This window comes from Herpetosiphon gulosus (assembly GCF_039545135.1).
GTDB classification, from domain to species: Bacteria; Chloroflexota; Chloroflexia; order Chloroflexales; family Herpetosiphonaceae; genus Herpetosiphon; species Herpetosiphon gulosus.
Map to the genome: position 1 here is coordinate 57672 of NZ_BAABRU010000019.1, position 41983 is coordinate 99654.

The 41983-nt window shown below is 49.7% G+C and carries 29 protein-coding genes (1 of these 29 running past the window's edge); 14 read left to right on the forward strand and 15 right to left on the reverse strand.

Annotated elements, in window-relative coordinates; genetic code table 11:
• The 7 genes from ABEB26_RS21365 to ABEB26_RS21395 form a co-directional block, all read left to right on the forward strand.
• Nucleotides 1-281: the end of a BMP family lipoprotein gene (locus ABEB26_RS21365; protein ID WP_345724108.1), read on the forward strand. Its footprint begins 880 nt before the window's first position; the window shows 281 of its 1161 coding nt (coding positions 881-1161); its start codon lies off the left edge, out of view; the stop codon is at nucleotides 279-281.
• Between the two features lie 202 nt (nucleotides 282-483).
• Nucleotides 484-2019, forward strand: coding sequence for an ABC transporter ATP-binding protein (locus ABEB26_RS21370; protein WP_345724109.1), 1536 nt, complete (start codon nucleotides 484-486; stop codon nucleotides 2017-2019).
• Complete coding sequence (locus tag ABEB26_RS21375; RefSeq protein ID WP_345724110.1) at nucleotides 2009-3337, forward strand: ABC transporter permease; 1329 nt, start codon at nucleotides 2009-2011, stop codon at nucleotides 3335-3337. The genes ABEB26_RS21370 and ABEB26_RS21375 overlap by 11 nt, the downstream gene beginning before the upstream one ends.
• A gap of 48 nt (nucleotides 3338-3385) precedes the next feature.
• On the forward strand, nucleotides 3386-4723 hold the full coding sequence (locus ABEB26_RS21380; protein WP_345724111.1) for an ABC transporter permease: 1338 nt from the start codon (nucleotides 3386-3388) through the stop codon (nucleotides 4721-4723).
• 150 nt (nucleotides 4724-4873) lie between these two features.
• On the forward strand, nucleotides 4874-5443 hold the full coding sequence (locus ABEB26_RS21385; protein ID WP_345724112.1) for a hypothetical protein: 570 nt from the start codon (nucleotides 4874-4876) through the stop codon (nucleotides 5441-5443).
• A gap of 137 nt (nucleotides 5444-5580) precedes the next feature.
• Nucleotides 5581-7428: a TCAD7 domain-containing protein gene (locus ABEB26_RS21390; RefSeq protein ID WP_345724113.1), complete on the forward strand. Its 1848-nt coding sequence runs from the start codon at nucleotides 5581-5583 to the stop codon at nucleotides 7426-7428.
• Complete coding sequence (locus tag ABEB26_RS21395) at nucleotides 7403-8866, forward strand: esterase/lipase family protein (RefSeq protein ID WP_345724114.1); 1464 nt, start codon at nucleotides 7403-7405, stop codon at nucleotides 8864-8866. Before ABEB26_RS21390 ends, ABEB26_RS21395 begins: the two co-directional genes overlap by 26 nt.
• Nucleotides 8867-9052: 186 nt before the next feature.
• On the opposite strand, the gene ABEB26_RS21400 is transcribed toward ABEB26_RS21395, so the two are convergent.
• The gene (locus ABEB26_RS21400) at nucleotides 9053-9967 is read right to left on the reverse strand and encodes a GAF domain-containing protein (protein ID WP_345724115.1); all 915 of its coding nucleotides are present in this window, start codon (nucleotides 9965-9967) and stop codon (nucleotides 9053-9055) included.
• Nucleotides 9968-10359: 392 nt separating this feature from the next.
• Here ABEB26_RS21400 and gpmI point away from each other — a divergent pair, with 392 nt between their 5' ends.
• Nucleotides 10360-11988 carry a 2,3-bisphosphoglycerate-independent phosphoglycerate mutase gene (gene gpmI, locus ABEB26_RS21405; RefSeq protein WP_345724116.1) on the forward strand — a complete coding sequence of 543 codons (1629 nt, stop codon included), beginning with the start codon at nucleotides 10360-10362 and terminating at the stop codon, nucleotides 11986-11988.
• Between the two features lie 1124 nt (nucleotides 11989-13112).
• Here the strand turns inward: gpmI and ABEB26_RS21410 are convergent.
• The 11 genes from ABEB26_RS21410 to ABEB26_RS21460 all read right to left on the reverse strand — a co-directional run bounded on the left by ABEB26_RS21410 (nucleotide 13113) and on the right by ABEB26_RS21460 (nucleotide 26543).
• Nucleotides 13113-14063 (reverse strand): hypothetical protein, encoded by a 951-nt coding sequence (locus ABEB26_RS21410; protein ID WP_345724117.1) that lies wholly within the window; start codon nucleotides 14061-14063, stop codon nucleotides 13113-13115.
• A gap of 10 nt (nucleotides 14064-14073) precedes the next feature.
• Complete coding sequence (locus ABEB26_RS21415) at nucleotides 14074-16404, reverse strand: ATP-dependent Clp protease ATP-binding subunit (protein ID WP_345724118.1); 2331 nt, start codon at nucleotides 16402-16404, stop codon at nucleotides 14074-14076.
• Between the two features lie 44 nt (nucleotides 16405-16448).
• Entirely contained in the window at nucleotides 16449-17654 is a 1206-nt protein-coding gene (locus tag ABEB26_RS21420) for an MFS transporter (RefSeq protein ID WP_345724119.1), read from the reverse strand.
• 93 nt (nucleotides 17655-17747) lie between these two features.
• Entirely contained in the window at nucleotides 17748-18974 is a 1227-nt protein-coding gene (locus tag ABEB26_RS21425) for a HEAT repeat domain-containing protein (protein ID WP_345724120.1), read from the reverse strand.
• A 139-nt stretch (nucleotides 18975-19113) separates the two neighbouring features.
• Nucleotides 19114-19608 (reverse strand): SRPBCC family protein, encoded by a 495-nt coding sequence (locus ABEB26_RS21430; protein ID WP_345724121.1) that lies wholly within the window; start codon nucleotides 19606-19608, stop codon nucleotides 19114-19116.
• Between the two features lie 47 nt (nucleotides 19609-19655).
• Nucleotides 19656-20840, reverse strand: a complete 1185-nt coding sequence (locus ABEB26_RS21435) for an NHL repeat-containing protein (RefSeq protein ID WP_345724122.1) — start codon at nucleotides 20838-20840, stop codon at nucleotides 19656-19658.
• Nucleotides 20841-20843: 3 nt separating this feature from the next.
• Nucleotides 20844-21734 carry a helix-turn-helix transcriptional regulator gene (locus ABEB26_RS21440; RefSeq protein ID WP_345724124.1) on the reverse strand — a complete coding sequence of 297 codons (891 nt, stop codon included), beginning with the start codon at nucleotides 21732-21734 and terminating at the stop codon, nucleotides 20844-20846.
• A 17-nt stretch (nucleotides 21735-21751) separates the two neighbouring features.
• Nucleotides 21752-22369: a cysteine dioxygenase gene (locus ABEB26_RS21445; RefSeq protein WP_345724125.1), complete on the reverse strand. Its 618-nt coding sequence runs from the start codon at nucleotides 22367-22369 to the stop codon at nucleotides 21752-21754.
• A gap of 316 nt (nucleotides 22370-22685) precedes the next feature.
• Nucleotides 22686-23564 carry a helix-turn-helix domain-containing protein gene (locus tag ABEB26_RS21450; protein ID WP_345724126.1) on the reverse strand — a complete coding sequence of 293 codons (879 nt, stop codon included), beginning with the start codon at nucleotides 23562-23564 and terminating at the stop codon, nucleotides 22686-22688.
• Between the two features lie 29 nt (nucleotides 23565-23593).
• A complete protein-coding gene (locus ABEB26_RS21455; protein ID WP_345724128.1) occupies nucleotides 23594-24511 on the reverse strand; it encodes an RnfABCDGE type electron transport complex subunit D in 918 nt (305 codons plus the stop codon).
• Nucleotides 24512-24605: 94 nt separating this feature from the next.
• Nucleotides 24606-26543, reverse strand: coding sequence for a CRTAC1 family protein (locus ABEB26_RS21460; protein WP_345724139.1), 1938 nt, complete (start codon nucleotides 26541-26543; stop codon nucleotides 24606-24608).
• A 985-nt stretch (nucleotides 26544-27528) separates the two neighbouring features.
• Here ABEB26_RS21460 and ABEB26_RS21465 point away from each other — a divergent pair.
• The 6 genes from ABEB26_RS21465 to ABEB26_RS21490 are packed head-to-tail and all read left to right on the forward strand — an operon-like array spanning nucleotide 27529 to nucleotide 38086.
• Nucleotides 27529-28482, forward strand: a complete 954-nt coding sequence (locus tag ABEB26_RS21465) for a DUF1702 family protein (RefSeq protein ID WP_345724129.1) — start codon at nucleotides 27529-27531, stop codon at nucleotides 28480-28482.
• Complete coding sequence (locus tag ABEB26_RS21470; RefSeq protein ID WP_345724130.1) at nucleotides 28479-30395, forward strand: CRTAC1 family protein; 1917 nt, start codon at nucleotides 28479-28481, stop codon at nucleotides 30393-30395. The genes ABEB26_RS21465 and ABEB26_RS21470 overlap by 4 nt, the downstream gene beginning before the upstream one ends.
• A gap of 18 nt (nucleotides 30396-30413) precedes the next feature.
• Nucleotides 30414-31331: an enediyne biosynthesis protein UnbU gene (locus ABEB26_RS21475; RefSeq protein WP_345724131.1), complete on the forward strand. Its 918-nt coding sequence runs from the start codon at nucleotides 30414-30416 to the stop codon at nucleotides 31329-31331.
• Nucleotides 31328-37054 (forward strand): type I polyketide synthase, encoded by a 5727-nt coding sequence (locus ABEB26_RS21480; RefSeq protein ID WP_345724132.1) that lies wholly within the window; start codon nucleotides 31328-31330, stop codon nucleotides 37052-37054. The genes ABEB26_RS21475 and ABEB26_RS21480 overlap by 4 nt, the downstream gene beginning before the upstream one ends.
• A gap of 3 nt (nucleotides 37055-37057) precedes the next feature.
• The gene (locus tag ABEB26_RS21485; RefSeq protein WP_345724133.1) at nucleotides 37058-37483 is read left to right on the forward strand and encodes an acyl-CoA thioesterase; all 426 of its coding nucleotides are present in this window, start codon (nucleotides 37058-37060) and stop codon (nucleotides 37481-37483) included.
• Between the two features lie 15 nt (nucleotides 37484-37498).
• Nucleotides 37499-38086: a hypothetical protein gene (locus tag ABEB26_RS21490; protein ID WP_345724134.1), complete on the forward strand. Its 588-nt coding sequence runs from the start codon at nucleotides 37499-37501 to the stop codon at nucleotides 38084-38086.
• Nucleotides 38087-38497: 411 nt separating this feature from the next.
• On the opposite strand, the gene ABEB26_RS21495 is transcribed toward ABEB26_RS21490, so the two are convergent.
• The 3 genes from ABEB26_RS21495 to ABEB26_RS21505 all read right to left on the reverse strand — a co-directional run bounded on the left by ABEB26_RS21495 (nucleotide 38498) and on the right by ABEB26_RS21505 (nucleotide 41856).
• Nucleotides 38498-39163 carry a hypothetical protein gene (locus tag ABEB26_RS21495; RefSeq protein ID WP_345724135.1) on the reverse strand — a complete coding sequence of 222 codons (666 nt, stop codon included), beginning with the start codon at nucleotides 39161-39163 and terminating at the stop codon, nucleotides 38498-38500.
• A gap of 174 nt (nucleotides 39164-39337) precedes the next feature.
• Entirely contained in the window at nucleotides 39338-40003 is a 666-nt protein-coding gene (locus ABEB26_RS21500; protein ID WP_345724136.1) for a hypothetical protein, read from the reverse strand.
• Between the two features lie 65 nt (nucleotides 40004-40068).
• Nucleotides 40069-41856: a hypothetical protein gene (locus tag ABEB26_RS21505; protein WP_345724137.1), complete on the reverse strand. Its 1788-nt coding sequence runs from the start codon at nucleotides 41854-41856 to the stop codon at nucleotides 40069-40071.
• Between the last annotated feature and the right edge of the window lie 127 nt (nucleotides 41857-41983).

Sequence of the window (41983 nt, forward strand, 5' to 3'; positions counted from 1 at the left end):
AAGACGAATACAACACCACCTTCAAAAAAGGCCCAGCCCCAATGTTGATCACCAGCGCTATGAAGCGCGTTGACAACGCTGTGTTCGATGTGGTCAAGGAAGTTGTCGATGGCACCTTCGCTGGTGGCTTGTACTTGGGCAACGCTGCAAACGGCGGGATCGACTACGCTCCATTCCACGATGCTGAATCAGCCTTGCCAGCCGACGCTAAAGCCAAACTTGACGAAATCAAGAAGGGCTTGGCCGATGGCACGATTACCACTGGCGTTACCTTGAACTAATTGTTGCCGCAAGGCACAACCCCGTGGAAGGGCTGCGTTCGTCATGACGCAGCCCTTCTACTTTTTGTGTGGTATTATCAGCATATACAGCACAGCAACTCGAACAACCCGGGACACGTTTTGCCACCGTCTGGCAGCCAACAGCGTGGTTGTTCTGCATATTTGAGGCAATGCTGCCTCTTTGATTAACTAGGAGTCTTGTGTGACAGCGAACGTCGTACCTGCGTTGGAAGTCCGCAATATCACCAAGCAATTCCCCGGGGTTTTGGCCAACGACCAGATCTCTTTTACCCTACTCCCCGGTGAAATCCACGCCTTCCTTGGTGAAAATGGCGCGGGTAAATCCACCCTCATGAACATCTTGTACGGCTTGTATGACCCCGATCAAGGCGAGATTTTGATCAACGGCAAATTGGCCAAGATCAAAAATCCGGCTGATGCGATTCGGCTTGGTTTAGGCATGGTACACCAAGAATATGCGCTCGTTGATACCCTAACGGTCACCGAGAACATTATTCTGGGCACTGAATTGCGCAATGGTCCGATTCTCAATGCCAAAGAAGCCAGTCAACGGGTGCGCGAGCTTTCCGAGCAATATGGCTTGGCCGTACCACCCGATGCCATCGTCGGCGATTTACCGGTCGGTGTGCAGCAACGGGTCGAAATTTTGAAGGCGCTCTATCGCAATGTCAATATGTTGATTCTCGATGAACCAACTGCCGTATTGACTCCCCAAGAGGCCGATGACCTTTTTCGGGTTATGCGTGAATTGGCCGATCAGGGCAAGGCGCTGATTTTTATTACTCACAAATTACGTGAAGTGCGCGAAGTTGCCGACCGAATTACGGTGTTGCGCCGTGGTAAGGTTGTCGGCGACGCAGACCCCAAAACTGCCAGCGAAGGTCAATTAGCCGCGCTGATGGTTGGTCGCGATGTTGTCTTGAAAGTTGACAAAACTACGGCCAATCCTGGCGATGCGGTATTGAAAGTTCGCAACCTCAAACTACGCGATGAGCGTGGCATAACCGTGCTTGATGATGTCTCGCTCGATGTCCATGCTGGCGAGGTTTTGGGAATTGCAGGGGTGCAAGGCAACGGCCAAACTGAGTTGGTTGAGGCGATTACAGGCTTACAGCATTTGCCAACTGGCTCAATTGAGTTACTGGGCAAAGATATTACCAATCGCCCGCCGCGCTCAATTACTGAACAAGGTGTCGCCTACATTCCCGAAGATCGCAAAGGCACAGGCTTGGTGCTTGGCTATAGCATCCGCGATAATTTGGTGCTTTCAACCTATTACAAAGCACCATTTACCAAAGGCTTGACCTTCAACGATGCGGCAATCGACGAAAATGCCAAAGAACTGATTGAAACTTTTGATGTGCGCACACCCAGCGCCACTACCACTGCTGGTTCGCTGTCAGGTGGTAATCAACAAAAAATTATTGTGGCGCGTGAATTTACCCGCGAAAACCGCTTGCTGATTGCTTCACAACCGACGCGCGGGATTGACGTTGGCTCGATTGAATTTATTCACAACCAAATTATTAAACAGCGCGATGCAGGGCTAGCGGTCTTATTGGTTTCGGCAGAGCTTGATGAAGTGCTGGCCTTAGCCGACCGCGTTGCTGTGATGTACCACGGCAAGATTGTTGGCATTCTCCCGATTGCCGAAGCTACGCGCGAGCGTGTTGGCCTGTTGATGGCCGGTATTCAGGAGCAACCCAATGGCAAATGAGCAACAAGCCCCCGCTGAGACCCAAAAACCCGCCGAACCCAAGCCCACCAAACCTAGCTTGCCTTGGCTTAGTGAAGCAATCGTGCCGCTCTTGGCAATTCTAACGGCGGTCTTGATCGGCGCAGTGATCGTCTTTATTTCAATTCCCAGCAATAAGCTGCCAGCCTTTGATCTGAGCTTGTATGGCAGCCGCAGCGATTGGTTTTTCAGCACCTTGCCCGAACGTTTACGGGTAACGCTGAGTGCCTTCACTGGTTTGTTCTCAGGCGCATTTGGCGATTGGAGCAAACCAAGCACAATTCCAGGTGCAATCAGCAATACCCTAGTTGAATCAACGCCCTACATTTTGGCTGGTTTGGCCGTGGCAGTCACCTTTAAGGCTGGCTTGTTCAATGTTGGCGCTGAAGGTCAATTGTTGATGGGCGCACTTGGTAGCGTCGCTGTTGCCGCTTTTATGCCCCAATGGTTCGGCGTTGCCTCACTACCAGCGATTATTCACTTGCCAGCAGCTTTGCTGGCGGGGGTATTGGCTGGCGCAATGTGGGGGATTATTCCAGGCTATCTCAGGGCCAAAACTGGAGCGCATGAAGTTATTACGACAATCATGCTCAACTATATTGCCCTGCAAATTATGGATTATCTGATCAACGGCGTGATGAAAGATAAAAGCGCCACCCTGCAACGCACGCCCTTCATCCACGAAAATGCTGCCTTGCCGCGGATTGTCAGTAAAGCTACTGACCCAAGTTTAACGGGTGGGCAAGCCTATCCGCGTTTATTTACAACCACCGACAGCGCTTGGGATCTACGGATTCACATGGGGATTGTGATTGCATTTCTCATGGTTGGCCTAATTTGGTGGTTGATGAATCGCACACCCAAAGGCTTTGAAATCAAAACCGTGGGCGAAAACCCCGAAGCCGCCCGCTATGCTGGCATGAATATCACTGGCACGGTGGTTGGAGCAATGGGCATTTCAGGCGCGTTGGCGGGCTTGGCTGGCACAAGTCAAGTAATTGGCTTGGAATATAACCTCAAGGCCGTGTTCTCCAGTGGCTTGGGCTTCGATAGTTTGGCAATTGCCTTGCTCGCCAAGAGTAATCCAATTGCGATTGTTCCGGCAGCGCTGTTCTGGGGCGCGTTACGCACGGGCGCAGGCGCGATGCAAATTAACACGGGGATTTCAATCAACCTGATCAACATTATTCAAGCTTTAGTGATTATGTTTATTGCTGCCGACCAAATTGTGCGCTGGATTTATCGTATCAAGCAAGCTGAAGGTGGCAAAATCACGTTTAACCGTAGCTGGGGTAAGTAGCGCCAGCGCCGTCGCTCTTGAATTTTTTAACCTTTACGGTGGATTTGTATGAAATTTACACGCGCACGCGGGGTTGGCCTGCTCGGGATTTTCATCGCGATTGTCCTGATTTTTGCAGTCAATAACAGCCTCGGCAATAAAATCACTGAAAAAAGCAAAATCCAATCAATTTGGGGTTTTACTAGCACGATTCGAATTCCCGATAGTGCCAAAATGAAGGAAGATCCCAAAGCACCGCCAGTCGCCGCGATCGAACTGCCCACCATGATCACGATTAGCTTGATCTGTGGGGCATTAGTGTTAGCAGGTGGCTCGCTGATCGCCAAGAATCCTGAACGCGGTTGGGTTGCTCCGTATATGAGCAGCGTAATTGCCCTTGGTTTCTTTTCGATTTTGCTCTGGGCGGTCGCCAACAACAGCGTTGACCTCTCGGATACACTCTCGCGGGTGGTGCGGCTTGGCACACCAATCGCAATTGGGGCACTGGCAGGGATCGTCTGTGAGCGCTCAGGTGTGGTCAATATCGGGATCGAAGGCATGATGTTGACGGCAGCCTGTTTTGGCTATGCTGCTGCCGCGATCTCAGCCCGCGCAATCTATGGCGATGCCTTGCCCGAAAGTGCCGTCAGAGGTGTCGTTTGGATGCCCTTGATCATCGGAATTTTGGGCGCAATCGTAACTGGCGGCATGATGGCTGCCTTGCATGCTTGGCTCTCAATTCGCTTCAAAGTTGACCAAGTAATCAGCGGTACGGTGATCAATATTATGGCAGTTGGGATTACCGGTTTTACCCGCACCAACTTTTTGCTCAAATTTGAATCGCCCTTGCGAACAGGCTTGCCGCAAATGCCACTTGGGCCGTTGGCCGATATCCCATTGCTTGGACCGATTCTGTTTGATCACAAACCAATCACCTATTTGATGATTCTGATGGTGTTTGGCCTAAACTTCTTCCTGTTTCGCACGGTTTGGGGCTTGCGAACCCGCGCAATCGGCGAACACCCCAAAGCTGCCGATACCGTCGGGATCAACGTCAATCGCATGCGTTATCGCAACGTAATTATTGGCGGGATGATCGCTGGGGTAGCAGGGGCTTGGTTCTCACTAGAAGGCTCGTTTGGCTTTGACGATGGCATGACCAGTGGTCAAGGTTTTATCTCATTGGCCGCGATGATCTTCGGCAAGTGGAATCCAATTGGAGCCTTTGGTGGCTCGTTGCTCTTCTCATCTGCCGATGCCTTGCAGCTCAAAGTACAGGCCTATAGCTTCGATTTGCCATCGCAATTTATGCAAATGTTGCCGTATGTGGTAACGCTAATTGTATTAGCTGGGGTGATTGGCCGCGCCCGACCACCAGCCGCCTCGGGCAAAGTGTACGAAAAATAAGCAGCCTTTGCGCAACCTTGTTCAATGCCATTCCGTAGCAACGCGGAGTGGCATTGGCGTTTAAGTGCATTGTTCTTGCTCTTCTCAGCAGCCAAGCCATCGTCTATACTAGGTTTGTAACTCAATTTTGTGTGTTCTTGGAGGTATTTTGTGAGCAATCAACCACCATATGGTCAACAACCGCAGCAACCAGGCTATCCACCGCAACAACCGTATGGTCAACAACCAGGCTACCCACCACAACAGCCAGGTTACCCGCCGTATGGTCAACAGCCCTATGGTTACCCACCACAACCTCAAAAGCGCGGCGGTTGTCTCAAATTTGGGATTATTGGATCGCTTGTCTTATTGTTGCTTTGTGGGATTGGGGGTTATTTCATATTCAAAAGCACGGTTGGGGATGCTACGGCAACCGTTGATAACTTTATGAAGGCCGGGGTTGCTAATGATTTCAACGCCGCCAAAGCCCTGGTGGATAGCAGCGTGCTCCCCGATGCTGAACTCGAAGGTTTATTGAGCCAACGTGAGCTATTTGAAGGCTATACAGGCCTTGGCGCGATACCAAGTAACACCAGTGCCAATAGCAATACCGGCGAAGCAGCAACCCTTGATATGACCGGAGCACTCAATTATTCAAGTGGTTCGGGAACCTACACCGTAAAAATGATTCGCGTCGGTTCAGATTGGGTTATTCAAGGCATTCGAATCCGCCGTAATTAATACCTCAAGCTTAGCCAAGCCCTCGCTGATTGAGGGCTTGGCCAAGTCAATTCAGCCTCACAACCTAGCCAAAATTCAATAATTCCAATCCTCAAACGTTGATTTAATGAGTCACGCTGGATCATTGGGAGTTTGCTATGTCGTCTAGGTCGATTAACCGCCGGTTATTGGTGCTTCAAGCAGGCTGGACAGTCGCTCAAGCCCAATTATTGCTCGCCCATAGCCAAGCCGAATATGTGGTTATTCAGCGCACTGAGCCGCAAACCTATTGGTATGTTTACCGACTCGAAGTTGTCCAAAAAGACTTAAGTCCCCATCACCCCGATGTTGCGATCTATCTAGCACTTAATTTGCAAGAAACTTCAGCCAGCCCCACCCTCAACAGCAATCAACTTGAAAATGCTGAATATCTGAGTGTTGTGCTTGACGATCAGCACCATTTGCAAGGCGTAATCAATCCCAGTGCTCAAGCCAAAGGCACAGAATTCGATCCGTTCTTCAAGGCTTATCCCTCAGTCGTAGCCCCAAATCATGCCCAACTTAACCAAGCCTTTGATCTAGCGGTGGGCTTTCGCGATACGCCTGATGCAGGCTTAATCGGCGGCCATAACCCGATTGTCATTCATGGCTTGCAAGTTGATGAGCAGTGCACGATTATGCTCAGCGGCGATGGCTTACAATTTGATCGTGAGCAAGCCGAATTGGCCTTTGACATGCAGGCCACGCTGTTTTTCAAGGCCACGCCAACCCGCACAGGCCGCTGTATGATGTATGTCGATTACTATCGGCAACGCCAATTGGTGGGCCATGCCGAGCGGGTTGTGTTGGTCGATAGCAACGCCGAGCCAGAGCCTAGCGACGCTAGCCCGTTTGATTTTGGCTCAACTCCGGTTGATCTGCTGATCAACCTGCGGCGCGATGGCGATACGTTCAAATGGACGGCAATGCCCCATGATCAAGCCTTTACGCCAGTGCACAATTTGCCGAGCCAGCAAGCCTTATCCGAGCAGGCCGCCCAAAATTGCGCCGTCGATCTGTTGGGTGCGGCGGTCAATCCAAGTTTATTGTTGGCGCAACGCGAACTTGAAGCCCTTGCCAGCGATCTAGGCCAATTTGTGCCAAGCCCAATTTGGCAATTACACAGTGATTTAGCCCAGAAATTGCAGCGCCCACTAACAGTTTTGCTGCGCAGTAACGATTTATCTTTGCCTTGGGAATTGGCGATGGTCGAAGCACCCTTGTTAGCTGGCGATCAGCCGCTGTATTGGGCCGCCCAAACCCATTTTGCCCGCTGGTATATTCACCCACAAGTCAGTCCAATGCCGCCCGATCAACTCAACATTAGCCAAATTAGTGCCATCGCCTCACGCTATGGCTGGGATTCAGGCCAAGCTGAATTGGTGCACGCCGTTGATGAACAAACCATGCTGCAAACCCAATGGCAAACCCAAGCCTACGAAGCCACGATTCAGGCGCTTGATCCATTGTTGAGTCAAGCCACAACCCAAACTGGCCATCTTTTACATTTTGCAGTCCATGGCCGCAGCCAACCCAATGCTCGCATTCAAGAAATTATCTTGGCCGATAATAATGCGATTTCGGCCAAAGCTTTGGTTGGCAACACTCGCCGCCGCCCACCCCAATTTAGCTTTGTGTTTATCAATGCCTGCCAAGTTGCCACCCCAGGCCAGAGCTTAGGCCAAGCAGCAGGCTTCCCCGCCGAAATTCTCAAAAGTGGCGCTGCGGGTTTTGTTGCACCGTTGTGGGAAGCTGATGATCAAGCAGCCGGAAGCTTCGCTGCCCAATTTTATAGCCAAGCTTTTCAAGCCCAACCGTTGGGCGCAATTTTGCAACAATATCGCCTAAGTTATGTGGCCAATAGCACCACCACCCGCCTTGCCTATATCTTTTACGGCCATCCAGCCTTGCGTTTGGCCTATTCGAGCAAAGGAGCAACCCATGCCCAACAACCAAGTGCGGCTTGATGGCAGCAGCCAAGCCCATGAAGTTGCCCCAAATTATCGGATTATTGCCCAAGGCATCACTGGCAATGCCGCCGTACCAAGCCAAGAGCCACGACGGGGTGAGGCGGGCGCTGGCGTGATCAAAGGTTTGGATTTGGCATTAATCAGCACCGAAAGCAAATTAGCCCAAACCTTCACCCTCGATCTTGAGAGCAGCCTGCCACCCCCACCCGGTGCCATGCGCGGCAGCAGCGATTTTGTGCTGCAAACTCCTGATTTTGGCAGCAATACAGCCCAAGCGGTGCTGTATACCGATCAAGCGACTGGCTATAGTCAATGGATTTTCCCTGAGCCAAGCCCAAATCCAGCAACGCAACGCCGAGGCGGAGCTAGCGTTACCTATCGCTTACCACGTGAGCCAATCGTACCGCTACCGCCAGCACCAGGCGAAGATGCTCGCCGTGGCGGCGTGATCAAAGCAATTCGCAAGGTTGTGCGGGTGATTGCATGGAAAACCGATGAATTGATTGGCAACACGCTTGAGGCAATTATTAGCAAGTGGGAATCGGTCAAACGCGCTTATGGCTGGCAAAACTTACCGCTGAATGATACCAATCCGGTTGATTGGTCACGGATGCAAACTGGCCGTAGTTTGTTGTTGATTCATGGTACATTTAGCAGCGCAACTGGAGCCTTTGCAGCCTTGCCCAACGAAACCATTGGGCGCTTGCAGCAAATCTACAATGGGCGCTTATTTGCCTTCAATCACCCTTCGCTGAGTGTCTCGCCCCAGGCTAATATTGACGAATTGCTCAAAACCATGCCCAATAACCTCGAACTCGATGTCATTACCCACAGTCGTGGCGGCTTGGTTGGGCGCGAATTACTCAGTCGGACACAGCAGGGCGTTCCATTACGAGTGCGCAAAATGGTCATGGTGGCTTGCCCCAACCGTGGCACGCCCTTAGCTGATGGCGAACACTGGCTAACCATGCTTGATCGCTATACCTCGCTGTTGGCCGATTTGCCCGATACCAGCGCCAGCGTGATTATGGAAGGTATTTTGACGGTTGTGAAATTAATTGGCCATGCTGGCTTGCGCAAATTACCGGGCCTTGCCGCGATGACTCCCAAAAATACCTATTTACAACAACTCAACACTGGGCAGCCCGGCCAAACTCAAATCTATGCCATGGTCGCCGATTACCAACCCAACGACCCGAATTGGATCAAGCGTTTTATGCGCCAACAAGGCAATAAATTGATCGACCATTTCTTTGGCGAGGCCAATGATGGAGTTGTGCCAACAGCGGGGGGCTACCAAGGCAACAGCGATGGTAGCGGCTGGTCAATTCCTAGCGAACGCCGCATTCTATTTGATACCGACAAACGGATCAATCACAGCAGTTTCTTTGGTAATCCAGCGGTTAACCAGCAATTAGTCGAATGGCTCAGGTAAAAGCAGAAGTCAAAAATCAAAAGTCGAAAGCTTGAGCTTTAACCGCAAAGTTTCCCAAAGATGGAATTGGCTATCGGATGGTTTGGCATACCCCACCATGTTCCGATAGCCTAGAATCATCGTATTCTTCCGATCCCCAACCCCCAACAACCGATCCCCAACTTCTATGTTCTTTGCTCTATACGCTTAAACATCGGGTAATTGCTTATCGTTGACCACCAGTGCGGCGGCGACAAGACTAGCCAGCACCTCAACTTTTTGCTGCACCTCAGGACTGAACGGCACAATCGTATGTTGCGCACGATCAATACAGTTGATCAATTGCAAAACGCCGATCACCTCGGTCGTACTATCTTTGAGCGGCACAGTCAGCAACGACATCGAATGATAGTTCATGGCCATATCAAAGGCCTGTGGGCCAGAAAAATCATATGAATCGCTGCCATACACATCGATCACATTATGCGAAACCCCACGATGCACCGTGGCCGCAGTAATCGTGCGCACAATCGGCTGGTCTTGATTATCGTACAACGCCAAAGCCGGAATTGGCAAATGCTGATCGAAAGCACTCAAATTAATTTTCAATGAATCAGTTTGCATGGTAACTGGACGCAGGGTTTGGGTCGAGGTACGCAAATACAAGGTACAGGCATCTGCCGAGGCTAGTTGTTTGGCGGTTGTCACAATTGTCTGAAACAAATGCTCAACATCATCTTCGCTGACCAACTGCACACCCAAGGGCAAAATCGAGTCGATCAACTGGGCGGTATGTGAGGAATATTGATCTTGTGCCGCTAACAAGGCCGCTTTGGCTTGGCTAATTTGCTCGTTCAACAAAGGATGATCGCGCACCACAGGTAGGATCGTGCGGTTCAGATGTTGGGCAATTTGGCGATAGAGCCAAGTGCTAAGCATAAGCCAAATCAGCGACCAAGCGGCAAATAAGAGCACAACGATTAATGAAAATGGCTGTCTGGCTGTACCAACCCACAATAAAAAGCCCACACCGACCAATAAAACTAAGGCCGAGCCAAGCCACAGCCAGCGCAAACGTTTGATTACCGTCAAGGCCACTTCAGTTTCAGACGGATTTGGCATACATATTCTCGCACTAAGAGTATCCCGATCATATCATGCCTTGTGGAATCAAGCCATAGAGCAATAATCCAATTGTCCAGGTGTGCTCAATTGACTTGATCGGTAACCATATTTCTCCACCCTTCCGTCCCTCCGCTGGAGGGAAACGCAGGGTGTTTTCATTCCCCTGCCCCCCCTAAATGACATGAAGTGGTTGGCAATCGTTGTTTGATGAACTTAAAATCTATGAATTGTTATGGATGGCCTTCGTGCTGCTGTTCCCTAAACCCTGACTGCTGGCTCCTAATTTCTCGTCCCTGCATGCTCATCATAGGTGAAGCCTTTGCTACTTGCACTTTTGGCACTTTTCTCGTTAAATAGAGCCAACATGTTAACGTTTACAAGGAGTAATCATGACAACACCGCGTCCTGTGTTGTTAGCCATAATGGATGGTTGGGGTTTGGCTCCGGCTGGCCCTGGCAACGGCGTTAGTTTAGCCAACACCCCCAATGTTGATCATTGGATGGCGACCTGCCCAACCACCCAACTGCATGCATCTGGCCTTGATGTCGGCTTGCCCGAAGGCCAAATTGGCAACAGCGAAGTCGGCCACTTGAATATCGGGGCAGGCTTGGTGGTCTATCAAGATTCCACTCGCATCAGCGAATCGATCAAATCTGGGGAGTTTTTTGAGAATCCAGCCTTTCTCGAAGCTGTTCAAATCGTCAAAGAACGTGGCACGAATATGCACTTGATCGGCCTGATTGGCCGTGGTGGTGTGCATGCCTATGATATTCACCTTGCAGGGTTGTTGCAATTGATGGCCCAGCAAGGGGTCAATCGCACCTATATTCATGCCTTTATGGATGGCCGCGATACCTTGCCGCAAAGTGGCCTTGGCTATATGCAAGAGTTGCAACGCACGATCGCCCAAATCGGCGTAGGCCAAGTGGCGAGCGTGATTGGCCGCTATTATGCCATGGATCGCGATAAGCGCTGGGAGCGCGTTGGTGCTGCCTATGCTGCCATGGTCGAAGGCGTAGGCCACACTGCCAGCGATCCAATTAACGCGATCGAGCAATCGTATTTGCGCGATGCTCGCGGTGATGAGTTTATCGAAGCAACGGTGATCACCGATAGCGCAGGCGTGGCCTTACCACGGATCAGCGCTGGCGATGTGGTGATTTGTTTCAATTTCCGCGCCGATCGGGTTCGCCAAATTACGCGGGCCTTGATGCAGCCCGATTTCAACACGATGGTGCAAGAATGGTATGCCAACCAAGCAGAACAAGGCTTGCAACTGCCGACCACGATTTGGCAACGGCCTGAGCAAGTGCCAAATTTACATTATGTCACCATGACTCAATATGATGCGACCTTCCCATATGCAATTGCCTATCCGCCGCATTACATCACTGAGCCGTTGGCCAAAGTGATCGCCGATGCTGGCAAGCGCCAATATCATAGCGCTGAAACCGAAAAATACCCGCACGTCACCTTCTTCTTGAATGGGCGGCGTGAGGAGCCGTTTGCTGGCGAGGATCGGGTGATGGCATCCTCGCCCAAAGTTGCCACCTACGATCTTCAGCCTGAAATGAGCGCCGAAGAAGTTGCCGCCAAATTACTCGATGCGGTCAACAGCCAAGTCTACGATTTCTTAGTGGTCAACTTTGCCAACCCAGATATGGTCGGCCATACTGGGGTAATTCCGGCGGTGGTCAAAGCCTGCGAAACGGTTGATCATTGCTTGGGCCAAGTTGTACCAGCAGTGGTTGCCCAAGGCGGCGTAGCCATCTTGATCGCCGATCATGGCAATGCTGAGCAGATGATCGATCCGCAAACAGGCGGCCCACATACTGCCCACACCACCAACCTTGTGCCATGCATTTTGGTCGCCGACCCCGCTACAGGTCTTACCCGCGAACACATTAGCCTGCGTGCTGGTGGCCGTTTGGCCGATCTGGCCCCAACCATCCTCGATTTGCTGGGCTTGCAAAAGGCCGAGGCCATGACCGGAACCAGCTTGATCGAAACCAAATAATTCCCCGATTTAGCCCGCTGACATTAATCGCGTCAGCGGGCTTTTTTTGCTCTCTCTAGATAGTTGATTAATCCTGCTCAGCTAAGGGATCGCGACCCCATGGGGATGAGCGGCAGTGGTATGCGGTCAGTATCCGATCCCACGGATGGGCGCGATCCTACAGTATTCACAGCGATGCCAGCCAGCATAATCCTTATTTGCGTGGTCTTTGACCCCATATCTGAATATCACACACTTCTAGATATAATAAAAACCGCTTTTTATTTTCATATATCAATAATATTAATTATAAAAATAATATCGATATTCATAGCAAAAAACCTTCACATCTTAGAGTGAAAGATATTATATTTCGACTAAAATACTTATCAAATTCTTAATTTAAAGTACTTTATTTAATAAAATAAAAAAGTATACTATTGTAATAATAAGCCGAGAAATTCTACTTCTATAGAAGAGTATTATAGACTGTGTGACGAATACTGCTTATGCGATGTTTGTTTATTCAAGGCTCATTAGTCACTTCATATGCAAACCTTGTACCGAAGGTATGCCCATCAGCCGGATGTCCGTCGAATTCATTTCGCCGTCATCAGAAGATCCAAAAAACAGTGTACGATGTACGCAATCCAACCGGACAGATTGCTGCAACCCTAACGTTATATCGCTACAAATGTACGCTTTGTGGTTCAACCTTTCGCACAACCCCGCTGACAATGGTACGAGGGGCCACATTAAGTCGTGGGTTATATCACCTCAGTGGAGTGCTTTTCCTGCTAGGGCTTAGCTATACCCAAGTTACAAAATTCTTAAGTTGCTATACGGTTAATATCTCGCGAGCTACTGTTCATATGGCGGTTCAACGCCTAACTCATAACCAAGCATACAGCCGTGCTCGAGTATTTACGAAGGTACGACGTGAAAATAATCAATGCCTATTGATGTTCGCACCAGCAGCTATCTGGGTTCCCTTAGAATTTATTCAAGAACATCATCAGTGGGCGTTTCGGATTAATCTGGCAACAATTCCAGCAGAATATTTTCCATTGCTTGAAAGTAGTTTAAATTCGCTAGAAACGATCAATTCTGCGGTAAAGCTTCGATTAATTCGTTAACAACGCTAGCTAACGATAGCTCATATGCGGAAACCATCCAATTTCATAATAGCTCGGAACCCGTAATCCCCAGTAGGCAATAAAAAATATGCCACCGACAATCACTGAGATTGCAGTAAAGCGGGTAATTCGGCTTGGGTTGGCACTGAGCCAGCGCTCAAAACGACCACCTGTCGCATACATAAGCCCCAACAAAACCAGAACCATAATTAAAATATTACTTAACCCTTGTAACGCTATTGCCAAGCCACCAAAGAATGGATCGCCAGCGACAATGGCATTACTGAAGGCTTTGCGAAACAATCCAAAGGGTCGGCCTATCGTAAAACAGCCGATGAGGAGGCCTAAACCAAAGGGCTTAAACCATGGATTGCGGGCAAATAGCTTAGCCAGCGGGTTTGGGAGAATCTGCAAGGTATGCAAACCCCACCAAACAAAAATAATCCCTAGGCCGACAAAAATAAGGCTTGATTGCGCTAAACGAATCGGGTAACCTTTACCAATTGGCAAGGTATCGTTATTAAGGATTGGCAGTTTTTCGCCAAGGAGGGTTCCAATGATCCCATAGCTTCCGCTGATCAGCAGAATACCCAAAGCCATCCAGCCTAAAGTTCGCCAAAGACTCATGGTGCTTTTGCCAGCTGTTAGTGGTGCAATGCAGCTAAATACGACACAGTTACAAGCGGTGAAGGTTGCAGCCAGACCTGCAGCAATCGAAAAGATTATTCCCGATAGTAAAGAGCTAGAATCCAAGACGAGTTCTTTGGCATCGGCTCCAACAATGGTATTGGCAATATTCGCCCCAAGTACATGGTCAGCCACCTCGAAGCTCCAGACAATCGCTAGTCCAAGCCCAACCAAGGCTGCGATTAGCACAATAATCCATGCTTGGCGCTGCGTTGTATCAGTGCTGCTACTAGCCGAACCTGCTACGGAGGTTGAATATGGTGTTTCTGTCATAGCTTTTCCTTTATGCGACAACCGACGTTGTGCGCTGAGCAACAGACAGGGTAAAGTTGCCACTCAGATCACAGTCGATCAGTAGTTCATCACCCGCCCGATATTTACCATGGAGCAATCCATTGCTGATTGGATCAACGATATGGGTTTGGATGAGGTGGCGTAAGCGTCGAACCCCACGCTCAAGATCGTAGCCATGATCCGTCAAATAGGTATGAGCATTTGAGGTTAGGTCGAGCCGAATTTCATGGGCTAGCACCATCTGGCGGACATCGTGTAAGAAAAGTCCCGCCAATACTTCAAGGTGTTCAGCTTGGAGCGGTTGAAAAAGAATTACATCATTCAGTCGATGGAGAAAATCGAGGCTCAGCGAGGCTTTGATTTTGTCAAGTGCTTGTTGTTTCAAGTGCTCATAGCGGGCTACTTGGTCAATTTCAGGGAGCTCAGCTCTAAAACCAAGCCCCGTTTGGCGCTTAAAGAGCTCAGTACCCACGTTTGCCGTACACAACAACAACACATTTCGAAAATCAACATAACGCCCACGCGCATCAGTTATAGAGCCTTCTTCGAGGATTTGAATGAATATATTGATCACATCAGGATGGGCATAATCAATATTATCAAGCAAGACAACGCTATACGGACGGCGACGAACGGATTCGGATAATTGACCGCCCTGATCATAGCCAATATAGCCAGGCGGAGCACCAATCAAGCGACTGACACTATGGGCCTCGGCATATTCGCTCATATCCATCCGGATAAGTGCCTTGTTACTGCCAAGCAGATATTCCGCCAAGACTTTGCTCAACTCGGTTTTGCCGACCCCTGACGGCCCTAAGAACAATAAAGCCCCGATCAGCTCTTGCTTCGTTTTAAGTCCGGCAAAAGCGCGTTGGATGGCTTTGGTTACCCCTCGAATTGCCTGGGCTTGACCAATCACCCGCTGACTAAGAATCTGCTCGATATCTTCGATACGGTTTAGGCCATCAGAAAAAAGTTGCGCTAAGGGTATCCCTGTTTGGATTGCAAGCACTTGCGCTACGTCGCGCCCACAAACAACAGTGGTAGGCGCTTCAGCACTGGAAGCCACATCGTCGGATACAAGTTGGCGTTGCCGATAATACCAAACTCGACTCGCCGCTTCATCCAATAGATCAATCGCCTTGCCAGGCAAATAGAGATCAGGAATATATTGGGCAGCCAGTCGTGCCGCAGTATACAAAGCCTCGTCGCTCAAGCTAAGCTCATGATGGGCTTCGTATTTCGGACGAATACCCTGTAAAATTGTTACCGTTTCCTCGATACCTGGCTCCTGCACGACAATTGGCTGAAATCGCCGTTTGAGAGCGCTATCTTTCTCGATATGCTGGCTATATTCATCAAAGGTTGTTGCCCCAATGACCCGCAATTTGCCACGAGCTAAAGCTGGCTTTAACATATTCGCTGCATCAACGGTATTTTCGCTTGCGCCAGCCCCAACGATCATATGTAATTCATCAATGAAAAGAATCGCATCGTGGTCGCTAATTTGGTCGATAACGCTTTTAAGGCGCTCCTCAAATTGCCCACGATAAATCGCTCCAGCCAAAAGTGAGCCAACATCAAGCGACCAAACCGAGGTTTTTTGAAACGATGGGATTGCACCATGAGCCAATTGCTGCGCTAAACCTTCAACAATTGCCGTCTTACCAACCCCTGGTTCACCAATTAATACAACGTTATTTTTGGTGCGTCGCCGTAAAATTTGGATGGTACGTTCAATCTCGGCGCTACGTCCAATCACAGGGTCTAGTCGGCCATTGCGGGCTTCTTCCGTCAGATTAATCCCTAATTTGGTTAGGAGTGAAGTATCGGCGGTATGATCAGGAGCTACCTCGGTGGATTTGGCATGCAAGGCTGCGTGCAAGCTATCGCAGACAATGCTGCCATGAAGGCCTAAACGTGCCAAAATATAGGGAACAAAGCCCTTAGCCTCGCGAGCTAAAGCTAAAAGGAGCTGTTCAGGGCCAATCTGCAGTTGATTGAGTTGATCAGCTTCACGTGCCGCAGTATCCAAAAGGGTTTTTGTATGAGGGGCCAGCGGGAGGTAGGCAGGAAGCAAGGTTTGTTCATCATGGGCATGCGGGGTAATCATGGTCTGAATAATCTGCCGAGTTTGGGGATAGAAAACCCCTAATTCGTGCAATATCTGCACCGCAAGACCCTCATTTTGCCGCAATAGCCCTAACAGCAAATGCTCTGGGCCTAAAAAACTATGGCTAAGACTCCGAGCTTCCTCTTGGGCCAACAACATAATATGCTGAATGTTGGGGTTAAGCCGTTCAAACGTATTCGCCATAATACCACCGCACACAAATCAAAGGCTACAAACGACGCTCAATCCTACGTGCTGGCTGTGTGGCGACCAACAATGCTGATGGTGAGCCAGCATGTAATCAATCCAAACAATCCAACGAGCAGCATAGCAGGGCGTAAGGCCGTAAATTCGGCAATCCAACCATAGATCAAAGGAGCGATCAGCAGTGCTCCATAGGCCGACATCATAATTGGCGCAGCGACAGCTCCACTATTATTGGGTGATAACGGAGCCGCAGCACTGAGCGCCGTTGGTTGAATACCAGCTACTGCCAAGCCCAAAATAATAAAAGCCACAATCGATACAGGAATCGTATTAAAGAGCAGCAAAAGCGCCGCCGCAATCAGCATCCCGATTCCAGAAATGAGCAAGGAAACCCGACTCCCCAAGCGAGCAACAATTGGTGCATTAATAAAACGACCAAGCAGCATTGCTCCATTAAACAAGGCAAAAACGGTTCCGCTAAGCGCAATTGAGGCTTCTAAACCAAGTAAATAAATGACTGTCCAAACGACAGCGATAGCTTCCGAGGCGCTGCCTAAAAAACAAATACTTGCGAGGGCAATAAACAAAGGTTTTTTGTGGAAGCTCCCGTCTGCTGGATCAGCTGATTCAGTTTGGGCTTGGCCGGCAGTTGGGTAGCGGGCTGGAAATGTCGCAAGGATAATCGGGGAACAACAAATCGCTGCCGAAGCTATGGCAACTGCTTGATACGACCAACCAGATTCGAGGGCAAATCCGGTGATAAACGCCCCTAACATAACCCCGCCGCTTGATAAGCCATGCATAACATTCAAAATATGCCGACCACTAGCCTGCTCAAAATCCATACTTGCACTATTGGTCGCCGCATCGAGCATGGCAAAGCCGGCTCCTGAAAGAATCAGGCCAAGGATTAAACCCCAAAGATTGCCAATTGTCGCAAACGCAAGCATGGCACTGACTAAAAGCAACAAACTCAAAATGGATTGCCATTTATTCCCAAGTCGCAGATAGAGCTTACTGTTAAACATTAATACCAGAAACCCTACGACCGGCAGGGCAAGCTGGACAGTCCCAAAAATACCCTCGGTCAAGGCCAGGGCAAGCATAACTTCGGCTAAGATCACACCCTGCACACCTAGTACCAGACCAAATGCAATGAACTGCCCAGCCAACAACGCTATCAGCAGGGTTGGCTTCCAAGCCTGTTTGGTGGCGGGGTTGGCTTCATGGACCATTGATTGACTCATATGCTCCTCACTTGTACACATACCATCAACAAGCAGATGTGGTTGGAGGCTGTAATCATGCCCCCAACCACATTTCGGCAGAAACTGTGCGCCTTATGCGCGAGGAATCCGTGGATCTTCGTCAGCAATGCCATCACAGTTCAGGTCAAGTTCGCCATTGATAGTGCCATGACAAGGAATCAAATTAACATTGAGTTTGCCATCGCCAGTTAGATCGCCGAGCTTACCACGGAAAGTTCCGTAGATCACGGTGTTAGCCATCTTGCCAACGACGGGATCAGCTGTGCTTACCAACTGAACGGTACCAGGGGCAATAATCCCCGTTTCAAGGTAGCGATTAAGATCAGTGTGGGCCCAGCCCCAGAAACGACCACGCACACTGCGCACAATCCCAACTTCGCGCAAGCGTTCGCCACGTGCACCCTCAAGTCCATCTGAGGCATGCATGTTCATTTCTTTGAGTTTGCCAGGGCGTAGGCGCTCGGTACCAGCAGCGCGAGCCAAAGATACCGGAGTAACAATCGGTGCCCCAACTTTAACTTTGCCCGATTGATAGAATGGGCGCATCGTGTTCGATTCATAGATGTGCTGGGTTACAGTATCAGTGATAGGGTAGGAAGCACCACGGAACATAAAGGTTTCATAGTGGTTGCTGCCATCTTCATGGTAGTTCAACAGTTCTTTCTCGATCACCAGATCGCTCATAAAGCTTGAGCTATTGGTACAAGCTAATACCCGACCAAGGATTGATGAAAACCATTGGGGTGAGAGCCGGGCCTGCACCCAACCCATGCCAGGAACATTCACATCAGCAAAGCCTGCAATTTGCAATGGCAAGGTTTGATCGAAGGTGCGATCATTTTCATATTGAACTTCGTTGTAGACCATCGGATATTCTTGGCCAGTTAACTCTTCGAGGAACAAGGTCGCCCAATCACGGACTTCGCTATGGGTATCGCTCAAGGCAGCAGTTAAAGCTGGTACGGCTGCATCTTCGCCAACCTTAACCATCAACCAGAGCAAATTCCAGCGTACTGATGGGTCACTTTCAATGTTAAGGTGATTGCTCAAAACAGCTAAAGCAGCCTTTTGATTACGATGGGCATATTCCCAGAGTGCGCGTTCGCGCTCCAAGGCACTTGGATGATCAGCAGCAGCCTTCAGCAGTTCAGCATCACTACGGGCATCAAAATTGGCCAAGTGGGAAACCGGAGGTGCGCCAAAGCGGAAGCGTTCCGCAATATCTTGGAAGGATTGATTAACGATCAGGTTGTTCAAATCCGACGTGTTTGATCCGGTTGCCATTTGTTGTTTCAACATCTGAGAACTCCTTAAGTTAGCCATTGAGAACCTATAGGCGGTTGGAGAATTCCCGTATTGCTGCTTGCGCCTACCTTAGTATGCGCTATCGATGCCTGATTGAGTTCTTCGATCTTTCGATCTTTTAAAGTTTTTTTACTTAACCCTCAGCTTGAATTGCTACGAGTTCGGCAGCTTCTGGAGGAACTGTTCCATAGGTGATACCGTGTTCAAGGTAAAATTTCAAAAGCGTGAGCGCCTCACCCCAGCCAGTAGCACAACCTAAACATGCTTGGAGTGATGAGGTCGTTCGCTTGTAGCCTTGTTCGACCAAATGGACCAACGTTCCAGTGCCAAGCGGATTTAATGTAAAGGCTACGGTCGTTGGCTCGCCGCTTGGTGACCACTGAAATACAAAGCGTTGGGCAGGTAAGGCCTCAAGTACCGGGCCGCCATCTTCGGCAGTCCAACGGCCAGCCCCAAAATTCTGCCAACGCAAGTGAATCTTGCCTCCAGGCCGAGGGTCAATTGTCGTTCCTTGGGTAAACCAAGCATCCCATCCTGCACCCGTTGTCAGGGCTTCATAGACCCGTGCGGGGACAACATTGATATAGGTCACAAGTTCAATTGGTGGTACTGACTGAGAACCAGCCATGATCAAATCCTCCCAAACCGCCCATGCAAGGCTTCATTTGCATAGACTTAGGCCACAACTTTAACGCTCTCGAGCGTATCAAAGCCGCGGAACATAAACTCAAGGTTATCCTGGTCAACTCCGGCATATACTTGAACAAATTGCTTAATATTGCCGTTGAAATCAAGCTGATACGCTCGTCCACGTAGCGTTTCAGCAACCCATAACGTATCGTCCTGCACTGAAATTCCCGAGCCAAGAAAGCCGGGCTGAGGATGCCAGATAATCCGATGCTGACTGCTACCGGCCTCCATCTGAAAAACCATACATTTTTCTTGGGTACCTTCGCTCATCGTGCCCGCGAATGAACCATCAGGTAGCCGTACAACCCCAACCAGCGAGGCATCAACCCCCGAGATTTCACCAACAACCTCTTTTGCGCCATTTCGGGTATTGATCCGAATAATCTGACCACCGCTAGCTTTACCATGAGGTTGACGGGTATTCGCAACCAACACATGATCTGGACCATCAACACTTAGCGTCGAGGGCTGATCAAGCTCATCGGCAAGCACTGAAATCATGCCAGTCTGAAGATTGATCGCGATGACCTTGCCATTGCCTTGCCAATTGTTAAAATCGCAGGCAAGCACTTGTGTATCATCAGGAGTGATCACTAAACCAGCCAAATCAAGCATCTGATCTTGGTAAGGCAGGCCTGAGACCTCGTCATAGGCAGTAAAAGCTCGCAGCAAATTGCCGCTTTGAGCATCAATCTCAAGCACGGCGCTGGTTCCAGCAACCCCAACGTGTGAGGCCGTAGGGCCACGCATGCCACTCATCGAAACATACACCCGACTGCGATCTGAATTGACCGCGACATCCCAAAGATGCGCCTGATAGGCACTAGAAATATCTAAATATGGGCGGCTTTGGCCATCACGGAGCAGCGAAATCCGATTGGAACGTTGATCGACGGCCAATACATCGCCTCGCTTAAGGGTCGTTGGGGCATGGGCCGTTACAATAAACATGGTATCGACAACCTTATGCAACGCTGGGAGTTGGGTCAAGCTATGCACATGGATCGCCGAAACAATTTGTTTTTGAATTGTGGCTAAGGCTTTTGAAGAGGCATCGGCGGTAAGGACGGAGATTGTGTACTGGTTTGTTTGGATATTCGGCAATCCGCGAATTGTTGGTGAGTCGTCGGCTGGTTCTAACAAGGCTTTTTCGGTTGCACTTGAGGTCATGGACTAACTCCTTTGGACAAAGAGCTCAAGCTGTTGCTGAGCAAGTACCATAAAATAAAATAATGCGCTAAGAAGGGGCGGATCAGTTGGCTGCATTGGGCGTAGATGGAGATCAATATGGTTTTGATAGCGACCGTTACGGACCCATAAGGGACGATCACCCATGCCAACCAAAAGATCTTCTCGTTGCCAATCAAGTAATAAAAACGATCGAGGGTCTTGCGACCACTCAAATGCGGTTGCAAAAATGTAATAACGGCCATCGGCAACCGGTGGAAGCATATATAAGCGGGATGCAGGAGCAATCGTATAGGCAATCGGCTTGCCTTGAGGCATTGGCAAGGGATACAAGCCAATCAGCGTGGGTGTTGCTGGCCTTTGGGTTTTAATAGCAACGGGTGTTTGGGCTGCTTGATGGGCATAAACCGAACCCATAGCGATTTGTTTGTGCGAATGAAATATGCTTGGTAATGCCCGTTGTTGGGCTTGTAGAAACGCCTGAAACAAGCGCCAATTGTCTTGATCGGCTAACTCGCGAAACCCTTGCGGTGAAATGCCTACCAACTCGGTAAAACGCGAGCTAAAGGTTCCGAGGCTGTTATAGCCAACCTCGTAGCAAATATCGATCACCCGCAGGGTTGTATCGATCAAAAGCCGTTTGGCGGCATCTATCCGTAGTGCCGTCAGATAGCGGCTTGGCGGAATTCCCACAATCGAACGAAATACTTGATTGAAATAACATGGACTGAAATTAGCCATTTCAGCCATATCATTCAGCGACATAGGATTCCAGAAATTCTGCCGCATCGTTTCAACGACTTGCCGAACGGCCTGTTGTTGCTGCGTAATGCTTGAACGATCAAAGCCTGTGTGCGCCGGTGCGCCATACGTCATACGCGATAGTTCCTTAGCTAGGAGCCTGACCCCAAGACTTCTTGCTGAAGTGGAGTCTGCCAAGTTTGCCAAGCATTATCACCATCGAACCAGAGTTTGCGCTCGACCATGATATATGTTCCATCAGGCTGGGGCTCGTAAATATAAAAATCGGTGATCGGCGTAAGATAAATATGAACTGTTGCCGCCCAGGTATCAGTTGCGTTGACCATATCGTGGAGTTGGCTCGTTTCATCAGGTAAGATCGGGGTTACATAGGCGGCCTTTAATACGCTTGTTTCTTGCTTTTGGAGCCATGCACGCTGAGCTTCGGTGCGGAGAATCTGATATTTTGCTTCGATGGTATGTCCAGCTAAGGCAGCAACAGCCCCAACAGTTCCATTATGATCATGAATTGGGCTGGCGCTTTGGGGTCCCCACAACACGACCACAATTTGAAAATCATCATCAAAGGAATTAAGCAAGATCCGCGTATACAATCCACAACTGGTATTCGTAATATTAACTTGGCGATTGGCTGGCTCCGAGACAAACGCAATCAAGGCTTGCCTTAGTTGGGCAAGTTGGGTCGATTGCGCAAGGGCTTGGCGTTTAATCATTCGAATGGCCTGAATGAGTTCGAGTGGCTTCATCATGGAACTCCTTTTGTTTAGAGCCACCAACGTTCAGCACCCTAAGGCCTGCATCAATCCACGCATGGATTAACGCTATCCGTTGGGTTTGTAAATTTGCCAAGTGTTTTTAGAAATATGGATTGATCAGAAAAGGTATGTACGTGGTTTGGGTGAATGGAATGTGGAATGCTAGAAGTATTGGTAGAGTGATTGGATTGCTTGACGCTAGCATACGCAACGTTTGGGCTAATTACTTCTTCTAGATTGCGCGTTTTTTGGCAAAGAAGGGGGACACTCTTCCATTATGATGCCTCAAATGGAAGAGTGCATGCAGATTTTAGGTTGTCAGGGCTGAGGGTACCGTCAGCAGTGGGGGATCAGTTGGGCGGCGACGGCGTAGACTAATTACGCCACAGCTCGTAAACTTATCTGAACGGAGCATAATAACACTGGCGGTTCTACCAAACCAAGCTGTCTGTTCACAAGGTAAGAGATAGGCCAATGGATCATTCGACCAAGGTATAGCCCCTGCAAATAGATGGTATCGGCCTGGTTTTTCAGCCTTGAGTTGAAAATCGCCAAGTGCATTAAGAAAAACACAACTAACAGGCTGGCCTAAAGGCGCTGCAATTGGATAGAGACCGATAAAAATCGAGCCACTAAAGCTTTCTGGGGCAATGATGCTCCCCTGCACAGACAATGCTTGTTGATCAGGTTTGGATTCATGCACATATTGGTGGTGTAGACGATCCAAGCGCGGAGTTTCAAAGGTAGCCTTGAGCAAGCGCAACCGTCGAGGTGAAACCCCAACAACCTGTGTGAACTGGGTCGTAAACGTGCCTAAACTACTATAGCCAGCCTCGAAACAAATCGCAGTAATACTTAAATCGGTGGTAAGCAACAAACGCTTGGCCCGATCAAGCCGCAGGGTTGATAAAAATTTACCAGGTGGCAGCCCAACCGTTTGGCGGAAGATGCGATTAAAATGGAAAGGGCTAAGGTTTGCAATATCAGCTAATTGTTCCAGCCGTAATAATTCATGTGATTGTCCTCGCATTACGCCAATAACCCGCTCGACCGCCTCGCTATAATGGGTTGTTTGATCGTGATCATGCCACTGTTCTGGGCTTGATGGCTGGCGAATACTCGATAGCGTTCCTCGTTGATCAGCAAGATTCCCCTTTAGCTCGTTGATTAATCCCGATTCCAAGGACATCTCGACCTCCTCAAATGACGATCACCAGATTAGGCTTCTACTCTGGGAGCTAGGTTCGACGTTGAGATGTGGATAGAACTGCGTTTGGCAGCCCAAGCCTGATAATAGAGCCAGAGTCCCCGCAGCATACAAACAAGCGAAAGCGCGAAAAATAGATCAAACACCACATTCGCCATAATTAATAAGCGATAAATCAGCGCTACCGCAACCCCAAAGAGGCACTGATGCCACGGTTTACTGGGAGTTGTCCCAGGATCGGTGATCATATAGAAAGTAAAGAGGGTAAAGGCGACACTCGTCATCGGGAGTAATGCCGGCCCAAATAAATGCCCACTGATGATCGTTCCTAAGGCTGCTTGGAGGACGAACCCGCCAATCCAGCCAAGAATCAGCGGCAAGCGTTTCGTAAAATGAATATTCAGGAATGAGCCAGAAATGACGATGATGACCGGAATTAGCAGATCGGCAATGCCATAGATATTTTCGGTAAAATGATATGGCGGGACAATACTTACCGCAGGAAACAAGACTAATGTCACCGAAATTCCAAAGTTAGATGGGTTGAGAAAGTGGCGTTCGCCCCGGGCATGCGGTGCACGAAACAGAGTTTTAGAGCCAATTGCCACAGCTGAAGCAAAGACAATTGGCCAAATACGCTGGTTGGCATAGACAAGCATACTAATTGCAAGCCCAGTAATATGTGCAGATAGCAGAAAATCGACCATACAACGCCAACCACCGCCATAACGAACAGGCCGTGATTCATCACGGGCAGCCAACCACTCAAGCAATAGTTCCATTCCATAGGTCGTGGCTAGTGCGGCCACAACATATGACCATGGCTGTTCAAAACCAAAGACAGTCCGGCCTAAAATGTTCAAAACGGTAATGGCAATCGCAAAGCGACGGAGCGCCATCACCCGCACATCTGGTTTTGGATCGATCATACTCACACACCTATCTAACGAGCCTCTATGGTACTCAGGTTTGCGTTATCCTTGCTGATTCTGAGGCTTGGTAATCAGCAGCGCCGCAAGAGCATCAATTCGTCGAGCCGAGCAAAATCGTATAATTTCCAGGTTTTAATAATTGGCGAGTTTTTACAATCGCCCCAGCCCTTGTTCGCCAGGTAATTTCGACATTAATCTGACTATCACCCTTCAGATCACCTAAACCGAAGTGCAGATCATAGCTGCGTTTGCCGGAGTGTCCGTTACCACCATCGACTTGGGCAACCAAGGTACGACCATCGGGAAGCGTGATCGTGGCATTTGCGCCAATCGCCGCCAAACTTGGGGTCGGATCGCTCTGATAGCCTGATAGCACGGCCAAAGGCTGATGAACATCGAGCGGTAGTCGTAGGCGAAGGCCCAAAGCTTTGGTGTTAATCGGGCTTGTATTGTGATAGAACCACGATGATTCCCATTGATTGGCTAAGGCAAAATCTAAGCGTCCATCACCATCAACATCGGCTGTAGCAATGCCACGGGTTACATGAGGAGCATCCAAATTAAGCTCGGCTGCAAGATTGTGATAGCGGCCAGTGGCATCACGAACAAAAAAGGGATTAATTTGATGACCAGCAATATCATCGCCAGCTTGAAAGCTGGGCCAACTAGCAGGATCAGCCAATAAGGCATCATTACCAGTTGCTAATTCTTGTAGTTCAGGCCAATTATTAACCGTTCCTTTAACAAATCCGGTTGCCTGCACTATCTCAAGACTGGTGTCGTTATTAAAATCCGCCACCCGAATATCCCATCCCCAGCCGCTGCGAGCTAAACCCAAAGCCTCGCTGTGATCGCGGTAAGGGGCAAGGCCTTGAGTAAAACTTGTTTGATCTCCAGTGCTGAGGAAGGCAAAGTTACTCTCATGCAGTCCATAATCGGTCGTAATGTTGCTGACAAAAATGTCTGGAATAGCATCGCTGTTGAGATCGCTGAATTCAACACCCATCCCCTTGAACGAGTCATGGCCGACCCTTTTTGAGCTTGGAATATTAAATCCCGCTTGGCCTTCCAGTAATAAAAATTTTAGCGTGCCAGGTGTTGATTGATTAAGCAGTAACCGATCAGGTCCGAAATCGTTGGCAATATAGAGTTCTGGTAACAGGTCGCCGTTGAGGTCAGCAGCACCTAGGGCAAACGTCCAGCCATGATTAAGTTCGCGTTCGAGCACCTGCTCAACCGGCATAAACTGACCCCCAAATGGTTGATCAGGACGAGCAGTCCAGCGCAAGAAGTGTTTGTTTCCTCCGTTGAACGCTCGCGACATTGAGGCCTGCATCGACTCAGCCTTGCTAGAGTTTTCATCTAAGATCTGCGCTCCATCGGGAAAATAATTACCTAGAATTAAATCTTGATGGCCGTCGCCATCGAAATCGGCAAGTAACCCTGCGCTGGTATACCAACGTTCGGACTGGCTAATGAGTTCTTGGACAACGAATCGCTCAGCGGTAAGCGAACCATCGGTTGGTTGTTGGAAAAACAGCAGTGGTGTTCGTCCCCAGTAATAAACCAAGAGATCAAGCACACCATCTTCGTTGAAATCACCCGGTAGACATCCCATTGGGGACATCGTGGTTGGGTTATAGGGATGTGGGCTGGGATTAAGCGCAAAGGGCACGTAGCGCAAATCGGCCTGAGGTACGGGAGTAACAATCACTTGATCAATTCGTGGGTCAACATAGCAAATATCATTGGATAACCCGTCAGCATCAAGATCGTTGATGGCGATTGCTGCTCCGACCGATGAGATCCAAGCGCTAATATGGGTCAAGCTCGGATTGACTGTCCGAATAGTCGATTGGGGATAACCACTTAATGTTGGCAGGGTTGAGGGGGTAAATTGAAACGATTTGGCTAATTCGCTGCGTTCTGCTGCCGATAACTGTGGTTCTCGGGCTAAGCCAAAGCAGATCAATAGGATCAGGCTAACGATGAAACGTCCGTGATATTTTTGCCACAAGCTCCTAATCATACGCATAGCACCTCCTATAAGGAAACTTTTAGATACGCAAACAGCCAAGATCTAAATCACCTTGAGATGATCGAAATCTAAACAATGACTGATCGAACTAGCGGTTTCTATACCGAAACTGCCAGTCTTAGCGGCTATCGCAATCGTAAACCACACTGATTGGCAAGATTGGATGCAACGAATTAAAACTTGCCCTGATGGATGGAGCGGTGTTGGGTGGTAACAGTGGATAGAGAGGAGATCGAGATGTTCTATACCTAAAGACAGGTTGTTGTTACCACAGTAGATCATGTTCTTGATGGCGGAAATGTTCCAGCAATGGGTAAAAGGATTGTGGATGGTATTTGAGGATTGTGGTTGATTTAGGGTTTTGCTGTTTCATTTAAGCCATTATGCGCATGGGTTGCTGTTAAAAATTATCCTCCTTGCTATACTATGCTTCGAAATAATCCTGTATGCGGATCTTCAAGCCGAAGCTTAACATATTCGTAGAATAAGAACAACTAGGGATTGCACTTTAGATCGTTCGAGATTTGGTGGTGTTGAGGTAGCTCAATTAATCGTGCTGATCCGCGTTGCGACGGCAATGGATGTGCCCATACCAAATAACCTGCATCATCAGCCTGCTGTCACAATCAATGCCAGTGGGCTTTTTAAATTTAGCTAGATAGTTGATTAATCCTAGACAATTATGGTACTCTAGCGACATTCCAAGCATGCTCATCCATCACTCAAGCCACAAGTATCGTCAATATCCTATAACCGAGCCTTTAGAATATCATTGAATCACAACGATTTAGCCCTTGGTAGTACGCTATTGTTGTGCTCACTAGCCGCAATACTCATCACCAGAATATAGCACAATAGTCCTATGACAGTGTAGGCCTTATCTGAAAGATTGTAGCTAAACACTCCCCCTTATAGAGCTATCTAGATAACTATCAACAACAGGGTAGACAATCTCAGTACAAGGAAGGCAGGCTCTATGTTGCTTAACCGTGTCTTGACGTACCCGCTGCGTCTCTCTCCACTCGAAGCGACATTTGCGCGGCGCGGGTTTCCCATCGGCGATACGCAAAATCAAGCCCGGCTTGAAAGAATCGGCAAAACATTTTTACATGGCTATCACGCTGCGCTCGATAACCAAGGCTTAGGCCAACTCAAACAGCAACTTGAGCAGATCGACCCCCAATTACAGGGTTTCGGCTTCGAAGGCGCAGGCATGGGCTTGGCAATCCTTGATCAACTTACGCCATGGAAAGGCCAGCGCGTCCAAGCGTTTTTAGCCAACGAAGGCCAGCATCAACGCTATGTTATTCATGTTGGGGTTGGTTGGGCCGTTGCACGGATGCGCTGGACGCTGCCAAAGGTGGTGCAAGCGCTTGACCCGATCTTACGCTGGTTGGTGCTCGATGGCTATGGCTTTCATCAAGGCTATTTCGCTTGGCACGAGTCGTTCATCCAGCAGCACCACCCCAAAAAATTCGATGCCAAACAACTGGCGATTTTTGACCAAGGGCTGGGCCGTAGTTTGTGGTTTGTCACCAGTTCCAACCCACGCATGATCGCCAATGTGATCAGCCGTTTTGCCCAAGAGCGCCAGATTAACCTCTGGGCCGGAATTGGCTTAGCTTGTGCCTACGCTGGCAGCAACAATCCCGAAGCCTTGCATGCCATCGCTGAATTGGGTGAAACCTATAGCACCGCGATTGCTCAGGGGGTAAGTTTTGCCGCCAAAACACGTCTTCATGCTGGGTACATCCCTGAGCATAGTGAGTTGGCCTGCCAGATTTTATGCCAGCAAAGCGTGGCTGAAGCGGCGGCTATTACTGATCAACAACTTCTCAGTGTCAACCAGGATGGATCAATTGACTCATACCACCATTGGCAAGAGTTGATTCGGGCTTGTTACTTGAAGAAAGAGGCCGTCGCCGTATGAAACAGACCTTGTTGAAATACCAAACCCAGTTGCTGGCTGTCGCGGTGCTAGTTGGCACGTTTATTGTGGCCCAACCACCAACGCTTTCCCAGGCTGAGCAAGCCGATTTGAGCCAAAGTTTTGGCTTTGCGCAGCAGCCCCTTACCCCATTGGCGGGCCATACTCAGCGCTTTATTCGCCCAGTTAATCCAAGTTTGGTCCATATTGATGCTTGGATCTCGTCGGTTGGGGCGGCGATTGCCCTCAACGATCTCGATAACGATGGTTTATCCAATGATATTTGTTATGTCGATACGCGGATTGATCAAGTGGTGGTACAGCCAGCCCAAGCCAGCAACGCGCGTTATCCAGCCTTTGCGCTTGATCCAAGCAGCCTCAAATACGATGCCAGCACGATGGCTCCGATGGGATGTTTGCCCAGCGATATCAACGAAGATGGCATGCTCGATTTGATTGTGTATTACTGGGGTCGCACGCCAATTATCTTTGTGCAGCAATATCAAGGGGCAAATGTCGATCTCAGCAGCCAAAGCTATGTCGCCCAAGAGCTTGTAACCACAGGCGAGCGCTGGTTTACCAACACTGGTTTGGTCAGCGATTTCGACGGCGATGGGCATCAGGATTTGCTATTTGCCAATTATTTTCCTGATGGCGCGGCGATTCTCGATGCCAAATCGAGCCGCAAGCAAACCATGCAAGCTTCGATGTCACGCGCATTCAACGGCGGCGATAAGCACTTTTTCCTTTGGCAGCAAACCAGCGCCGAGCAAGCGCCATTTGTGGCTGTGCCCGATGTACTCAGCGGCGAGTTGAACCACGGCTGGACGTTGGCACTGGGAACCTACGATTTTAACAATGATCTGTTGCCCGAACTGTATATTGGCAACGATTTCGGCCCAGATCGCTTTTTGATCAATCGATCAACGCCTGGCACGATCAAATTAGAGCTAGCTGAGGGCAGTGGTGGCTTCACGATTCCCACATCCAAAGTGCTAGGCCACGATTCGTTCAAAGGCATGGGCGTTGATTTCAGCGATCTCAACAGCGATCAGCACCCCGATATATTTGTGAGCAACATCACCACGCCGTTTGGTTTGCACGAAAGCAATTTTGCCTATGTCAGCGACCCCAGCGCCAAACTCGATCAAAGTGAATTGCCCGATTACACCGACCAAAGCGAGCAACTTGGTTTTGGGCGCAGCGGTTGGGCTTGGGATATTAAGTTGGCTGATTTCAATAACGATCAGCGCGACGAGATTTTGCAAGCCACGGGCTTTGTCAAAGGCAACATCAATCGTTGGCCTGAGCTGCAAGAATTGGCCACAGGCAACGATCAATTGCTAGCCGACCCCGCCAGTTGGCCGCGTTTCAGCGCTGGCGACGATATTGCGGGCCATCAAATTAATCCATTTTTCAGCCAAGCCGCCGATGGCCGCTACTACGACCTTGCCAAACCGCTGGGCTTTGCACCAACCGTCAGCCGTGGCATTGCGGTTGGCGATGTTGATGGCGATGGCAAGCTCGATTTTGCCGCAGCCAACCAATGGGAAGATTCGATCTTCTACCACAACACCAGCCAAAACAGCAATCAAGCGCTTGGTTTACGCCTACGCATCGCAACTGATGACAAGGCCAGCAGCGTTACAGGTTTCCAACCAACTAGCGCCGCGATTCCAGCGATTGGGGCACATGTCACGGTTAAATTACCCGATGGTCGCACACTTACCAGCCAAGTTGATGGCGGCAATGGTCACTCAGGCAAACGCAGCTACGATCTGCACTTTGGCTTGGGGGCGCTTGATCCACAAACCCAGCTTGAAGTAACCCTGCGCTGGCGTGGCCTTGATGGCAGCGTTCAAACCAGCGTCGTTCAGCTCAGCCCGGGCAACCATACTTTGGTACTTGGCCAATAATTGCGCAAGGAGTTTTGTATGCAAACCGCCGTTCCTGATATTCGAATTATGGCCTTGCGCCGTTTTGCCATCGCCATCAGCTTGCTGAATATTCTTGGCCGCACGATTTTTGGCTTTGAGCAGCCGTGGTCGTATGTGCTGGCCGCCTTGGCAACCACCTATGGCCTGGAAATTGTGTTTGAATTGATGCTGGCTCGCCAGCAAAAGCAGCAGCCCAATTTTATGGGTGGCTTTGGCAAATTGGTCGATTTTCTGTTGCCAGCGCATATTTCGGGCTTGGCGATTAGTATGTTGCTGTATTCGAATCAGCGCGTTACGCCGATTATTTTTGCCTCAGCCGTAGCAATTTGCTCCAAAATTTTGTTGCGTGCGCCGCTGGGCAAGGGCTATCGCCACTTTCTCAACCCATCGAATTTTGGCATTACCGTGACCTTGCTGCTGTTTACGTCGGTGGCTAGCGCTCCGGCCTATCACTTTACCGAAAATCTGTATGGCGTAGCCGATTTGTTGCTGCCTTTGGTGATTATCATCAGCGGCTCGTTTTTGAACATCAATTTCACCAAACGCTTACCATTAATTATTGGCTGGGTTGGTGGGTTTGTGTTGCAAGGACTATTTGCCATGTTCGTGACTGGGCATAGTTTGAATGCCTCGCTCTTGCCGATGAGCAGTTTAGCTTTTGCCCTATTTACCTTCTATATGATCACCGATCCCGGCACAACGCCCAGCCGTGGTTGGATGCAATTTGCCTTTGGCGCGAGCGTCGCAGCAGTTTATCGAATATTGATCATCTTGCATATTCCCTACACGCTATTTATTGCCCTAACCTTGGTGTGTATTGTGCGTGGAGCCTATTTACACTACCATGCTTGGAACACTAAACGCCTCGCAGCAACCCAAAATCAACCAAACCTAGCCTCAGGAGCAGAAGCATGAGCCACGCTATTGCCATCGTCGGGGTAGCATGTCGCTACCCCGATGCCGATTCGCCCAAGGCTCTTTGGGAAATGGCCCTCGCCAAGCGCCGCGCTTTTCGGCGCATGCCCAACCAACGCTTGAATAATCTCGATTATATTTCATCCGATCCGGCAGCGATCGACAGCACCTACGTTGAATATGCCGCCGTTTTGCGTGATTACGAGTTTGATCGGGTGCGTTTTCGCGTGCCTGGCCATAGTTTTCGTTCCGCCGACATGGCCCATTGGTTAGCGCTCGATGTTGCCGACCAAGCTTTGCGCGATGCTGGCTTTGCCGATGGTCAGGGCTTGCCGCGCGAAAGCACCGGAGTGTATCTTGGCAATACGTTAACTGGTGAGTTTTCACGCGCCAACACCTTGCGCTTACGTTGGCCATTTGTAAGGCGGGTGGTCGCGGCTGGTTTGGCAGCAGAAGGCTGGTCGAGTGAGCAACGTGGTCAATTTTTGCAGCAACTCGAACAAAACTACAAAGCACCGTTCCCGATTGTCGATGCCGAAACCTTGGCAGGCGGTTTATCCAACACGATTGCAGGCCGAATTTGTAACCATTTTGATCTCATGGGCGGTGGCTATAGCGTTGATGGTGCATGTTCATCATCATTATTAGCGGTAACGACCGCCTGCACTGCGCTTGCCAGCGGCGAAGTTGATGTAGCCTTGGCGGGCGGGGTCGATCTCAGTCTTGATCCATTTGAGTTGGTTGGTTTTGCCCGCGCTGGAGCCTTAGCAACAGATTTGATGCGCATTTACGACCAACGCTCGGCTGGATTTTGGCCAGGCGAGGGCTGTGGCTTTGTCACCTTGATGCGAGCCGAGGATGCCTACGCTGAGCAACGCTCGATTTATGCCGTGATTCGCGGTTGGGGCATTTCGTCGGATGGCAGCGGCGGGATCACCCGGCCCGAAGTTGCTGGCCAAGTACTAATGCTCAAACGTGCTTATCGGCGCACTGGCTTCAATATTGATCAAGTGGGCTATTTTGAGGGCCATGGCACGGGTACGGCAGTTGGCGATGCAACTGAATTGCAAGCGATTGCCAAAGCCCGACTTGAAGTGCAGAATCCCAATTTGCCCATCGCCGCAGTTGGTTCGATCAAAGCCAACATCGGCCATACCAAAGCAGCAGCAGGCATTGCTGGTTTCATTAAAGCCACAATGGCAGTGCATAACGCAATTTTGCCACCAACCACTGGCTGCGAACAACCACACAGTGCCTTGGAAACCTTGCGTGTGCTCGATGCACCCGAAGCATGGCCTGAGCACACCCCGCGTCGCGCAGGCGTAAGCAGTATGGGCTTTGGCGGCATCAACGCCCATATCGTGCTCGAACAAGCTGAGCAAGCCAAACCAGCCAGCAATTGGCAGCCGTTTATTGGCCAAAACCACAGCCAAGATCTCGAATTAATTGTCGTTGCCAAGGCTGATCGTCAAGCCTTGCTGACTGAATTGCAGCAATTACGCCAACGCGCCGAACAACTTTCCTATGCCGAACTTAGCGATTTGGCCAACCACTATGCCCAAGCCAATCCCACAGGATTGGCTCGTACCGCCGTAATTGCCAATAATCCGCGTCAACTGGCAACCAAACTTGATCTGTTGATCGCTCAGCTTGAAGCGGGAGTTAATCAACAGCTTGATTTCAAACAACAGATTTTTATTGGAATTGGCAAAAAACAACCAACGCTGGGTTTGCTATTTCCTGGTCAAGGTGCACCCCAAGCCAACCCCAAAAGCGCAGTATTTCAGCGCTTTGCCGAATTAAAGCCATTTTTGAGCCAAACCCAACTCAGCCAAGCCGAGCAAATTAACACTGCCAACGCTCAGCCCAATATTGTGCGGGCAACGTTGGCTGGTCTGGATTTACTCAAGCAGTTCAAGCTGCAAGCCAGCGCTGCGGTTGGCCATAGTTTGGGCGAATTAAGCGCCTTGCACTGGGCCGGAGCCTACGATCAAGCGAGCTTAATCGAGTTGGCTCAAGCGCGTGGCCATGCTATGGCGAATTATGGTCAAGCTAATGGTGGCATGGCCAGCATCGGCGCAGATCCAAGTACAATCAAAAGCTTGATCAACGGCGATCAAGCGGTGATTGCTGGCTATAACGGGCCACAGCAAACCGTGATTGCTGGCAGCCGCGAGGCCATGAGCACGCTGGTTGAGCGGGCACAGCAGCAAGGCTTGGCCGCCACCAACTTGGCAGTTTCACATGCTTTTCATTCGCCAATGATGCAGCCAGCGATTCCAGTGCTCCAAGCGCATGTCGCGAACATTAGCGCTCAGCCATTGCAAAGCACCGTCTATTCAACCATCACTGGTACAAAACTTAGTGCTCAGATTGAGCTTGGCAGCTTGCTCAGTCAACAATTGACTGATCCAGTGCGTTTTGTTGAGGCAATTGAGGGCCTGAGCGAGTGCGATTTGTTGATCGAAGTTGGCCCGGGCACGATTTTGAGCCGCTTGGCCAGCGAATGTATCGGCGTGCCCGCAGTTTCCTTGGAGATTGAAAGCAATTCGCTAGCTGGCTTGTTCAAGAGCCTCGCGGCAGCCTTTGTGCTAGGCAGCCCGTTGGATTTGAGCTATCTAGCCCAAACCCGCTTCAGCCGCCCATTTGATTTACGCCATGAACCAAGCTTTTTGACCAACCCTTGTGAAACAGCCCCAGCCCAACTTGATGATCACCAGCCAAGTTTGAGCCTCGCTTCCAGCCCTAGCGCCCAGCTTGTCAGCCCAAGTAGCAGCAATGCAACTGAGCCACTGCAAATTGTGCGTGAGTTGGTGGCTGCTCGCAGCGAGTTACCACTGGCCTCAATCAACGATAGCGACCATGTGCTTGGCGATTTGCACCTTAATTCGTTGACCGTTGGCCAGATTGTTAGCGAGGCGGCCCGCCTTTTGGGCTTGCAACCGCCTTTGGCCCCAACCAGCTATGCCAACGCCACAGTTGGTCAATTGGCCCAAGCCATCAGCGAATTGCAAAACAGCGCTAATACAGCCAGTGTTACCCCGGGCTACCCAGGCATTGCGCCGTGGGTCGAAAGTTTCGTGATCACGTTGGTTGAGCAACCAGTGCCAGCGCCCAAAATCAGCCGTTTGGCCAGCCAATGGCAATTGTTCCATGAGCCAGATTATGCTTTAGCGAATACGCTGAGCAGTGTATTTCAACAGCAAGCAGGCCAAGGCGTGGTAGTTTGCGTTGGCGAGACGGTTGATGGGGCAACGATTAAGCGTTTGCTTGAGGCTGCCCAATTTGCCTTGAGCCAACGCAACCCTCAGCATTTTGTGTTGGTGCAACATGGCGAGGGCTTGGCAGGTTTTGCCCGCACCTTGGCCTTGGAAAATCCGCAATTAGCGGTCGCAGCGGTGCATGTACCAATCGATGCGCCCAAAGTTTGTGATTGGATCGTGGCCGAAGCGCTGACCAGCACTGGCTATCTCGAAGCTCACTATGATCACAACGGGCGACGCACCAGCCCAATCCTAGAATTGATCACGCTTGGCGACAGTAGCGAATTACCGCTCGGCCCCGATGATCTGATTTTGGCGACTGGCGGCGGCAAAGGCATCACCGCCGAAAGTGTCTATGCAATCGCCAAAGCCAGCGGAGCAAAATTGGCCTTATTGGGCCGTTCGCAACCAAGCCACGACCGTGAATTAGCTCAAAATTTGCAGCGCATGCAGGCCGCAGGCATCACGGTTGGCTATTGGGCGGTCGATGTTGGCGATGCTGCCAGCGTGCAACAGGCAATTAATGCCATTCAAGATCAATTAGGCACAGTGACGATGGTGCTGCATGGCGCTGCCCGCAACGTACCCAGCCTGATTCGCAACCTTGATCGAGCCAGTTTTGAGGCAACTTTAGCCCCCAAAGTCCAAGGTTTGCACAACGTTTTAGCGGCGCTCGATCAGCAGCAATTGCGCGTTGTGGTTGGCTTTGGATCGATCATCGGGCGCATGGGCTTGGCGGGCGATGCTGATTATGCCGTGGCCAACGAACAAATGCGCCGAATCATCGAACAAGGCCAACACGATTATCCCAATTGTCGCTGGCTTAGCATCGAATGGTCGATTTGGTCGGATGTGGGCATGGGAGTGCGGCTGGGCGGGGTCGATCAATTGCTCCAAGCTGGCATCAGCCCAATTCCGCCCGATACGGGAATTAACTTGTTGCTACGTTTGCTGGCTAACCCAATCGCTAGCAGCCATGTGGTCGTCACTGGACGCTATGGCGAATTACCAACCTTGCAAACGATTCAACCAGAGCTACCATTCCTGCGCTTTCTTGAGCGCCAATGTTTGTATTATCCGCAGATCGAATTGATTGTTGAGGCTCAACTCTCGTCGAGCAACGACCCATATGTGGTTGATCATAGCTATCACGGCGAACAACTCTTTCCGACGGTGATTGGCCTCGAAGCCATGGCCCAAGTTGCCATGGCCTTAACTGGCTCGCAGCAGATTCCAACATTTGAGCAGGTTGCACTCCAACGGCCCATTGTTGTTCCCACCAACGAGCCACTGACGATTCGGATTTGTAGCTTGCAAGTAGCCAAGGGCGTGGTCAAACTAGCGATTCGCAGCCAAGAAACCTTATTTCAAGTTGATCACTTTAGCGCGGTTGCTCGCTTCGATCAGCCCGCCAACTTCAGTGCTGCACCCAACCAAATTGACTGGCCAGTGCTCACGCTTGATCCTGTTGCTGATGTGTATGAGCCGTTGCTGTTCCATCAAGGCCGATTCCAACGCTTGCAAAACTATCGCTATTTGACGGCGCGGCACTGCATTGCCAATTTGGCGACACGCAACGAGCCATGGTTCGGGCGCTATCTGCCGCAGCGCAGCGTTTTAGGCGATGCGGGCATGCGCGATGCCTTGATTCATGCTTTGCAAGTGTGTGTGCCTTATGCCCAAGTCCTGCCAGTTGCAGTTGAACGGATTATCTGCCAAACCCCCAATCAGCCAAGCGATTGGACGATTTATGCCCAAGAACGCGCTTGGGATGGCAACATGTTCACCTATGATGTGATCGCCATCGATCAACAAGGCCAAGTCGTGGAAGAATGGCAGGGTTTGCGCTTGCAACTCGTCGAGGGCAGCGGCTATAAAGGCGCATGGCCTGCTAGTTTGATTGGCGCATATCTGGAGCGACAAGTGCGCCAAGTGCTCCCACAAACCAGTTTAACTATTGCCGTCGAAACTGATCCAGCGCTCGAACGCCAACAACGCAGCGATTTGGCGCTACAACGAGCAATCGGCCAACTTCTGCCAATTCAACGGCGCAGCGATGGTAAGCCCGAAATAGCAGATTATGCGGTTTCGGCTAGCCATCATGGCCAATTGACCCTAGCAGTTGCCGCTCAAGAGCCGATTAGCTGTGACATTGAGCCAATTAGCCCACGCAGCATTGAGCAATGGCTTGATCTGCTTGGCGCTGAGCGCATGCAACTGGTCAAGGTCATTCAACAGCAAACTGGCTGGACGCTTGGCCAAACGGCAACCCAGATTTGGACAGCCTTGGAATGTTTGAGCAAAGTTGGCGCTGCCTTCGATAGCCCGTTGCGCTTTGAGCCGCAAGCCTCAAATAGTTGGTTGGTATTGCAGACTGGTCAGTATCGAATTGTATCGCAGCCGCTAAATGTGCGTGATGCAGAGCTGCCAGTTGTGGTTAGTATGTTGGTAGGAGCCTAAACCATGCACGAGGCCTATGAATATCGGCATATTGTTGGGTTTGAAGAAACCAACTTAGTTGGCAATGTTTATTATGCCAATTATGTGCTGTGGCAAGGGCGTTGCCGCGAAATGTTTCTGCGCGATCATACGCCAGAGTTGGTACAGGCTTTGGCTCATGATTTAGCCTTGGTTACCACCTCGGTTAGTTGCGAGTATCACTCTGAGCTATTTGCTTTTGATGATGTGGTGATCGAAATGCGGCTCAAGGAGCTGTTGCAAAATCGTGCCTTGATGAGCTTTCGTTATTTTCGCCAAAACGCTGATAGCCGCACGCTGGTAGCGCAAGGCGAACAGGGCATTGCCTGTATGCGACGGACAGGCGATGAACTCCAGCCTGAGCCATTTCCAGCAGCCTTACGTGCGGCGCTGCAACGCTATTATCAATAAAAGGAGGAAGATCGCATGCATCAACCAACAACCATGACCAACAACCGTGGAAATTTTCGTTTCAGCCGATTGATGGAATTGCTCAACGGACGCTGGCATAAACGCGCTAGCTACGCCTTTTTGGTGATTGTGGCCGCCCATTGGGCCGAACATCTCAGCCAAGCCTTTCAAGTCTATTCGCTGAATTGGAAGCTTTCCGAAGCTAATGGCGTGCTTGGTATGTTCTTTCCATGGCTGATTAGCTCGGAATGGCTGCATTACAGCTATGCGATTGTGATGCTGGTAGGCTTGATTATGTTGCGGCCAGCCTTCCAAGGACGCTCACGCATTTGGTGGAATATTGCCTTAGGATTGCAAGTTTGGCATCACTTTGAACATTTTCTGTTGCTATTGCAAGCCTTGCTGGGCACAACTTTCTTTGGCGCAGCCACTCGCACCAGCATTTTGCAACTGTTCTATGCCCGTATGGAGCTTCACCTATTCTACAATATTGTGGTGTTTTTACCGATGATGGTCGCCATGTTCTACCATGTGTTGCCACCAATTGGCGAAAAAACTACTCCAACCTGTAATTGCGCTTGGCATCAAAAGCCAGCGATTTAATGCCCTTACCCCCAACCTCTCTCCCACTGAACGTGGGAGAGAGGGAGCACCATACATTATGGCAAAACCAACAAATGAAAGCCCCTCGCCCGCTGCGGCAGGGGAGGGGCTTCTTACAAGGTATCAAGGGTAGGTTTTTAGATCCCTCACCCCAACCCCTCTCCCACTGCGGCGGGCGAGGGGCTTTCCAATGGTCATGATTCGGATGGTTCCCCCTCGCTCGCGTGCGGGAGAGGGGGCTAGGGGGTGAGGGCATAAACATCGATTCCAAATCCCACTCAATCCTTGTTAAAACCTACCCTTGAAAGGAGGGGGCTAGGGGGTGAGGGCGTGAAAATCAACGGTGAATCCAACCCCATGATTGTTAAAACCTACCCTTGAAAGGTTGGAGTGAGGGAGCGACAGAACAGTTTATAATTCAGCTCGCCGTTGGCTCAACAAACCCAGTGCCAACGCAGTGATCAGCCCATACACCGCCCATTGTGCCCCCCGCCCAAAGTAGTATTCGAGGGCATAAATTCCGGCAACATGTCCAAATTTACACCCAAATAATCCATCGTCGTTGCTACAGGCAAATTTGGTAAATAGTATGTGGGCAATACCAAAGCCAATGCCGCTAGCTAGAATCAACACCCATGCGTTCCTAATTATTGGCTTAATCGCTTGATACAAGCCCCAGCCCAATAATAAACCACCAGCCCCAGCCAAAATTCCAGTTTGATAAAATGCATCATTGGTATGAACATAATGCTCCAGTAAAATACTTGCGATACCTAACCCAATTAAACGATATCGGCAGGGACGGAGGATAGGGAGAACAATAATCCATAGTGCTACTAGCACAATTGGAAGCACTATGAACATTATCCAGACATCGATAATCCAGTAGAGCCATTGCTCAAGTAATGGGTCATCAACAATCCCATTAATAAACATCCAGAAGTAATCAATTGGAAAAGGGAGAACAATTTCAGCCAACCAGCCACCAAGCCATGTCGCCAGAAACCAGCCCAACCAGCCATAGCGTAACAATAGCGCATTCACCGCCGCAACCCGATAGGTTGGTGTCGTCTGCATCAATTATGCTCCTGCTCAAAAGAGTTCTGCTCATAGTATCGTTGCTATCACGAGGGCGATAGTGCAGATTTATCGCAGGTTGGTTGCACGATCCCAGCATACCTTGCAGAACCAACAAATGAAAGCCCCTCGCCTGCCGCAGCGGGAGAGGGGTTGGGGTGAGGGACTAACCGTTTATACTTCAGCTCGCCGTTGGCTCAACAAACCCAATGCCAACGCAGTGATCAGCCCATACACCGCCCATTGTGCCCCACGCCCAAGGTAGTATTCGAGAGCATAAATTCCGGCATAATGCCCAGTTTTACAACCGAACAAACCATCATCGTTACTACATGCAAATTGAACAAAGAGGCTTTGAGCTATACCAAATGCAATACTGCTAGCAGGGATTAATAGCCACGCTTTTTCGATCATTTGTTTTGTTGCTTGATACAAACCCCATCCCAGTAAAAATCCTCCGACTGCTCCTAAAAGTCCTGTTTGATACAATGAATCGTATGCTTCCGCATACCTATCAATTGAAATACTTGCGATACCGAGACCAAGTAAATGATAACGATAGGGCTTGAGTATAGGGAGAACGATGACCCATAATGACATCATTACAAGCGGGAGCAACAAGAACATACTCCAAATATCAATGATCCAGTAGAACCATTGCTCGAGTAGTGGGTTATCAACAATACCATCAATAAATATCCAGACATAATCAATAGGAAATGGGAGAACAATTTCAGCTAACCAACCACCAAGCCATGTCGCCAGAAACCAGCCTAACCAGCCATAGCGTAACAATGGCTCATTCACCGCTGCAACCCGATAAGTTGTTTCGTTAATCATTACTCGTTCTTTCTATTTAAACGAGCCGTAGCAGCAACCTAAGGTTGCTGCTACGGCTTACATTATTAAAAATCAGCGATCCGCACATTATCCAAATAGAAGGTTTGGGCGTTGCCGTTTTGTTGAATATTGTGGAAATTCACTCGAATCGATTGACCTTTAAATCCTGACTGATTTAAGGCTGTGCGAATATCAATTTTGCTGCTTCGGATATCGGTATACCAAAAATCACTAGCTCCTCGCGTACCACTGCCTGGATATTGGGCTAAGCGATAGGTCGCAAGGATCGCGCCATTTGAGGGCGATTGTAGCGATACCTCGATCCAGCCACTGCTTGGGAGATAGGTTGAATAGGCATAATCGAAGCGTAAAAACTTGGTGCTCGATAGCAAATCGACATATTGAAATAGCTCATTGGTCATGGGGATAGGATTACACGTGCCACATTCGGGTGGGTAAATCATTTTCCCAATATGGCCCGCATACAAACCATGATTTGGCTGTGCCCAGCTTGGCACCGCAAAGGCATTGGCCCAAACTCCCGTGCGATGGCTCCATCCCAACAGACTTCCTGCCTCAAAATTACCGTTGGTAAAGCCATGACTCGATAGCTTAAGATTTTCGCTCGAGCCAGCAGCAAGCCGCAGATATGTGTGTTGTGTGGTTGTGCCAACGACAGGTGTTAGGAGGTTGTAGACAATCTCTTTTTGATTGGCTGGTATGCTATTAAATGCTGTTCCCAAGTCAAAGCCTTGTTTGCCCATTATCTTATAGAGTGAGTTAGGTCCATCGGCTCCCCATGTCCAGCCGGGATCGTTGGGAATCAAGCCATCAAAGCCAACATAGCCTTTCACTCCTTTACCGATGAGGAGGCTGGATAAGTCGGTTTCCTCAGCTGAATTACAATGAATAAGAGACCAGAGGCTGTTGGGGAATGTTTTTCCCTTGTAGTAAGTTTGATAAAAACGAATGGTTGTATTTAAAAGTGTTTTACCATCTTTTATATCTACGCTTATGTTCTTTGCATCAATATCTGCACGATATTCACTTTGTGCCGCAGCTGTTGCTAGATGTCCAGTCGTAATGGTATATCTGTTAGCGACCCCGGTGTAGTATCCATGGCCGATGGTATGAATCACCCCATACTGATCTAATTGCTTATACAGTGGAATGCGTGCATCGGCTTGCTGATAGACTTCAACGGTAAACCTGGCTGCCTGTAAATAAGCACGAACATTCGGAACGCTGGTATTAGCAACAGTATTACCACTTGGCAATGAGTTTAAGATAATCGCCCGATTGGAGTTGGTAAAAATCGGTGCAGTATTGGCGACCGGAAGCATGCGATCAGCAATCGGCTCTGGTTCAATGCTGCTGGCGAGGCTGGTGTTTGGACTTGGCCTATTGCTAGCGCCCAAGGTGGCATTCTCTGGATCTTCAACCCAAATGCTGTTGCTCAAGCCCGAATCGTAGTCAATCTCAATTCTTGGTTGATCGATCAGCCGTACTTGGGCAACCCCTGGCTGGTTTTCTAACCAATTGAGTAACTCAAATTGGGCTTCAACAATCGTTAGGCGGCTTTTAAGTTGCTCAAACTGTGCTCCCGCCGCATCCAACGTATCAAAGAACACATCCCATTCAGCATCAGGGCGTTTTGCGACGACCTCAATACCTAGGGTTGCGATCAGCAACGGTTGTCCAAAAACTTGTTGGGATTGAACCACAAGCGATTTTTGACCAGCAGTCGTCCATGTCGTTGTTCCACGGGCAATAAAAACTCCATCATTGGCCAATACATCGCCATTCAGCCCATCATCACGAAACTGAGCGATGGTACGAATGGGGTTGCTCAACGGAATGTGTCAAGCACGGTGAAACAGATGACAACGGAGCAAACGGACGATTAAAGAAGGATTATTCGCGCAATGCCACCGCGATCGACGGATCAGCTGGCCCGACTGGGCGGTTAATCCACACCGC

What these genes read in the sequence shown, in the direction of transcription:
- ABEB26_RS21430 (WP_345724121.1), bottom strand. Translation starts at nt 19,608, where the DNA reads ATGGCTGGTTCTCAGTCAGTACCACCAATTGAACTTGTGACCTATATC.
- ABEB26_RS21445 (WP_345724125.1), bottom strand. Translation starts at nt 22,369, where the DNA reads ATGATGAAGCCACTCGAACTCATTCAGGCCATTCGAATGATTAAACGC.
- ABEB26_RS21375 (WP_345724110.1), top strand. Translation starts at nt 2,009, where the DNA reads ATGGCAAATGAGCAACAAGCCCCCGCTGAGACCCAAAAACCCGCCGAA.
- ABEB26_RS21415 (WP_345724118.1), bottom strand. Translation starts at nt 16,404, where the DNA reads ATGGCGAATACGTTTGAACGGCTTAACCCCAACATTCAGCATATTATG.
- ABEB26_RS21450 (WP_345724126.1), bottom strand. Translation starts at nt 23,564, where the DNA reads ATGTCCTTGGAATCGGGATTAATCAACGAGCTAAAGGGGAATCTTGCT.
- ABEB26_RS21425 (WP_345724120.1), bottom strand. Translation starts at nt 18,974, where the DNA reads ATGTTGAAACAACAAATGGCAACCGGATCAAACACGTCGGATTTGAAC.
- ABEB26_RS21420 (WP_345724119.1), bottom strand. Translation starts at nt 17,654, where the DNA reads ATGAGTCAATCAATGGTCCATGAAGCCAACCCCGCCACCAAACAGGCT.
- ABEB26_RS21395 (WP_345724114.1), top strand. Translation starts at nt 7,403, where the DNA reads ATGCCCAACAACCAAGTGCGGCTTGATGGCAGCAGCCAAGCCCATGAA.
- ABEB26_RS21485 (WP_345724133.1), top strand. Translation starts at nt 37,058, where the DNA reads ATGCACGAGGCCTATGAATATCGGCATATTGTTGGGTTTGAAGAAACC.
- ABEB26_RS21495 (WP_345724135.1), bottom strand. Translation starts at nt 39,163, where the DNA reads ATGCAGACGACACCAACCTATCGGGTTGCGGCGGTGAATGCGCTATTG.
- ABEB26_RS21470 (WP_345724130.1), top strand. Translation starts at nt 28,479, where the DNA reads ATGAAACAGACCTTGTTGAAATACCAAACCCAGTTGCTGGCTGTCGCG.
- ABEB26_RS21400 (WP_345724115.1), bottom strand. Translation starts at nt 9,967, where the DNA reads ATGCCAAATCCGTCTGAAACTGAAGTGGCCTTGACGGTAATCAAACGT.
- ABEB26_RS21480 (WP_345724132.1), top strand. Translation starts at nt 31,328, where the DNA reads ATGAGCCACGCTATTGCCATCGTCGGGGTAGCATGTCGCTACCCCGAT.
- ABEB26_RS21465 (WP_345724129.1), top strand. Translation starts at nt 27,529, where the DNA reads ATGTTGCTTAACCGTGTCTTGACGTACCCGCTGCGTCTCTCTCCACTC.
- ABEB26_RS21455 (WP_345724128.1), bottom strand. Translation starts at nt 24,511, where the DNA reads ATGATCGATCCAAAACCAGATGTGCGGGTGATGGCGCTCCGTCGCTTT.
- ABEB26_RS21460 (WP_345724139.1), bottom strand. Translation starts at nt 26,543, where the DNA reads ATGATTAGGAGCTTGTGGCAAAAATATCACGGACGTTTCATCGTTAGC.
- ABEB26_RS21390 (WP_345724113.1), top strand. Translation starts at nt 5,581, where the DNA reads ATGTCGTCTAGGTCGATTAACCGCCGGTTATTGGTGCTTCAAGCAGGC.
- ABEB26_RS21440 (WP_345724124.1), bottom strand. Translation starts at nt 21,734, where the DNA reads ATGACGTATGGCGCACCGGCGCACACAGGCTTTGATCGTTCAAGCATT.
- gpmI (WP_345724116.1), top strand. Translation starts at nt 10,360, where the DNA reads ATGACAACACCGCGTCCTGTGTTGTTAGCCATAATGGATGGTTGGGGT.
- ABEB26_RS21475 (WP_345724131.1), top strand. Translation starts at nt 30,414, where the DNA reads ATGCAAACCGCCGTTCCTGATATTCGAATTATGGCCTTGCGCCGTTTT.
- ABEB26_RS21435 (WP_345724122.1), bottom strand. Translation starts at nt 20,840, where the DNA reads ATGACCTCAAGTGCAACCGAAAAAGCCTTGTTAGAACCAGCCGACGAC.
- ABEB26_RS21380 (WP_345724111.1), top strand. Translation starts at nt 3,386, where the DNA reads ATGAAATTTACACGCGCACGCGGGGTTGGCCTGCTCGGGATTTTCATC.
- ABEB26_RS21410 (WP_345724117.1), bottom strand. Translation starts at nt 14,063, where the DNA reads ATGACAGAAACACCATATTCAACCTCCGTAGCAGGTTCGGCTAGTAGC.
- ABEB26_RS21500 (WP_345724136.1), bottom strand. Translation starts at nt 40,003, where the DNA reads ATGATTAACGAAACAACTTATCGGGTTGCAGCGGTGAATGAGCCATTG.
- ABEB26_RS21490 (WP_345724134.1), top strand. Translation starts at nt 37,499, where the DNA reads ATGCATCAACCAACAACCATGACCAACAACCGTGGAAATTTTCGTTTC.